The sequence below is a fragment of the Amycolatopsis sp. NPDC006131 genome, assembly GCF_040614175.1.
GTDB classification, from domain to species: domain Bacteria; phylum Actinomycetota; class Actinomycetes; order Mycobacteriales; family Pseudonocardiaceae; genus Amycolatopsis_E; species Amycolatopsis_E tucumanensis.
Genome location: NZ_JBEXTX010000053.1, coordinates 1 through 50646 on the forward strand (window position 1 = coordinate 1; position 50646 = coordinate 50646).

The 50646-nt window shown below is 66.9% G+C and carries 88 protein-coding genes and 1 pseudogene (1 of these 89 only partly in view); 80 read left to right on the plus strand and 9 right to left on the minus strand.

Annotated features, from left to right (window positions below; translation table 11 throughout):
- Window positions 1-190 precede the first annotated feature (190 nt).
- From ABZ215_RS24800 to ABZ215_RS24980, 37 genes are all read left to right on the plus strand, one after another.
- A complete protein-coding gene (locus ABZ215_RS24800; RefSeq protein ID WP_354951931.1) occupies window positions 191-535 on the plus strand; it encodes a hypothetical protein in 345 nt (114 codons plus the stop codon).
- Window positions 536-977: 442 nt separating this feature from the next.
- A complete protein-coding gene (locus tag ABZ215_RS24805; RefSeq protein WP_354951933.1) occupies window positions 978-1979 on the plus strand; it encodes a hypothetical protein in 1002 nt (333 codons plus the stop codon).
- A gap of 11 nt (window positions 1980-1990) precedes the next feature.
- Window positions 1991-2602 (plus strand): ATP-binding protein, encoded by a 612-nt coding sequence (locus tag ABZ215_RS24810; protein ID WP_354951935.1) that lies wholly within the window; start codon window positions 1991-1993, stop codon window positions 2600-2602.
- 62 nt (window positions 2603-2664) lie between these two features.
- Entirely contained in the window at window positions 2665-3582 is a 918-nt protein-coding gene (locus ABZ215_RS24815) for a DnaB-like helicase C-terminal domain-containing protein (RefSeq protein WP_354951937.1), read from the plus strand.
- Window positions 3579-3869 (plus strand): hypothetical protein, encoded by a 291-nt coding sequence (locus tag ABZ215_RS24820; protein WP_354951939.1) that lies wholly within the window; start codon window positions 3579-3581, stop codon window positions 3867-3869. The genes ABZ215_RS24815 and ABZ215_RS24820 overlap by 4 nt, the downstream gene beginning before the upstream one ends.
- Window positions 3862-4242, plus strand: a complete 381-nt coding sequence (locus tag ABZ215_RS24825; RefSeq protein WP_354951941.1) for a hypothetical protein — start codon at window positions 3862-3864, stop codon at window positions 4240-4242. The genes ABZ215_RS24820 and ABZ215_RS24825 overlap by 8 nt, the downstream gene beginning before the upstream one ends.
- Window positions 4243-4287: 45 nt before the next feature.
- Window positions 4288-4428 (plus strand): hypothetical protein, encoded by a 141-nt coding sequence (locus tag ABZ215_RS24830; RefSeq protein WP_354951943.1) that lies wholly within the window; start codon window positions 4288-4290, stop codon window positions 4426-4428.
- Window positions 4425-4643 (plus strand): hypothetical protein, encoded by a 219-nt coding sequence (locus ABZ215_RS24835; RefSeq protein WP_354951945.1) that lies wholly within the window; start codon window positions 4425-4427, stop codon window positions 4641-4643. The genes ABZ215_RS24830 and ABZ215_RS24835 overlap by 4 nt, the downstream gene beginning before the upstream one ends.
- A 220-nt stretch (window positions 4644-4863) precedes the next feature.
- Window positions 4864-5130, plus strand: a complete 267-nt coding sequence (locus ABZ215_RS24840) for a hypothetical protein (RefSeq protein ID WP_354951947.1) — start codon at window positions 4864-4866, stop codon at window positions 5128-5130.
- Window positions 5127-5555: a hypothetical protein gene (locus ABZ215_RS24845; RefSeq protein ID WP_354951949.1), complete on the plus strand. Its 429-nt coding sequence runs from the start codon at window positions 5127-5129 to the stop codon at window positions 5553-5555. Before ABZ215_RS24840 ends, ABZ215_RS24845 begins: the two co-directional genes overlap by 4 nt.
- On the plus strand, window positions 5552-5983 hold the full coding sequence (locus tag ABZ215_RS24850) for a hypothetical protein (RefSeq protein ID WP_354951951.1): 432 nt from the start codon (window positions 5552-5554) through the stop codon (window positions 5981-5983). Before ABZ215_RS24845 ends, ABZ215_RS24850 begins: the two co-directional genes overlap by 4 nt.
- A complete protein-coding gene (locus ABZ215_RS24855; protein WP_354951953.1) occupies window positions 5980-6267 on the plus strand; it encodes a hypothetical protein in 288 nt (95 codons plus the stop codon). The genes ABZ215_RS24850 and ABZ215_RS24855 overlap by 4 nt, the downstream gene beginning before the upstream one ends.
- A complete protein-coding gene (locus tag ABZ215_RS24860; RefSeq protein WP_354951955.1) occupies window positions 6264-6470 on the plus strand; it encodes a hypothetical protein in 207 nt (68 codons plus the stop codon). The genes ABZ215_RS24855 and ABZ215_RS24860 overlap by 4 nt, the downstream gene beginning before the upstream one ends.
- Window positions 6467-6694 (plus strand): hypothetical protein, encoded by a 228-nt coding sequence (locus ABZ215_RS24865; protein WP_354951957.1) that lies wholly within the window; start codon window positions 6467-6469, stop codon window positions 6692-6694. Before ABZ215_RS24860 ends, ABZ215_RS24865 begins: the two co-directional genes overlap by 4 nt.
- Window positions 6691-6912, plus strand: a complete 222-nt coding sequence (locus tag ABZ215_RS24870; RefSeq protein ID WP_354951959.1) for a hypothetical protein — start codon at window positions 6691-6693, stop codon at window positions 6910-6912. Before ABZ215_RS24865 ends, ABZ215_RS24870 begins: the two co-directional genes overlap by 4 nt.
- 52 nt (window positions 6913-6964) lie before the next feature.
- A complete protein-coding gene (locus ABZ215_RS24875) occupies window positions 6965-7108 on the plus strand; it encodes a hypothetical protein (protein ID WP_354951961.1) in 144 nt (47 codons plus the stop codon).
- 1 nt (window position 7109) lies between these two features.
- Window positions 7110-8039, plus strand: a complete 930-nt coding sequence (locus ABZ215_RS24880; RefSeq protein WP_354951963.1) for a hypothetical protein — start codon at window positions 7110-7112, stop codon at window positions 8037-8039.
- Complete coding sequence (locus ABZ215_RS24885) at window positions 8036-8293, plus strand: hypothetical protein (RefSeq protein ID WP_354951965.1); 258 nt, start codon at window positions 8036-8038, stop codon at window positions 8291-8293. Before ABZ215_RS24880 ends, ABZ215_RS24885 begins: the two co-directional genes overlap by 4 nt.
- A complete protein-coding gene (locus tag ABZ215_RS24890) occupies window positions 8290-8610 on the plus strand; it encodes a hypothetical protein (protein WP_354951967.1) in 321 nt (106 codons plus the stop codon). The genes ABZ215_RS24885 and ABZ215_RS24890 overlap by 4 nt, the downstream gene beginning before the upstream one ends.
- Window positions 8607-9170: a DNA translocase FtsK gene (locus ABZ215_RS24895; protein WP_354951969.1), complete on the plus strand. Its 564-nt coding sequence runs from the start codon at window positions 8607-8609 to the stop codon at window positions 9168-9170. The genes ABZ215_RS24890 and ABZ215_RS24895 overlap by 4 nt, the downstream gene beginning before the upstream one ends.
- The gene (locus ABZ215_RS24900) at window positions 9160-9498 is read left to right on the plus strand and encodes a hypothetical protein (protein ID WP_354951971.1); all 339 of its coding nucleotides are present in this window, start codon (window positions 9160-9162) and stop codon (window positions 9496-9498) included. The genes ABZ215_RS24895 and ABZ215_RS24900 overlap by 11 nt, the downstream gene beginning before the upstream one ends.
- A complete protein-coding gene (locus tag ABZ215_RS24905; RefSeq protein WP_354951973.1) occupies window positions 9495-9707 on the plus strand; it encodes a hypothetical protein in 213 nt (70 codons plus the stop codon). Before ABZ215_RS24900 ends, ABZ215_RS24905 begins: the two co-directional genes overlap by 4 nt.
- Before the next feature lie 37 nt (window positions 9708-9744).
- Window positions 9745-10152 carry a hypothetical protein gene (locus ABZ215_RS24910; RefSeq protein ID WP_354951975.1) on the plus strand — a complete coding sequence of 136 codons (408 nt, stop codon included), beginning with the start codon at window positions 9745-9747 and terminating at the stop codon, window positions 10150-10152.
- Between the two features lie 31 nt (window positions 10153-10183).
- Window positions 10184-10507 (plus strand): hypothetical protein, encoded by a 324-nt coding sequence (locus ABZ215_RS24915; protein WP_354951977.1) that lies wholly within the window; start codon window positions 10184-10186, stop codon window positions 10505-10507.
- Window positions 10504-11169, plus strand: a complete 666-nt coding sequence (locus ABZ215_RS24920; protein ID WP_354951979.1) for a hypothetical protein — start codon at window positions 10504-10506, stop codon at window positions 11167-11169. Before ABZ215_RS24915 ends, ABZ215_RS24920 begins: the two co-directional genes overlap by 4 nt.
- The gene (locus ABZ215_RS24925; RefSeq protein WP_354951981.1) at window positions 11166-11465 is read left to right on the plus strand and encodes a hypothetical protein; all 300 of its coding nucleotides are present in this window, start codon (window positions 11166-11168) and stop codon (window positions 11463-11465) included. The genes ABZ215_RS24920 and ABZ215_RS24925 overlap by 4 nt, the downstream gene beginning before the upstream one ends.
- Entirely contained in the window at window positions 11462-12160 is a 699-nt protein-coding gene (locus ABZ215_RS24930; RefSeq protein ID WP_354951983.1) for a hypothetical protein, read from the plus strand. The genes ABZ215_RS24925 and ABZ215_RS24930 overlap by 4 nt, the downstream gene beginning before the upstream one ends.
- Complete coding sequence (locus ABZ215_RS24935) at window positions 12153-12764, plus strand: hypothetical protein (RefSeq protein ID WP_354951985.1); 612 nt, start codon at window positions 12153-12155, stop codon at window positions 12762-12764. Before ABZ215_RS24930 ends, ABZ215_RS24935 begins: the two co-directional genes overlap by 8 nt.
- A complete protein-coding gene (locus tag ABZ215_RS24940) occupies window positions 12757-13131 on the plus strand; it encodes a hypothetical protein (RefSeq protein ID WP_354951987.1) in 375 nt (124 codons plus the stop codon). Before ABZ215_RS24935 ends, ABZ215_RS24940 begins: the two co-directional genes overlap by 8 nt.
- On the plus strand, window positions 13128-13391 hold the full coding sequence (locus ABZ215_RS24945; RefSeq protein WP_354951989.1) for a hypothetical protein: 264 nt from the start codon (window positions 13128-13130) through the stop codon (window positions 13389-13391). The genes ABZ215_RS24940 and ABZ215_RS24945 overlap by 4 nt, the downstream gene beginning before the upstream one ends.
- Complete coding sequence (locus tag ABZ215_RS24950; protein ID WP_354951991.1) at window positions 13388-13588, plus strand: hypothetical protein; 201 nt, start codon at window positions 13388-13390, stop codon at window positions 13586-13588. Before ABZ215_RS24945 ends, ABZ215_RS24950 begins: the two co-directional genes overlap by 4 nt.
- Before the next feature lie 8 nt (window positions 13589-13596).
- Window positions 13597-13884, plus strand: a complete 288-nt coding sequence (locus tag ABZ215_RS24955) for a hypothetical protein (protein ID WP_354951993.1) — start codon at window positions 13597-13599, stop codon at window positions 13882-13884.
- Window positions 13881-14204, plus strand: coding sequence for a DUF6221 family protein (locus ABZ215_RS24960; protein ID WP_354951995.1), 324 nt, complete (start codon window positions 13881-13883; stop codon window positions 14202-14204). Before ABZ215_RS24955 ends, ABZ215_RS24960 begins: the two co-directional genes overlap by 4 nt.
- Entirely contained in the window at window positions 14204-14386 is a 183-nt protein-coding gene (locus ABZ215_RS24965; protein ID WP_354951997.1) for a hypothetical protein, read from the plus strand. Before ABZ215_RS24960 ends, ABZ215_RS24965 begins: the two co-directional genes overlap by 1 nt.
- Window positions 14387-14643: 257 nt before the next feature.
- On the plus strand, window positions 14644-14838 hold the full coding sequence (locus ABZ215_RS24970) for a hypothetical protein (protein WP_354951999.1): 195 nt from the start codon (window positions 14644-14646) through the stop codon (window positions 14836-14838).
- Entirely contained in the window at window positions 14799-15254 is a 456-nt protein-coding gene (locus ABZ215_RS24975) for a RusA family crossover junction endodeoxyribonuclease (RefSeq protein ID WP_354952001.1), read from the plus strand. Before ABZ215_RS24970 ends, ABZ215_RS24975 begins: the two co-directional genes overlap by 40 nt.
- Window positions 15251-15850, plus strand: a complete 600-nt coding sequence (locus tag ABZ215_RS24980; protein ID WP_354952003.1) for an HNH endonuclease family protein — start codon at window positions 15251-15253, stop codon at window positions 15848-15850. Before ABZ215_RS24975 ends, ABZ215_RS24980 begins: the two co-directional genes overlap by 4 nt.
- Window positions 15851-16113: 263 nt before the next feature.
- On the opposite strand, the gene ABZ215_RS24985 is transcribed toward ABZ215_RS24980, so the two are convergent.
- Window positions 16114-16311, minus strand: a complete 198-nt coding sequence (locus ABZ215_RS24985; RefSeq protein ID WP_354952005.1) for a hypothetical protein — start codon at window positions 16309-16311, stop codon at window positions 16114-16116.
- Between the two features lie 124 nt (window positions 16312-16435).
- On the opposite strand from ABZ215_RS24985, the gene ABZ215_RS24990 reads away from it, so the two are divergent.
- Window positions 16436-16636, plus strand: coding sequence for a hypothetical protein (locus ABZ215_RS24990; RefSeq protein WP_354952007.1), 201 nt, complete (start codon window positions 16436-16438; stop codon window positions 16634-16636).
- Here ABZ215_RS24990 and ABZ215_RS24995 read toward each other — a convergent pair.
- The 3 genes from ABZ215_RS24995 to ABZ215_RS25005 all read right to left on the minus strand — a co-directional run bounded on the left by ABZ215_RS24995 (window position 16633) and on the right by ABZ215_RS25005 (window position 20471).
- Window positions 16633-17196 carry a hypothetical protein gene (locus ABZ215_RS24995; RefSeq protein WP_354952009.1) on the minus strand — a complete coding sequence of 188 codons (564 nt, stop codon included), beginning with the start codon at window positions 17194-17196 and terminating at the stop codon, window positions 16633-16635. The two genes, ABZ215_RS24990 and ABZ215_RS24995, sit on opposite strands and share 4 nt — an antisense overlap.
- Window positions 17197-17339: 143 nt before the next feature.
- Complete coding sequence (locus ABZ215_RS25000; protein ID WP_354952011.1) at window positions 17340-19337, minus strand: hypothetical protein; 1998 nt, start codon at window positions 19335-19337, stop codon at window positions 17340-17342.
- Between the two features lie 78 nt (window positions 19338-19415).
- The gene (locus ABZ215_RS25005; protein WP_354952013.1) at window positions 19416-20471 is read right to left on the minus strand and encodes a hypothetical protein; all 1056 of its coding nucleotides are present in this window, start codon (window positions 20469-20471) and stop codon (window positions 19416-19418) included.
- 697 nt (window positions 20472-21168) lie between these two features.
- Between ABZ215_RS25005 and ABZ215_RS25010 the strand changes: the two genes are divergently transcribed.
- The gene (locus ABZ215_RS25010; protein ID WP_354952015.1) at window positions 21169-21411 is read left to right on the plus strand and encodes a hypothetical protein; all 243 of its coding nucleotides are present in this window, start codon (window positions 21169-21171) and stop codon (window positions 21409-21411) included.
- A 42-nt stretch (window positions 21412-21453) separates the two neighbouring features.
- Here ABZ215_RS25010 and ABZ215_RS25015 read toward each other — a convergent pair whose 3' ends face one another.
- From ABZ215_RS25015 to ABZ215_RS25025, 3 genes are read right to left on the minus strand one after another with little or no spacing between them, the layout of a single operon-like run.
- Window positions 21454-21621: a hypothetical protein gene (locus ABZ215_RS25015; RefSeq protein WP_354952017.1), complete on the minus strand. Its 168-nt coding sequence runs from the start codon at window positions 21619-21621 to the stop codon at window positions 21454-21456.
- 6 nt (window positions 21622-21627) lie between these two features.
- A complete protein-coding gene (locus ABZ215_RS25020) occupies window positions 21628-22824 on the minus strand; it encodes a hypothetical protein (RefSeq protein ID WP_354952019.1) in 1197 nt (398 codons plus the stop codon).
- Complete coding sequence (locus ABZ215_RS25025) at window positions 22821-23036, minus strand: hypothetical protein (RefSeq protein ID WP_354952021.1); 216 nt, start codon at window positions 23034-23036, stop codon at window positions 22821-22823. Before ABZ215_RS25025 ends, ABZ215_RS25020 begins: the two co-directional genes overlap by 4 nt.
- 397 nt (window positions 23037-23433) lie before the next feature.
- Here ABZ215_RS25025 and ABZ215_RS25030 point away from each other — a divergent pair, with 397 nt between their 5' ends.
- From ABZ215_RS25030 to ABZ215_RS25080, 11 genes are all read left to right on the plus strand, one after another.
- Window positions 23434-23673 (plus strand): hypothetical protein, encoded by a 240-nt coding sequence (locus ABZ215_RS25030; protein ID WP_354952023.1) that lies wholly within the window; start codon window positions 23434-23436, stop codon window positions 23671-23673.
- The gene (locus ABZ215_RS25035; protein WP_354952025.1) at window positions 23670-23828 is read left to right on the plus strand and encodes a hypothetical protein; all 159 of its coding nucleotides are present in this window, start codon (window positions 23670-23672) and stop codon (window positions 23826-23828) included. The genes ABZ215_RS25030 and ABZ215_RS25035 overlap by 4 nt, the downstream gene beginning before the upstream one ends.
- A gap of 246 nt (window positions 23829-24074) precedes the next feature.
- Window positions 24075-24815: a hypothetical protein gene (locus ABZ215_RS25040; protein ID WP_354952027.1), complete on the plus strand. Its 741-nt coding sequence runs from the start codon at window positions 24075-24077 to the stop codon at window positions 24813-24815.
- Window positions 24812-25132, plus strand: coding sequence for a hypothetical protein (locus ABZ215_RS25045; RefSeq protein ID WP_354952029.1), 321 nt, complete (start codon window positions 24812-24814; stop codon window positions 25130-25132). The genes ABZ215_RS25040 and ABZ215_RS25045 overlap by 4 nt, the downstream gene beginning before the upstream one ends.
- A gap of 244 nt (window positions 25133-25376) precedes the next feature.
- Entirely contained in the window at window positions 25377-25784 is a 408-nt protein-coding gene (locus tag ABZ215_RS25050; RefSeq protein ID WP_354952031.1) for a DUF6221 family protein, read from the plus strand.
- A complete protein-coding gene (locus ABZ215_RS25055; protein ID WP_354952033.1) occupies window positions 25781-26167 on the plus strand; it encodes a hypothetical protein in 387 nt (128 codons plus the stop codon). The genes ABZ215_RS25050 and ABZ215_RS25055 overlap by 4 nt, the downstream gene beginning before the upstream one ends.
- Window positions 26168-26216: 49 nt before the next feature.
- The gene (locus ABZ215_RS25060; protein WP_354952035.1) at window positions 26217-26630 is read left to right on the plus strand and encodes a hypothetical protein; all 414 of its coding nucleotides are present in this window, start codon (window positions 26217-26219) and stop codon (window positions 26628-26630) included.
- A 475-nt stretch (window positions 26631-27105) separates the two neighbouring features.
- A complete protein-coding gene (locus ABZ215_RS25065; RefSeq protein ID WP_354952037.1) occupies window positions 27106-27387 on the plus strand; it encodes a hypothetical protein in 282 nt (93 codons plus the stop codon).
- 153 nt (window positions 27388-27540) lie between these two features.
- Window positions 27541-27738: a hypothetical protein gene (locus tag ABZ215_RS25070; protein WP_354952039.1), complete on the plus strand. Its 198-nt coding sequence runs from the start codon at window positions 27541-27543 to the stop codon at window positions 27736-27738.
- Window positions 27731-27928 carry a hypothetical protein gene (locus ABZ215_RS25075; RefSeq protein WP_354952041.1) on the plus strand — a complete coding sequence of 66 codons (198 nt, stop codon included), beginning with the start codon at window positions 27731-27733 and terminating at the stop codon, window positions 27926-27928. The genes ABZ215_RS25070 and ABZ215_RS25075 overlap by 8 nt, the downstream gene beginning before the upstream one ends.
- A gap of 101 nt (window positions 27929-28029) precedes the next feature.
- A complete protein-coding gene (locus ABZ215_RS25080) occupies window positions 28030-28599 on the plus strand; it encodes a hypothetical protein (RefSeq protein WP_354952043.1) in 570 nt (189 codons plus the stop codon).
- Window positions 28600-29204: 605 nt separating this feature from the next.
- Here the strand turns inward: ABZ215_RS25080 and ABZ215_RS25085 are convergent.
- Window positions 29205-29363: a hypothetical protein gene (locus ABZ215_RS25085; RefSeq protein ID WP_354952045.1), complete on the minus strand. Its 159-nt coding sequence runs from the start codon at window positions 29361-29363 to the stop codon at window positions 29205-29207.
- Window positions 29360-29533 carry a hypothetical protein gene (locus tag ABZ215_RS25090; RefSeq protein ID WP_354952047.1) on the minus strand — a complete coding sequence of 58 codons (174 nt, stop codon included), beginning with the start codon at window positions 29531-29533 and terminating at the stop codon, window positions 29360-29362. Before ABZ215_RS25090 ends, ABZ215_RS25085 begins: the two co-directional genes overlap by 4 nt.
- Window positions 29534-29603: 70 nt before the next feature.
- On the opposite strand from ABZ215_RS25090, the gene ABZ215_RS25095 reads away from it, so the two are divergent.
- The 30 genes and pseudogenes from ABZ215_RS25095 to ABZ215_RS25240 all read left to right on the plus strand — a co-directional run.
- A complete protein-coding gene (locus tag ABZ215_RS25095; protein ID WP_354952049.1) occupies window positions 29604-29759 on the plus strand; it encodes a hypothetical protein in 156 nt (51 codons plus the stop codon).
- Between the two features lie 44 nt (window positions 29760-29803).
- Window positions 29804-30034 carry a hypothetical protein gene (locus ABZ215_RS25100; protein ID WP_354952051.1) on the plus strand — a complete coding sequence of 77 codons (231 nt, stop codon included), beginning with the start codon at window positions 29804-29806 and terminating at the stop codon, window positions 30032-30034.
- A 3-nt stretch (window positions 30035-30037) separates the two neighbouring features.
- A complete protein-coding gene (locus tag ABZ215_RS25105; protein ID WP_354952053.1) occupies window positions 30038-30280 on the plus strand; it encodes a hypothetical protein in 243 nt (80 codons plus the stop codon).
- A 3-nt stretch (window positions 30281-30283) separates the two neighbouring features.
- Window positions 30284-30553: a hypothetical protein gene (locus ABZ215_RS25110; protein WP_354952055.1), complete on the plus strand. Its 270-nt coding sequence runs from the start codon at window positions 30284-30286 to the stop codon at window positions 30551-30553.
- 98 nt (window positions 30554-30651) lie between these two features.
- A complete protein-coding gene (locus ABZ215_RS25115) occupies window positions 30652-31710 on the plus strand; it encodes a glycosyltransferase (RefSeq protein ID WP_354952057.1) in 1059 nt (352 codons plus the stop codon).
- Window positions 31707-31832 carry a hypothetical protein gene (locus ABZ215_RS25120; RefSeq protein WP_354952059.1) on the plus strand — a complete coding sequence of 42 codons (126 nt, stop codon included), beginning with the start codon at window positions 31707-31709 and terminating at the stop codon, window positions 31830-31832. The genes ABZ215_RS25115 and ABZ215_RS25120 overlap by 4 nt, the downstream gene beginning before the upstream one ends.
- A complete protein-coding gene (locus ABZ215_RS25125; RefSeq protein WP_354952063.1) occupies window positions 31829-32500 on the plus strand; it encodes a 2OG-Fe(II) oxygenase in 672 nt (223 codons plus the stop codon). Before ABZ215_RS25120 ends, ABZ215_RS25125 begins: the two co-directional genes overlap by 4 nt.
- Window positions 32501-32522: 22 nt before the next feature.
- Window positions 32523-32993: a methyltransferase domain-containing protein gene (locus ABZ215_RS25130; RefSeq protein ID WP_354952065.1), complete on the plus strand. Its 471-nt coding sequence runs from the start codon at window positions 32523-32525 to the stop codon at window positions 32991-32993.
- 271 nt (window positions 32994-33264) lie between these two features.
- On the plus strand, window positions 33265-33780 hold the full coding sequence (locus ABZ215_RS25135) for a hypothetical protein (protein WP_354952067.1): 516 nt from the start codon (window positions 33265-33267) through the stop codon (window positions 33778-33780).
- Window positions 33777-34370, plus strand: coding sequence for a glycosyltransferase (locus ABZ215_RS25140; RefSeq protein WP_354952069.1), 594 nt, complete (start codon window positions 33777-33779; stop codon window positions 34368-34370). Before ABZ215_RS25135 ends, ABZ215_RS25140 begins: the two co-directional genes overlap by 4 nt.
- Window positions 34370-34981: a glycosyltransferase gene (locus tag ABZ215_RS25145; RefSeq protein WP_354952071.1), complete on the plus strand. Its 612-nt coding sequence runs from the start codon at window positions 34370-34372 to the stop codon at window positions 34979-34981. The genes ABZ215_RS25140 and ABZ215_RS25145 overlap by 1 nt, the downstream gene beginning before the upstream one ends.
- A 19-nt stretch (window positions 34982-35000) precedes the next feature.
- A complete protein-coding gene (locus ABZ215_RS25150) occupies window positions 35001-35237 on the plus strand; it encodes a hypothetical protein (protein WP_354952073.1) in 237 nt (78 codons plus the stop codon).
- Window positions 35238-35247: 10 nt separating this feature from the next.
- Window positions 35248-35436: a hypothetical protein gene (locus ABZ215_RS25155; protein WP_354952075.1), complete on the plus strand. Its 189-nt coding sequence runs from the start codon at window positions 35248-35250 to the stop codon at window positions 35434-35436.
- Complete coding sequence (locus ABZ215_RS25160) at window positions 35433-35624, plus strand: hypothetical protein (RefSeq protein ID WP_354952077.1); 192 nt, start codon at window positions 35433-35435, stop codon at window positions 35622-35624. The genes ABZ215_RS25155 and ABZ215_RS25160 overlap by 4 nt, the downstream gene beginning before the upstream one ends.
- A gap of 89 nt (window positions 35625-35713) precedes the next feature.
- A complete protein-coding gene (locus tag ABZ215_RS25165; protein WP_354952079.1) occupies window positions 35714-37243 on the plus strand; it encodes a hypothetical protein in 1530 nt (509 codons plus the stop codon).
- A gap of 18 nt (window positions 37244-37261) precedes the next feature.
- Entirely contained in the window at window positions 37262-38956 is a 1695-nt protein-coding gene (locus tag ABZ215_RS25170; RefSeq protein WP_354952081.1) for a phage portal protein, read from the plus strand.
- Window positions 38892-39980 (plus strand): hypothetical protein, encoded by a 1089-nt coding sequence (locus tag ABZ215_RS25175; RefSeq protein WP_354952083.1) that lies wholly within the window; start codon window positions 38892-38894, stop codon window positions 39978-39980. Before ABZ215_RS25170 ends, ABZ215_RS25175 begins: the two co-directional genes overlap by 65 nt.
- A gap of 133 nt (window positions 39981-40113) precedes the next feature.
- Window positions 40114-40740, plus strand: a complete 627-nt coding sequence (locus tag ABZ215_RS25180) for a phage scaffolding protein (protein WP_354952085.1) — start codon at window positions 40114-40116, stop codon at window positions 40738-40740.
- A gap of 108 nt (window positions 40741-40848) precedes the next feature.
- Window positions 40849-41811 carry a phage major capsid protein gene (locus ABZ215_RS25185; protein WP_354952087.1) on the plus strand — a complete coding sequence of 321 codons (963 nt, stop codon included), beginning with the start codon at window positions 40849-40851 and terminating at the stop codon, window positions 41809-41811.
- Window positions 41812-41816: 5 nt separating this feature from the next.
- Window positions 41817-42026 (plus strand): hypothetical protein, encoded by a 210-nt coding sequence (locus ABZ215_RS25190; protein WP_354952089.1) that lies wholly within the window; start codon window positions 41817-41819, stop codon window positions 42024-42026.
- Between the two features lie 99 nt (window positions 42027-42125).
- Window positions 42126-42527, plus strand: coding sequence for a hypothetical protein (locus tag ABZ215_RS25195; RefSeq protein WP_354952090.1), 402 nt, complete (start codon window positions 42126-42128; stop codon window positions 42525-42527).
- Window positions 42528-42532: 5 nt separating this feature from the next.
- Window positions 42533-42892: a hypothetical protein gene (locus ABZ215_RS25200; RefSeq protein ID WP_354952092.1), complete on the plus strand. Its 360-nt coding sequence runs from the start codon at window positions 42533-42535 to the stop codon at window positions 42890-42892.
- 1 nt (window position 42893) lies between these two features.
- Window positions 42894-43442 (plus strand): hypothetical protein, encoded by a 549-nt coding sequence (locus tag ABZ215_RS25205; RefSeq protein ID WP_354952094.1) that lies wholly within the window; start codon window positions 42894-42896, stop codon window positions 43440-43442.
- Window positions 43439-44392, plus strand: a complete 954-nt coding sequence (locus tag ABZ215_RS25210) for a glycosyltransferase (RefSeq protein WP_354952096.1) — start codon at window positions 43439-43441, stop codon at window positions 44390-44392. Before ABZ215_RS25205 ends, ABZ215_RS25210 begins: the two co-directional genes overlap by 4 nt.
- A gap of 22 nt (window positions 44393-44414) precedes the next feature.
- Window positions 44415-44753: a hypothetical protein gene (locus tag ABZ215_RS25215; protein WP_354952098.1), complete on the plus strand. Its 339-nt coding sequence runs from the start codon at window positions 44415-44417 to the stop codon at window positions 44751-44753.
- Complete coding sequence (locus ABZ215_RS25220) at window positions 44750-45184, plus strand: hypothetical protein (RefSeq protein ID WP_354952100.1); 435 nt, start codon at window positions 44750-44752, stop codon at window positions 45182-45184. Before ABZ215_RS25215 ends, ABZ215_RS25220 begins: the two co-directional genes overlap by 4 nt.
- A gap of 13 nt (window positions 45185-45197) precedes the next feature.
- On the plus strand, window positions 45198-45842 hold the full coding sequence (locus ABZ215_RS25225) for a hypothetical protein (RefSeq protein ID WP_354952102.1): 645 nt from the start codon (window positions 45198-45200) through the stop codon (window positions 45840-45842).
- A gap of 5 nt (window positions 45843-45847) precedes the next feature.
- On the plus strand, window positions 45848-46285 hold the full coding sequence (locus ABZ215_RS25230; protein WP_354952104.1) for a hypothetical protein: 438 nt from the start codon (window positions 45848-45850) through the stop codon (window positions 46283-46285).
- Complete coding sequence (locus tag ABZ215_RS25235; protein ID WP_354952106.1) at window positions 46237-46617, plus strand: hypothetical protein; 381 nt, start codon at window positions 46237-46239, stop codon at window positions 46615-46617. Before ABZ215_RS25230 ends, ABZ215_RS25235 begins: the two co-directional genes overlap by 49 nt.
- 17 nt (window positions 46618-46634) lie before the next feature.
- Window positions 46635-50646, plus strand: a pseudogene (locus ABZ215_RS25240) (hypothetical protein) (its annotated part continues 718 nt past the right edge of the window); the annotation flags it as partial.

A 50646-nucleotide genomic window follows, 5' to 3' on the forward strand; every position in this document is an offset into this window, starting at 1 on the left:
AAAGCCAGCCACTTCCTCGCCTTCCTCACCCTCGGAGCCGCCCTGACCTGCTACAAGAAACTCCGCAAACACACCACATGAGACACGCTCTAAGTGGGACACGCGCGTCGGAGAATCCTTCGCCCTCGTCCGAGACCTCGCCAGCACGCAGGGCGCGGAACTGCCCGAAAGAATCGCGGACGACCTGCCCATGTCCGAGTGCGGCGCGGTCGTCGCGATCGCGAACCTAACCGCCGTGTGCAACCGATACCGCAGCGAGGAACCCTGCGAATGCGGTCCGTGGGCCTTCCCTGGCCACTTCCACTGGCGGCTCACCAACGTCCGCCCGCTCACCACCGCGATCCCCGCGAAAGGGCGGCTGGGACTGTGGGAATGCGACTTGGGAGACCAGGAACCCGAGACCTTGGAGCACGTGTTCTGGCGGCTCCTAGGTGAGGGTGTGACGGTCGCGAAGATGGCAGCACACCCGGACTATCGGGCAGCGTACGACCGTGAAGGACCCTTCCTGAAGGACCTCGTCGGCGGCGACGGATGACCACCCAACCGTGCCGGCGCTGTCACCGCCCCATGCTGATGGCCCACACAGGCCCCCGCGGAGTACTCCTCCACGGGGGCCGCGGCCTCTGCCGCGACCGCTGCTGGCCCTGGGCCAAAACCCACCGCCGACTCTCCGACTACCCCCGCCGCAACCGCGACTCCCAAAGCGTCCTCACCCACCACGACGCGCTCCGCATCCTCCACCCCGACTGGTCCCAGGCCCGCATCGCCCACGAGATCGGCGTGTCCCACGCCGCGCTCCGCAAAACCCTCTCCCGAGCTTCCAGGGGCGCTCAGCGCGCCACATCCGCCCACTAGCCGAAACGAGCCCGATCGATGCCCCTCGACGAGCCTGCATCCCACGGCACCGACCTGCCCGCGCCACCCCCCGGCGTCGGGATGCTCGCCCGCGCCGCCCGCCCAGCCGGGAGGTGCCGCACATGACCCGACGCTCCATCAACGTCATCAAATGGACCCGCAACCTCCCCAAACCCGTGCGGGGCAACACCGACCGTGTCGACCGGCTCCTCCACACTGTTGCGCTCATCATGGCCGGCCACGCCAACCCGAGCAGCGGCACCGGCATCACGATCGGTCTCGAGACCATCGCACGAGAAGCGTGGTGCTCCGTGGCAGCCGCTGAGGAGGCACGCAACTGGCTTGAGAGCGAGAAGTGGTTCACCCGTACTGAGGGCCCGAAGGGGCCCGAGTGGGCGTGCAACTTCGATATTGATCGCGGCGATGTGGATCCGGTTGAGGACCGGGCCGCGAAGCGCAGGGCTGATCTCGCGGAGAACTCGCGGCGCTATCGGGAGCGGAAGAAGCAACAGAAACTGATGACGCGAGGTGATGACGCATCGATGACGCGACCTGATGACGCGAGCCGGAACGTCATCACCTTACATCATCAACGTCATCAGGTCGCGTCATCAGAATCATCACCTCGCGTCATCAAAAGTGATGACGGTGGTGATGATAACCGCAGGTCAGAGCATCACAAGTCCCTTAAGTCCCTTGAAGTCCCAAAGAGAAGTACCGGGAACTTCGACGCTGCCGCGTCGAACGACACCGAAGCCCTCTTCGAAAACCCGGCAACGGACCCACTTCCAAAGCCTCAAGTGACCCGCACCCGACGCAAGCGGCGCTACGACTACACCCCCGACTTCGAAGCCGCCTGGAAGCTCTACGAACGCAAAGGCGACAAGGCCGAAGCGTTCGCCGCCTGGACCGAAGCCATCACCCGAACAGACCCCAGCGTCATCCTCGCCGCCATCCCGCCCTACCTCGCCGCGAACCCCGAGAAGCGATACCGCAAAGACTTCGAACGCTGGCTCAACAACGACCGCTGGGATTCCGACCCAGGAGAGCCACAGAGGCGCAAATGGAACCCACACGGACACCCGAGCCGCGACCAGTGGCACAACGCCTCCACGGGCTTCTGAGAGGAGCGCCGGTGAACCCCATCGACGACATGCCCCCCGAACGCCTGCTCGAGCTGCGCAGCGTCGCGAAAGAGATCAACCCGCGAAGCCTCGACAAGGTTCCGCCCCGGTACTCCGCCGCTGAACTCACACACCCGCAGGTGCGGGCGTGGGCCGACCAGCACGCAGCCGCGATCGCCACATCGTGGCCCTCGAACAAACCGATTAGCATGCGCCCCTCCCTGCTCATCGCCGGCCCTGTCGGCACAGGCAAGACGCACAACTCGTTCGCCGCGGTCCGCTACATCGCCAGCCTGGGCGTCCCCGTCGTGTTCCAGTACGTCAAACACGCAGACATGGTCGCCGCCGGCCGCTACAAGTCGGGGTTCTCGCCTCGCGAGCACTTCGACCGGCTCACCAAAACCCCGCTGCTGATCATCGACGACCTTGGCACCGCGGATGACCCCGACGGGCTGACCGCGCGGGTCATCGACACCCGCTACGACAACCTTGACGCCACGATCTTCACCAGCAACTTCGCGTCCAAACAGATCGCCGACATGCTCGGTGAACGCGTCGCTTCCCGCCTGGCCGAAACCTGCCGGGTCGTCAACCTCACCGGGGACGACAGGAGACGCCAGTGAACGAGTCCGACGAGGAGCTGTACCGCAACATCAACGAGTTCACCTACCTGGCGAAGGAGCTGGTGGACAACGGCGACCACTTCGAGGTGCCGGCGCTCGCGCGGAAGATGCTCGGCGGCTACGCGGGCGAACCTGAGATCCCAGACCCGGCCGGGGTGGAGCCGTCGTCGGCGTGGGTTTCCGAGCTGGTCGACCCGTGGCGCACCAGGATGCACACGCGGGAGAACACCATCCCCACCCCGTGGGACGACTTCAACCACGAGTTCTCAGGGGGTGGGCTTCTGCCCAAGCGGATCTGCACCATCGCCGCACCCACAGGGTTCGGCAAGTCAGTGGCCGGCATCCAGGTCGCCACTCACGCCGCGGAGAACGGCTACCCGGCGGTGATCTTCTCGGCGGAGATGGACAAGCTCGAGGTGTTTGACCGGATCGTGGCCCGCAAGGCGCGGATCCCGCTGACGGCGATCGAGAACCGCGACCTGCAGGATTTCAACTGGCGACGGTATGAGAGCACTCTCGAGTGGTTCAACGAGCAGCCGCTGCTGATCGACGACACCGCCCCGATGTCGATCGAGTACGTCGCGTCTGCGCTGCGGCACCACGTGAAGCACAACGGGGTGAAACTCGCCGTCATCGACTACCTGCAGCTGCTGGACAGTCGTTTCAAGGCGCAGTCCCGAGAGCAGCAGGTCGCCTACCTGTCTCGACAGGTCAAGGCGCTGGTGATGGAACTGGGCATCACGATTGTGCAGCTCGCGCAGATCAACCGTGATGGGAACGTGCGCGAGTCGGCGCAGATCGAGAATGACTCGAATGTGCTCATCGTGATGAAGAAACCCGATGAGGTCGAGGGCCCGTCCCTGTACGTGGACATGGCTGTGGTGAAGAACCGCAACGGCCGTAAGGGCACCTTCCGGTTGATCTTCAACGGGAACTACGGCGACCTCGAGCGCAACGACCCGAAAGGCTTCGATCAATGACCGGTATCCACGACCAGCTCACCGAGTACTACCAGCGGGACCGCGTACCCGCCGCCGACGTGCGCACGATGGCGCTCGCGGCGCTGCTGCTACAACGGCACGATTGGCCGCGGCTCCAGATCGTCACCAACGACCGCGGCTCCTACGACATCGTGATTCGTGTCGATGGTGGCTACGCGGATCTGGACGACGCCAAGGACGTGCTGCGCACCTACGCGGTCGACGCTGCCCGGTTGCAGTTCGGGGAGTCGCAGGTGCCGCCGCTGATCGAGCGCGGCGATGACTAGCCCTGTTCGGCCGCCGGAGTACGGCTCCCCAGAGTGGCTCGCCCTGGCGAAGGACGATCCGCGCCGGCGGGAGGCGGTGCAGTTCGCCGCGGACTGCTGGCGACTGCTCACGTCTTCGCCGCATGTGGCGGAGTTGCTGGGCGAGTGGGTGGAGTGGATGCACCGTCGCACGATGCGGGAGGCGTCGTGGCGGATTTCGGCGGCTGTGGACTGGTCGGCGGTGGCGTCTGCGCCGACTTTTGCGGAGTTGGCGCGGCGCAGGGCGGTGTTTGAGGGGGAGCCGTTGTCGGCGGTGGAGGTGCGTCGGCGGGCTCGGGAGTCGTGGGCCGTGGTGGAGCGGGAGATCGCGGCGAAGTACCGCGACGCGGCTTAACTTTCCCGCTTGCGCAGCTAGCATATGTTAGCTAGAGTGTGTGGCATGAGGAACACCATCCTTCACCTCCTTGCAGACCCCGCCAGCCTGATCCTCGGCAGCCTCGCCGCGGTCGTGCTGTTCGGTGGCCTGGTTCTCGTGGTCGCGGGTGTCGTCGCGGACCGGGCAGGGCGGGGAAGACGATGAACGCGAAGATCGCGCGGGCGTGCCGGGTTGTGGCGTTCGTGTTGGACCGTGCCGCGTGGGCCGCTGACACCGCCGCCACGGTGGCCCGCTGCTACGCCGAGGCGTTCGACCAGGCCCACCGCCGCGTCCAGGCCCTGAACGCGTGGAAGGCAGCGCAAGCCGACATCCCCCGTCACGACGGGGCGTTCAACGCGGGTTACGGGGAAGCGGTATGAACCCGCAGGAACCGACGCGGCTCGTCCGTCTCCACGGCGTCCCGTGCTCGGTGTGCGAGTACCCCGCCGACGGGATGGTGATCCACCCGAACATCCGCACCATCCACCACGTGGCCAGGTTCGTGGCTCCGTGTGTGTTGCCGAATCCGCCGAAGCCGGAGCCGATTGTGGTGCCGGCTGTGCAGCAGCCTTCGGCCGCCTGACTGTCTGGGGAGACGCGATGAACGACACCACCAACCCGCCCTCGGATGACACCGGCCCGGGCATGACCCACGAGCAGGTGCAGCGGTTCGAGGAGATGCTGCGCCTGGACCGCGACATACACCAGGAGTTGGCCGCTAAAGCTGGCGAGGCCAAGCAGCGCGACGTCGAGATGCTGCACGAGGTGCAGCTGTGGACGTTGCGGAACTGTCTGAACCTGCTGCACGTGTACTCCAGCGGGCAGTACGGCGAGCCTTACCATCACCCCGAGACGGAGAAGAAATGACACTCGAACTGGCAACCCTGAACTTCGAAACCCATTCGCTTCCCGGGCTGCGCGTGTGGGGCTGGTCCCCGCGGGGGCAGGTGGAGCGCTTCGAGGTGATCGTGCAGAACGAGCACGGCGCGATCGCGTTGTGGTCGGAGCCGAACACCGAGCGGGCACGCAGACTGTTCGGCGAGGAGTCGTACGGCGGTGTGGCGATCCACTCGCCCAAGCCCCTGTTCGACTTCGCGCCCGACCCGGCGGACGAGCGCTGCGAGATCCTCGGCGGCGAGTGCTGGACCGACGGCAGCTTCCTCGCCTACACGAAGACGTTCCTGCCCCTGATCCGCAAGCACGACACGGCAGGCATCCTCCGTGAGTTGGCGGAGTGGCACCACGACCGGTTCGGTTCCCTGTCTGTTTCTGTGACCGAGGAGAAGAGATGAGCGAGCCGAAGAGCTACCTGCTGAAGGTTGCTACCGAGACCACGATCGACGAGCTGGCAGAGAACGTCAACGCGATGATCCATGACCACGACGAGCTGTTGGAGTTCGTTCTTCGCTTGGACGAGGCCGTGGCAGATCTGGATTTCACTGAGGAGCTGTACCGCCGTCTGGGGAAGGTGTTGGAGGCGGAGTACGCGGCTGACCCGGAGTTGGTGAAGGCGGGCGGATCCGGCCGCGCCGCGCTTTCCGAGGAAAGGTTGGAGAGCACACTCCCGACGCACGTGCAGCACCTCGTGTCCGGCGATGTCGCGAAGGTGTTGGCGTGGCACTCGGAGGGCTACACCGCTGACTTCGGCGCAGGCCCCGAGTACGTGAAGGCACTGGACGTGCGCCCGGTCCGCGCTGCTTTGTCTGAGGAGACCCGATGAGGAACCCGTTCCGACGCACGAAGACCGTCTACCTGCTCAAGACCGGCACCGTCCCGCGCGTCGCCGACGACGCGTTCGCCAGCGAGGACGACGTGCTGACCTATCTCGGGTTGGAGCACTTCGACGTGCTCGACAAGACCGAGTCGGGTCGGATGACTGTGTACCGGGTGCGGGACATGCTGTCCGACCGCGAAATGGTGTTTCGGGTCCTGCACGTGCGGGTTCTCGCCAACACTCCGACGTTGATCGTGCCGGTTCTCAACGCGCCGTGGGAGACCCGATGAGCGACACTGCGAAGGACTACATCGAGGACGGCGAGTGGGTTTCGGCTCACCGCCCGGACCGCGCGGGCGCAGTGGTGCTGGGCGAGCTGCTGCCGTACGACGGCAAGCAGGGCGAGCGGGTGCGTGACGAGCAGGGGCAGGTGTGGTGTGTGGTGGCTGATTCGGTGCGCCCCGTGCCTCGCCCGGATGCAGGTGCCCGATGAACGACCTCGGCGCAGTGTTCGACGAGCCCCAGGAGGAGCAGTTCGCGATCCTGTCCAACGAAAACGACCCGGACATGGCGGCCATTGAGTACTGCAACAGCCTCGAAGACGCAGTGAGGTCCGCTGCCCGCCACTACCAGGGTGAGCAGCGGCGAATCGTTCGTCGTGTCGTGACGTACGGGCAGTGGGAGACCGTCGAGCGCGGCCGGGGGTGTGTGACGTGACCACCCCAACCCGCCAGATCCGCGATGTTCCGCTCGGCCGGCACGTCACCACCCGCCGCGGTGACTACGTCGTGTCCGTCACCCGCATCCCCCTGTCGGACGTGGTGTTCACCGCCGCCTACCCCGCCGACGTGGAGGGCACGGTCGTCTCGTTCAAACCGGCCGTCGAACTGCCCGGGGATTGCCCGGACCAGGTCGCCGACCTCCTGCCCGCCTGACCCGAAGGGACCTCGATGGCCACCAAGGAGACCACCGCCGTGCCTCGCCCTGGTGAGGTGTGGCAGCTCATGGGTCCACCCCGCCGCCACCGCCGGGCTGCTGGAGTTCCTGGACTCCCGCGGTCTGAAGCTGGCGCGCTTCCCGAACGACGCCGACGACCTGCCGACATTCGCCCTCACCCCGAAGGAGGTCTGACGTGATGACCACCAACCCCGAACACCCCCGCGCGCACGCGATCGCGCTACGCACCTACGCCGAGAACTGGGCGGCCGGGCGCGTGCCGGAGCCGAGCGCTGCGAAGGTCGCCGACCTGGCCAACAAGATCCTCGCTGGCGTGAACGAACTGGCCGGGCAGGGGGCAGCAGACGACACCGGCCGACTCCGCGCCGACGACAGCCAGCAGCGCGAGAAGATCGCCCACGCCTACCACGAGCTGAAGAAGATCCTCGCCCTGTTCGACGCCACCGCCGAGGACATGGACGTTGCCGACGTGTCGGACTTCGTGGGCGAGGAGGTCGACCGACTTCGCGCCGCGTTAGAGACGGCGCATCGTCAGGTCGATCGCTCGATCCGGCGCCTTCAGCAGGTGCAGGATCCGAGGAGCCCGCGTGTCGTGTGCATCTGCGGGTCGATGCGCTTCCAGTTCGCCATGGTCGAAGCCTCGATCGACGAGTCCCTTGCCGGGCGCATCGTGCTGCTGCCGCTGGTGAACATGAAGAACCCCGATGCGCGTTGGGAGAGCGAGGAGCAGGCCGAGCGAATCAAGCGCGACCTGGACCGACTGCACTTTGCGAAGATCGACCGCGCCGATGAGGTGCTGGTCGTCAACCCGGGCGGCTACATCGGCGAATCGACCAAGCGGGAGATCGCCTACGCCGAGGAACTCGGCATACCGGTGCGCTACCTCACTCAGGTGTCCAGCCCAACACCCGAACCCGCCGACGAGCCGACACGCAAGTTCGACGTGGGCACGAAGGTCACCCGCCATGATCTGTTCGGCGTTGGCACGGTCACCCACGTCTACGACCAGCACCACCGGCGCGTGTCCTGGCCCAAGGACCACTACAGCCGTGAGCACGTGGACAGCCTCCGCGAGGTGTCCAGCCAGACAGGAGACCAGCCGTGAACCTCGTCGAGGTGATCACTCGACTCCAAACCCTGCGCGACGAGCACGGGGACCTCTGGGTCCTCCAGTGCGACGGGGACCGGCTGTTCGAGGTCGACTCGATCAGCTTCTCCAAGTTCGACGGCGACGGCCCTGCCTGCGTCGTGCTCGACACCGGGTCCGAGGCGGACCCGGACGAGCTTGTCGATCCCGAGGACAACGAGGCCGACGAAGCGATCTGGACGGCCAGTCAGACAGGAGACCAGACACGATGACCGACCACCGACTCCCCCCGATTGGCAGCGCGCAATGGTGGGCGCGCGTTGAGGATGCAGCACGTGACCTCGGCAGCGCCGACATGGCGCTCGGTCCGGCCCAGACGTGCGGCGCTCAGCACCCGACCTACCGGGACATCCGCTGCGACATCCCCGCCAACGATCACCCCGCGAACTACCACCAGAGCTGGTCGCGCGGCATCGGCTGGTATCCGCCAGGGGGCTTCCAGCCTGAGCCGTCCGGTCCTCGCCGCAACGGCGCAGTGTGGTCGTCGCTCATGGCCGACATCGACGAGCTGATCGGGGGGCAGCGGTGAGCGACACCCGACAGGCCCCCGACGACGACTTCGCCCGCGCAGTCCGCCTCGTCACCAACGCCCGCTTCGGAGCACAGAGCTTCATAGCCCGCAGACTCGGCCTCCCGTTCTCGACCGTCGCTGAGCTCATGGACCGCATGCAGGAGTGGGGCATCCTCTCCGAACGCGTCGGCACGATCGCACCAGAGGTGCTCGTGACGTTGGGCGAGGCCGAGAAGATGCTCGCGAATGGCGGCCCACTGCCCCGGGAAGAGACCAACACCGACCCCCACGACACACCGGCAGGGGCGGGGACTGCCGACACGGCACAGAGCCTCTCAGCCCGCCTCGTCGCTGCCGCCGATGCTGCGGTGTTCGAGGTTTCCGAGCGCTTCCTGTCCAACCTGATTACCAACACCCGCGTGGTGGGCAAAACCGAGGACTTCGCCCGCGCTGCCCTGGCCGTCGGTCTCCGCAAGCTGGCTGAGGAGAACAAGGGCGTCCACCTTGGCTTCGCGATGGCCGAGGACTACTTCCGCCGCCTCGCCGACGAGATCGAGGAGAGCCACGATGCCCGCTGATTCGCCGGCCGTCGTGCTGCGGCACGCCGCACACCACATCCGCCAACTCGCCGCCAAGGCCACACCCGGACCGTGGACGCTCTGGGACCGCGGCGTCGGCTGGGAGATCAACGAACTCCCCGACACCCACGACGGCACCACCTTCCGCGAGCCCGACGCCCGCTGGATCGCTGCGATGGGGCCGCAACTCGCCGAACCCCTCGCCGCGTGGCTCGATGATGTCGCGCGTCTCTGGAACCACGGCTCCATCAGCCGCCGCACCGTCGACCACGCTGTCACGATCGCTCGGGCCGTTCTCGCTACCGCCCCCACCCAGGAGAAGCCATGACCAAGGCCACCGCGCACCGCGCCCGCAAGCCGCGCCGCTGCTCCGACTGCCACCGCACCATCGCGGTCGGCGAGGTCTACATCCGCCACGTCGCCAGCCCCAACGACCCGGACGTGGGCAACGAGGGCTGGTGGCGCCTGTCGGAGTGCTCGGACTGCGCCCGACGCTGCGGCCGGGCCGACCTGATCGACACACGCGCCGCCGCCTGACCGCCCCCACCCAGGACCACCACCCCAAGGAGCAACCATGAGCATCTTCCCCGAGATCATCGCCGGATATGACGCCGCGCGAACCGCGCTGGCAGGCAAACCAGTCAAGCTCGACCACCCCGGCAGCGGCAGTGTCCACCGCCCCGCCACCGACCCCATCGAACTCATCGGCTCATTCCCAGCGGCCTACTCCGTCGAAGCGTTCATCCTCCGCGAGGGCGTGAACGTGATCCGCAACGGCCGGTGGGGATTCGACGAGCAGATGACCTTCATCGACTACCCCGTGCCCACCACCGCCCCGGACTTCCCGGCCCGGCTTGCTGAGGTTCTGGTACCCGTGGTGGACCAGGAGTTGTGGCTCGCTGCGGAGCACAAGCACCGCGACAGCATCGAGCACGGCCCGAACGCGGGCTACGAGGCGACTGACGCGGTCCGCAAGCTCTGACCCCCGTCCACCACCCCAAGGAGCAAAACCCATGACCGACACCCAGCGCGACTACTCCACTGCTGGCGAACCCGACACCGCCCCCACCTACGAGCAACTGGTGGACGCCTGTCATCGCCTCAACAACGAGTGCAACGAACTCCAGGCCGACATCGACAAGGTGGCCGAGTTCTGCGACGAGCGTGCGGACTACATCACCTCGATCGAGAACTGCCACCCCGACAACGACCGGGACTACTGGCGCTGGCAGGGGCACGCCGAGGCGCGCCGCCAGCTCTCCCAGAAGCTCGGCCTGCCGGTCGCGTGGCCGGAAGCCCCCGCCCTCACCCAGCCCGTCGAGGAGGCCCGGTCGTGACTGTCCCCCAACCACCCACCCCGCCCCAGCAGCCCATCACCCGCGTCGACCTATTCCGCCGCATGCCCCAAGGCGGCACCGAACACCGACCCAGCCCCGAGGTTGTCGACGCCACCGCAGCCATCCGACGCGCCCCAACAGGCGGCACGAGCTACCTGCGGCCGGAGCAGGTCGCGGCAGACCTCGTCCGCGACCACCCCGAGGCAGACAAGCCCGGCTGGGTCATCCTCCCGCCGTCCGAGTTCGAGCAGCGCGAACGCGAGATCGAGGACCTCCGCCACGACCTGCGCAACCGCAGCGAGGACTGCGACCGAGTCCGTGCCGTGCTGCTGCCGTTCTTCCCCGACGAGCCCGCCGGAGAGAAGGTTCGGGCCGGGTGGCTTGCGCAGCAGTGGGCAGCACCGGAGATCCAACGTCTTCGCGCCGAGGTGGCGGAGAAGGACCGAACCATCACCCAACTCCGCGACGAGCGGGACGCCTTCCGCCAGCAGGTCGGAGACTTCTTCAAGGCTGCCCACGGCCCTGACTACGTGTACCAGCCGCCCGAGGCGTACAGCGCGCTGGAGCAGTGGCTGATCGCTGTGTCGACAGGTGATGTCGAGTTCGGAGCGAGGGTGATCGGCGCTATCCGCGCTGCCCTGTCTGGGGAGGTGCAGTCGTGACGGAGAAGCCTCCGTTGGGTGACATCGACGCCACCCGGGCGTGGCTCGCCACCCGACTCGCCCAACCCGCCACCATCGTCGTCGACACCCTCCCCAACAGCGTGTGGGTCGTGGCCGTCGAGTTCGCCGGCTCCCGCAACCCCGTCGCCGCGACCGGCACCCCCGAACGCGCCGAACTCGTCGCGACAGCGCTGGCCCACTACGAGGCCAGCGAGCCGGGTGTTTTGTTCGCGCACCTCGCCGCCACCACCGGCGCAGTGCCGACCGCGTGGCCGTGCTTGAAGGAGCAGCAGTGACCGACACCAACCCGCCCGAACTGTACTGGTCCGAGTCCGAGCGCATGTTGTTCAAGGTGTACGAGGCGGAGCACGTCTCGTCGTGCACGCAGAACCGCGACGCCTTGCCGGCGGATGCGGAGCGTCTCGTCCCCGCCAGCGAACCTCCACAGGGCCAGCAGTACCGCATCACCGTGGACGTGCCGGACTGCCTGCCTCGCGAGTTGCTGGACGGTCTGTTCACCGCTGTTGCGGATGCTGTGGCGGAGTGGGAGCCGAAGGATCGGGAGGGCTGGGATTCGTTCGTGTCGGGTGGCCCCGCGGACCACACGGCCGAGGCGTACGCGGCTCGTTTGGAGGACGAGAACACGGCGCTGCACGAGCAGCTGCACCGGGCGAATGAGCTGCTGGCCGAGGAGATGCGATCTGGGAACGCGCGGATCGAGGCTGTCGCGGCGGAGGCCCGGGCGGAGTTGGGGCGTCTTCGGGAACACACCACCCAACTACCCGCAGACTGGCGCGAGCAGCTCTTCGAAGCGATCCGGAACGGGCAGGTAATCGCGACGGTGGAGTCGTGGCGTCCCGCCACCCACCCAACCCCGCAGCGGATCGACGTGGACGCGCTGCTCGCTGAGATCCCCGACGACGACCCGGGCGTCGACCGATGGGGTGGAGCGAGCCTCATCCCCGCCGAGAGCGGAGACGACGATGAGTGACTTCGTGGTCGGCCAGCGGGTCGAGTTCCGGCAGTGGGTAGAGGGCACCGTGGTGTCCGTCGATCCACTCCGGGTCCGCTCGGACTACACCGACAACCTGACTACCAACCCGGTGGAGATTCGGCCTGCCTGTGATCCTCCAACTTCTGTTGGAGCGTCGCCCGCGGCTTCCAACGAAGAGGCGGGTTCCGTTGGAGCGTCGGATGAGGTGCTGCGGTTCCTCTTTGCCCGCCACGAGGCACAGCGACGTCACGTTCGTCCTCGCTGCTGGGGCATCTCCTCCGACGCCCTGGCCTACTACGGAGCGGGCAAGGAGCCCGAACCAGGCCTCGACGAATACCCGGCCGACCCTGCTGATCTCGGGGCCTGCGAGCGCACCTACGCGATGGCGCCGGAGGGCATCAAGCCCCGTATGCGGCCGGTCCTGGAGAAGTACCGGGCGCATGTCGCGGCGCGCTACCCGGACGCCGGCGGTGAGTGGTGCAACTGCCAGGCCACCGAGGGCAGCGTGCACTACCCCGGGCCGTGGCATCCGAAGGGCGACGAGACCTGTTCCCGCCTTGTTGTGGGTTCTTCTGGACAACAGGAGGACAACCGTGGGTAGCTGCGTGATCAAAGGCGCTAAAGACCGTGACATCTACTGCGTGTGGTCCTCCATCGTCGAAGCCCCGACGTTCATCGGCTGCCGTGTGGACATGCTGCGACACCTTGGGCGGGGAGGCGAAGAGCGGATCGCTCGTGCAGACGAGCTTGGCACGTCAATGGTCGGCTGGGTCACGCCCGGAGACAGCCCCGTCGCGCACCTCACTGGCTCGTGGGACTACGGCGGTTTGATCGTCGAGCAGCGCGGCTTCCTCCCGCGCGATCGAATGGCGGACTTCCTCGTTGCCTACAGCGCCGATCCCGAGGAGGCGTACCGGCTGTTGGAGCCGTTCGAAGACGACGACGCTGGACAACAGGAGGACAAATGACCGAGGACTTCGCGGCACAGATCGCCAAACTGACACCAGAGCAGCGGCAGGAGGTCATCCGCGGCATAAACGAGTCGTTCGACGTGATCCGCACTGCGTTCCGGGAAGTGTCCGTCGGATTGCAGGCCGTGTTGCGGACGATCTACCAGCTTCCACCGATCAACGACGACGAGGCAGCAGGCGCGGTGTGGTCCCAGCTCATGGCCGATATCGACGAGTTGATCGAGCCTCGCTCGGCTGGGCAACAGGAGGAACAGTGACCGAGCCCAATCCCTACGGTCCCGTACTGCGTCGCTGCCAGTACGACGACTTCCCGGTTCGCGACGAGGAGTACGGCTGCCCGCGCGGGTGCGACCAGCGAGCCCGCGCCCGCAGTGCTGCCCTCTCCAAGCTGTCCTATGAGTCCGCCCGGGACGGTACTGATGACGAGTCGAACCGGTTCTTCATTACCCGCTAGGAGGAAACATGACTGACACCGAGACCGTGTGGTTCGAGCGCAAGCCCCGGCCGATCGAAGCCCGGCAGTTCACGCCAACCACTCGCGAGGAGGCGGAGAAGCTCGCTGAGTGGTGTGGTGGCGAGTTCTGCTGGTACGTGATGGAGCCGAGCAACAAGGACAACTGGTGGATTAGTCTCCGTCCATCCTACACGCAGGCCCGCTACGGCGACTGGGTTGCCCGCGATGAGGGGGGCCAGTTCATCGCGGTCTCGGCTGCGAAGATCGCTGCTGACTACAACCGGAGATCGTCGTGACTGATGTGGATGCTCTGGTCGCGTTCCTTCGCGCCCGCCTCGACGAGCGGTCCGATCCCGAAGCGCCAGAACCTCATCTCTCCACGTGCGCCGCTGTCCGCTGGGGGTTCGCCGAGCGGGACTGCGACTGCGGCGAGCCTGACCGTGTGCTGGCCGAGGTGGACGCCAAACGCCGGATCATCGATCACATCGAGGACCAGTGGGACGCCGCCTACGGCGAGCCGGGCCGGTTCCTTCCCCCCGAGTGGGTGGCAGTGCTGCAACTCCTCGCGCTGCCCTACGCCGATCACCCGGAGTTCCGGCAGGAGTGGAGACCCTGATGCCCGACCGTCCGAGTGTCTTCAAAGCCGCCGGGGTGTGGCTGTGGAGCTGTGACCATGGCGGCCCGGTCGGCGACATCTTCCACCCTACCGATTGGCGCGACGCGTGGACCGCCGCTCTCGCTGCCGCATCCAAACATGCCGTGCTCTACCACCGCTCCGAGAAGGGAGAGGACTTGTGACTGATCACTCGGACCCTGCGGTGTGGCGTGACCCCAACCAGCCTGTCGAGTCTCCAGCGGTGACGAAAACCTCGACTGCGGGGGTGTGGTCGTCCATCGCTCCTCCTGCTGAGGTGTGGGTTCCGTCGTACCCGGAGACCGTCGTTGGCGACTGACCACGAACACGACCAAACCCTCCTGAACCTCATCGAAGCGGTCCTCGCCCGCATCGACGAACTCGCCGGCAGCTGCGGCTGCCCCAACCCTGAGGACCCCGAATGAACGTTGAGAGCACCGTGTGGGCCGGGTTCGTGCAGGCCCACGGCCGCATCGTCGGCTACTCCACCGAAGACACCGGAGTCCCGCCCTTCCCTGTGGATGTGCCGTGCAACGACGAACTCGTCATCGAGTGCAGGACCACGGGGACGCAGGTGTGGCCGATCTACGAGCCGACCGCGGAGCCGAGACCGTGACTGTCACATTCTGGGTGCCCGGCCAACCCGCAGCGCAAGGCAGCAAACGCCACGTCGGCGGCGGCCGACTGGTCGAACAGTCGAAGGCGGTCGGCCCGTGGCGCGAGCGCGTCGCCTGGACGGCCCGCCAACACCACCCTGGCGGGCCGCTGCAAGGGCCAATCTCGATCCGGCTGCGGTTCGTCATGCACCGCCCCGCCGCCACCCCGAAACGCTCAACCCCACCCGCGGTGAAACGCCCGGACATCGACAAGATGATCCGCGCCGTGTTCGATGCCCTCACCCACGTGATCTGGCTGGACGATTCGCAGGCGGTGGAGGTGCACGCTTCGAAACGGCTCGCCGAGGTCGGCGAAACCCCGGGCGTTCTGGTCGAGGTCCGAGTCCTCACGAACGAGCAGGAGAACGCAGCGTGAAAACCACCGCCCTAGCTGTCGCCAGCGTGTTCCTGATCGCCGCGTGCGGTACAGTGCCCGCCGAAGACCAGACTCAGACTTCGTACGCCGTCGGTGAGCTGGCGAAGCTCGACGTCCGCCCCGAAGACAGCGGCGCGCACTACAACCGCGACGAGTGGGGCGACTGGACCACCGAAGACGGCTGCACCACCAGGGAACGGGTGTTGATCCGCGACGGCATCGGCACCCGTCACCGTTCCACGGACTGCCGCATCACCGCCGGCACGTGGGAGTCCATCTACGACGGCGCGGTCATCACCGACCCGCGGGATGTGGACATTGACCACGTGGTGCCGGTGGCGGAGGCGAACCAGTCCGGCGCGCGGGACTGGACAGTGGAGCAGCGGCGCGGCTTCTACAACGACATGGACAACCTCGTCGCCGTGTCCGGCACCTCGAATCGGCGCAAGTCGGACCAGGACCCGGCGACGTGGCTCCCGCAGATGTCGGCGCGCTGCTGGTACGCGGCCCGCTACGTGGACGTGAAGTACAAGTACTTCCTGACTATCGACCAGCGGGAGTATGACGCGTTGGCCGGCGTGTTGCGGGGTTGTTGACGTGTCGGGGAAGAAGGACATGCGGCAGTTGGTGCGCTGTTTGAAGAAGCAGGGGTGGAAGGCGCGGATCGCCCGGAACGGGCATTGGCGGTTGACGAGCCCACAAGGAGACGGGATGACGTGTTCGTTTTCGCCGTCGGATCATCAGGCGGTGAACAACGCCCGGCGGGATGCTCGAAGACTCGGCGCGGACGTGTAGCCCCTGGACGTGACTGTGGCCCCTGCTCTAGGGAAGGGAGCAGGGGCCACACGCACGTCTGGTGTTACCGCTTGTCGGTGCCGGCGCGGGCCGCGTGCTTCGCCTTGGCGATGGCTGCGGACGCCTCGAACGCCTTGTTGAAGCGGTCGCTGCCGCCGTGCTTCTTGAACTCGTCGGCGGCCTTGTTGAACTCTTCCGTCAGCTTCTTGATGTTCTTGCCCATGGTCTCCTCCTCGGTCGCGGCTTGTGCTGACACAGCCACGATAGCTAACATATGCTAGCAGTGCAACCAGTGGTAACTGTTGGTTGATCGATTGGAGAAGCTGATGACTGCGAACCTCATCCCTGTCACACTCGACCAGGACCCGGACGTGAGGAGACCCGCCATGACGACTCACATGAACGTCGAACTGTCCGTGCCGGTCCTGGACGTCGCCACAACCGCCGCCGCCCTCGCGGGTGTCGGCCTCCAGGAGTGGATCACACAGGCGATCGCTGAGAAGGCGTCCGCCCAGGCCGGGGATCAGGCGGCGGATTTGCCGTTCGACGACTGCGGGATGCCGAGCTACCACCGCGCCGCGGTCTAGTCCGCGTCCACCATCTCCTCCTCGGCCGGCACCGGTTCTTCCGCGATCGGGGTGGGGGGAGGTAGCTCGCCGATCCGCCGCTGTAGGGCGGTCCACAGCGCGTCCCGCTGCGCTTTCGCCGCCCGCAACTGCTCACCCAGCACGTCCGCTTTGAGTTGCCGGGTTTGCCGCACCTTCCCGCTGTACACCACACACCCGGCCGCGCCGGCGAGGAACACGACGCACCCGGTGGTGGGCCAGAACCCGCCGAGGGTGAGGGTGAGCAGGAGGCACAGCAGCCCGGCCGCGCCGAGGATCTTCGCTGCGCGGGTCCAGGCGGCGACTTCCCTGTCCGCGTCTCCTTGCGCCATGCCGTGCGCGCGGAACGCCTGGGCGACCTCCGCGTCGGCTGCTTCGAGGGCGGGGATGGTGCGTTCCACGTCGTGTTTGTGGTCGTCTAGTTCGGTGATGCGGTCCTGGTAGCGGGCCCAGTTGGGGCCGCCTTCGGCTTGGACGTTGCGGAGTTGGCCGAGGCGGAGCATCTCGTCGTCGTACCGGTCGATGAGGTCTTGGTAGTCCACGACGGGCTCCTAACGGTGTGTGATCAAACAACCAAACAAACACACAGCCCCTGGAGGGGTTGGTGGGTGTTTCGGCTGCGTGAGGCGGGGTTGGGGTGGGGGTGCAGTGTTTGGTAGTTTGGTTGTTTGATGACGGAACGTGGTCACGCGGCGGTGTATTGGTTCGCGTTGTCCCGCTTCACGCGCCCGTCTTCAAGCAGACGGCGCAGCGCGTTGGTGACGGTCTGCGCGGCAACGGTGTCATCCCCGGCCGCGGCGAGCGCGGCCCGGATCTCGGCGTTCCCCAGCGGCCCGGGCGCGCTGCGGATGATGGCTTCGATGCGCTCGTGCCGCGGCCCCGACAACACCGCCTCCACCTCCGGCTCACGCTCCGGCTCGGTGGGCTGTTCGAGGACGATCCCCGACTCCGCGAACATCGCGTCCAACGCAGCCGTGGTTTCTGCGTAGGCGTCGGAGTAGGCGGAGCCGTGTTCGGGCAGCATCGCCGCGACGGTGTTGGTGAGGTAGGCGTAGAGGGCGTCGGCGGTGCGGTGCCGCTTCGCGTAGTGCTCACCAGCGTGCCGCTGCGACCCCGGGTCGAGTTCGGAGTGGAAGTGGCGGCGCGCCCACGCCACATCCGACAGGGTCGCGCCGTCGTGGAGCTTCGGCTTCGACGGGTCGGTCTCCTGGATGTACTCCGACTTCAACCGCTCCACCGGCCGACCGTCGCCGGGCTTCAGCAGAAACTCGCCCTTGTGGCTGGGGATGGGCAGCTTCCAGTCCCCGGTGGCGCGACCGACCTCGGCGTCGTCGCCGGTGGCGAACACGGTTTGGGCCATGATGTTGGCGGAGATGTCGCCTCCGCAGTCGCCCCAGTTGTTGTTGGTGCCGCGCTGGGACGCGAGGTGCAGGAACACGAGCGCGGACCCGAGACCCTTGACGATGACTTCGGCCATCTGGCTGGGGGTCATTTTCCCGTCGCGGGTCACTGCTTTGATTTTGTTGAGGACGAGGAAGAAGCTGGCCTCGTCGAGCTGGACGATGATGGTTTTGAACCCGGTCCGTCGTTGGTGCGGCACCGACTGCCGCCACCGTCCGACAGCGATGGCGGCGGCGAGCATGTTCGCCGTGTCCTGCGCCCCGTAAGCGACCCAGTCGAACGGCAGCGGCTCCTGCGTGCCCAGATAGGGTTCGATCCATGGGCCGACCGCGTCGAACAGTTTCTCGACCCCGCCGACCCATAGCACGGCGTCGTGGCAGCGGGTGATGAGGGCCCACTTCACGTGGATCAGGGCGGTTTTCCCGGAGCGGGTCTGTCCCACGTCGGCCCAGTGCTGCGCGAGCAGTTCCGAGTAGGGTTTGCCGTCGAGGGTGCGGGCGATCGGGGCAGGGTCCTTGATCGACGCCCATTCGAGGGTGTCGATGTACTCGTGCACCGTCGCCAACGCGTCCACCACCAGCACGGTGATGGTGTATTGGCCGGCTGGGGGTTCCTTCTTGATGTGCACCCAGTCCGTCGCCAACGGCGCAGGAGGTCGCTGGCCTTGTTTCCGGGCGTCTTCTTCGAAGACCTCGGAGAACGCGATCGCGATCGGTTCGATGTCCTCCCCCGAGAGCTTTTTCGCCGCGTTCTTCGCCGTGTAGCGGGATGGGATGCGGACGCTGTAGGCGACTCCGATGACGCGGTCTCCGGTGTCGATGGGTTCCCAGCCGAGGATGTTGAGCCATTCGTGTCCGGAGCGGCGGAACGCTTTGCGTCCGGCGGTCATGACTTCGTCGTCGATCCGCGCCGCCGTGGATGCCGCGCTTTCGGGGGTGGCGGGTTCGAGTTCCTGCTTCGCCCTGCCGGCGAGCATGTACTCGTGCCCGCGGGCGACGGCGTACTCGGTGAGTGCCAGGGCGGCGAGGGCGAGGAGCCACAGGAGGTTGGGGCGGTACAGGTAGAGGCAGGCCCACACCACATGCCCGACCGTGGCGACGGTGATGAGGCGCGTGATGGTCTGCTTGTTCTCGATCAGCACGGCCGCGAAGAGGGGCGCGTTATTGACCACCTTGGAGGCGGTGGAGCACACCACCAGCGCGGCGGCGATGAGGGTGGGGATGGCGATGAGGGGAGGGGTGCCGGTGACCCCGAGGAGCACCGTCGCGACGAACGTGCCCACGATGGCGGACAGGATCCAGAACAGCTTCCGAGAGATCACCGGCTCCTCCTCTTCGCTCGCGGGGGTGGGGTGCTGGGGTCAGATGGCGATGGACGACGCCCGGTCATCCATCGAGGCGGCGAGGCCCTTGCGCTTCTCGGCGTCCTCTTCCTTCGCCGCGGCCTGCCGCAGCAGGTCTTCCGCGGAGGTGACGGCCTTCGATGCGGCGGGGTTGAGCGCGGTCTGCTCCTGGATCAGCCGGGCCTGCCGCCGCAGCTCCTCGGCCTCCTCTTCGAGCTTGAGCGCGTCGACCCGGGCGGATTCGGCGGTTTCGGTGAGGGACTGCCGGGCGGCGGCGGGGCTGGACTTGTCCACTTGCGCGGTGTAGCTGTCGATGTTCACTGGTGTCTCCTTGTTCGGTGCGGTTGTGGTGTTCCCCGGTCGTGGGGGCGTCGACCGGGGGGCTTGCGGGGGCGGGGAGGGGAACCCGGCGTCGTCCACGGGTGTAGGGGTGACACGCTGCGGGGCGCGGTTGATCTGCCGGACGGGCGGGCTGGGGAAACCCGCGTCGTCAACACCGCCGAGTTGTTTCAGGGTCTTGTCGGTGCGGCGGCGGTCCTTCTCTTCGCGGCGCGCTTCGTCCTTCGCGGCTTTGGTCGCGTCGTACGTGTTGCCACTGTCGCTGCCGGCTTCGGTGACGGTGCCGCCCTGGGCGGCGGTGTCCTTCCGGCGACGCCACCACCAGCGCTTCCGTGGCTTCTCCCCGCCGGCCTCGACTCCTTCGGACGTGACCTCCTGAACGCCGTCCTCGCCATGAACGTCCTTGTCCTTGGTCTTGCCGCGGTCCTTCTTCCGCCGGCGACCGCCTTCGCGGGTATCGTCGCGGCTGTTCCCCTCGTCGGCGGGTTTGGTGTCGTCCTTGCCCTTCGGCTTGCGTCGCCAGCCGCGTCGTCCGGTCGGCTCCAGGTCGCCGTCTAGTACCTGGTCGTGGCGTTCCTTGTTGTCGCGGTTGCGGCGGAACGGCCACCGACTGTGGCGGCCACCAGTGCTGCTGCGGTCCTTGCTCTTGGTGCCGTCACCTGGGGTGTCCTTGCTGCTGTCGGTGCCCTTGTTCCGGCGCGATCCGCGCGGCGGCTTCTTCCCGCCGCCACCCATAGGCGAGTCGCTGCCCGTGGTGGTGGAGGTGGTGTTGTTGCGCTTCCACGGCCACCGACGGCCCTTCCCCGCAGCCGGGGTGGTGCTCGTGGTGTCCTTGCTGCCTCCGGTGGTCTTCCCGTCCGGGTCGGTCTTCTTGCCCGGGGTGTCGGTCTTGCCGTGTCCCTTGGCTGGGCCGGCCCCGCGACTGCCCGGTCCGCTTCCGCGTCCCCCGCCTGGTCCGCCGCTGGTGCTCGCGGTTGAGGTGGACGACTTCCCGCCCGCCGCGCCCGGGTCTTTGCCGCGTCCCCATGTGGTGGGTTTCCACCACCGCTTCTGCCCAGCGCTGCCGGTGGTGCTCGTACGTCCACCGCCGCTGCTGGTGGTGGTCTTCCCGCCGCCTGTTCCCGTAGAGCTGCTGCCCTTCGTCCCGGCTGCTGTGCTGCTGGTGCTGCGGCCTCCTTGGTTGCGGCTCCAGGGGAGGCTGAATCGGCGACCACCTCGGCTGCCTCCGCTGCTGGCGCTGGTCCCGGCGAGTCCACTGCGGGTGGATCCGCGTCCGCCGCTCCCGGGCCGCCGGAACCCGAACCGCCCACCCCCTGCGCGTCGTGTCCCGCCACCCTGCCGTGCCCGGCCCCGGGCACCTCCTCCGCTGCGGTTGGTGGCGAGGCGGTGGATGCCCGCGCCGGCGAGCAGCAGGATGAGGAGCCCGGCGACGATGGCGAACACGGTCGAGTTGGACTGGTACACGGCTGCTCCCAGGGCGACGACGAGGGCGGGGATGGCCCAGATGGCGAGTTTCCGGATCGGCACCCCGGCGGGGGTTTCGGTCTTCGGTTCCGGCTTCTCGGCGGGCTTGTCCGCGCTGGTTTTGGTGTCGCTGCTGTTGTCGGGTTTCGGGTCGGGTTGGGGTTCAGGGTCGGGGGTGATGTTGGCGAACGCCTCCGGGACCCGACGCTGACTGCTGGGTGTGGCGGGTTCGACCATCGCGGGTGCTCCGGGGTTAGAAGATGCCGTTGGCGAGGGTGGTGAAGAAGACCTTCACGGCGTTGACGATGGTGACGATGATGTTGGCGACTGTGTCGGCGTTGGTGATGCCCATCCAGATGAGCCAGGCTCCGATGCAGAGCCCGATGATCCATTTCGCGTAGCCGATGATGGTGTCGATCATGGGTGGTCACTTCTCCTTGGTGGCGTCGTAGTCCTTGATCGTGTCCCGGACGTGGCGGGTGGAGCAGCGGAACTGCTCGGCCATGTACTTCCGGTCCAAGCTGCCCGTCGGGTTCCCCTTGGCTTCCGCGCGGGCGAGGTACCGCTTGATGCGGTCCTTCACGTCGTCGGGGCCGTTCAGTTCCGCTGCGGTCGGTTTGAACTGCACGCCGCCGGTTCCGCTTCGGGTGCTGGCGCGGTTCCGCTTCTGCGTGGGAACTGCGCTGGTCACGGTCGGTTCCCGCGTAACCCGGGTTCCGCCTTCCGCGGTCTTCCGCGACTGCGTCGGGGCGGAAGCCGGCGCGGCTGTGGCGGTGTTGTCGGGTTCCTCCCAGTAGCCAGCGAGGATCTCGTTGAACCGCTCGGTGTCGGTCCAGTCCACGGGGTGCTCGCGCACGTCCACGCCGAGCGCGGAACCGTCGTCGGGGGAACTCGCGGCGGGCTGCGCTTCCACCGCCACTTCCCGCTTCGGAGGTGTCTGGTTGGCGGTTGGGGTGGAACTGGGCGGGCTCATGATGCGGTCGAGGAGGGGGGAACTGATCGCGATGGGGATGGTCGGGTTCCCCAGCTTCCGGACGTACGCCATGCGCCACGCCGCTTCGCTGTCGACGGCGAGGCCGAAGGTGGCGCGGATGGATCCGGCTTCCTTCATGACCCAGGGGTGTTTGCGCCAGCGGAGCCACCGCAACCGGATCTCGGCGAGGGTGAGTCCGGTGGTTTGGTGGCGGGTGCGGTGCATGTACAGCTCCCACGCGCCGACGCCCATGAGGCTGCCGAGGGCGGAGACGATGCCGACCGCCCCGGCGGTTTCCTGGCCGTGGTCGTAGTTGATCCCGGCGGCGAGTCCGGCGAAGGCGAGCATGGCGAGTCGGTAGATGCGGACGGGTCCGTGGTGGCGGGTGGCGTCGGCGTAGAGGATCGCGCAGAGCCAGCACACCCCTTCGAGTAGCACTGTGGAGGCGATGGCTTTCCCGGCGTCGGGCCACTCCCATTTGCCGTTGGTGAGCCGGTCGAGGAACCAGCCCAGTTGGCTGGGGATGGCGACGGCGATGGAGATGACGACGGTGGCGATGGTCGCGATCAGCGCCCGGCGTTCACCGAGCTTGGCCCAGAACTGTGCGCGTTCGGCTCGTCGGCGTTGGCGGCGCGTCTGGTTGGGCTTCACTGCTCCTCCTCTGCGCCCTTGGCCCAGCGTTGCGCGGTGGTGCGGGGTATGCCTGCGGTGGCGGAGATCTCGTTGAGCGACATGCCGTGGTCGCGTTGCAGCTCGCGGATGAGGGTGGTGGCGCGGGCTCGGTCGGCGATGCCGCGTAGCTCGTCGATGAGTTGTTCGCGGGCGCGCGTGTGTGGTGCTTCCGCTGGGGGGCGTGGGGGCATGTCGGGAATGGTGGCAGGGTGGCCCATTTTGGGCCAGCGCGATCATGTTCCGGAAACACACCCGCATGGGTGGGTTTATCGGGTTTGATCTGCGGTTTAAGAAAGTTCGAAAAAAGCCCTGACCGGACTAGGTTTGCTGACTCTGTCACAAACTCGCGGTGCCGGGTAGGGCGGAAACCCCCGGTGGCGCTGTTAGATTCGAAAGACGTAGAAAGGCCCCGACGGGCACAACACCATCCGAAAAGGGCCCGCCGGGGCCGACCGCTAGCAAGGAGCGGCGTCATGGATCTTACGGAATGGTCGCGCGGGGTGCAGCGTCATGGGTGACCCTGCGAGATGGGAACCGATCCGGGGCGAGCTGTATTGGGCGTTCCCTGAGGAGGGCCCGACGGAGCGGATGCCGTATCCGCGTGGCGGGCGGCACGAGCTGATCGAGGTTGAGCACGAGGCGGGACCAGTCGCGACGGTGTGGCCCGAGGACGACGAGGAGGAGGACGTGGTGCCGGAGTTGGATGTGGTGGAGGACTCGGAGGTGTGGATCGCGGCGTGGCGGGAGTTCGACGAAGACACCCCGACCATGCGAGCCGTGTTGGCGGAGCACAACGCGCCGGCGGACCGGGCGGAGGAGGCGGCGTGACTGTCCGCGAGTTCGTTATGGCGCTGTCTTGCCTGACCATCGCGGGGGCGGTGTTCCTCATCGCGTATGTGTCGATCTCGTTGGGCATCGCGGTGGGGGTCATTGGCGTGGTGGGTGTCCTCGTGGCGTTGCTCATCGAGCGTTGGTCGTGGTGACGATGAGCTAGAGACGAGTCGGCCCCTGGAGGAAAGGGAGAGCCTCCAGGGGCCGTGTTCCCCGACAGATCGCCCACGCACCACGATCATCGGCCACTTTAGACCATTCGGTGGAGGATGATCGTGCACCACCCCTGCGGAGTGTCCTCATGCGGGCGACCCACTCAGGACGAGATTTGCCCGTTGCATGTGCGGGAGTTGACGTTGGCGCTCCGCACTCTCGCCGGTGACCCCGGTGAGCCGGGGTTGCTGGACGAGTTGGATGTGACGATCACCCGGCAGGGGAAGGTGGTGGGCCCGCCGGTGGGGGTGGTGGTGCGCACGAAGGAGACCCCGTTGCCGTTTCATGATCCGGCGTCGGAGCTGCGGATCGCGGTGTACCGGGATTTGTTGGCGTGGGGTGTGACGGTGTTGGATCACAATCCGCATTTGCTGCGGGTGCAGCGCACCGCGGTGGAGACCGCCGACTGGCTCGCCACTATCCCTGGCCTTCTCGCGAGCTTGCCGGGGGCTGGGGATATGCACGCGAACCTGCTTCGCCGCCGCAAAGAGGTGGAGAAGATGATCGACCGGGCTCCGACGACGGTGATGCTGGGGAAGTGCTCCGCAGTGACGGACGACGGCGAGTGCCCCCGCTTCCTGTATGCGGCGTTGGATGACGAGAACCGGCCGCCGCCGTTCGTGTCCTGCCCCTTGTGCGGCGCGGAGCACAGTGTGTTCGAGCGGCAACGTCACCTCGTGGCGCAGGGCCGTATCGCGGCTGGGACCGCCGCCGAGGTGTCCCGGGTCCTGTCCCGCATCGGGATCCAGATCGCAGCGTCCACGATCCGTGGGTATGCGCAGCGTCGGGTGTCGCGGAACAGCGTGATCGAACCCCGCATCCACGCGGTGGATGTCACGGCCGAGGGGGCACCGGTGTATGAGATCGCGTCCGTGCTGGACGCGTACATGGCGTCGAAGACGAAGAAGAAGGGCAAAGCGGCGTGACCCCGGATTTCAGCAACGTTCATCGGGTCCCGACCGAGCACGGTAGCGATGTGGAGCCGCCGTTCGACTACGACTGGGACGACCTCACGAAGCTACGATGGCATGCCGCCGTCGTGTCCCATGATTGCGCCGGACTACCGATCAGGGTGGAAATCGCGGTCACCTCCGTGCGCAGTGCGTCTGGCGACTGGCAGCGCGTACCGGGTAGGTACAACGTGCTCGTGGCCTCGTCGTCAATCGGGCCGCTGACGTATGAGAAGGCGTGCTCTTACCTCAGCGGCGTGCAGTGCGGGTGGGAGGTGGCGCAGTCGCAGTGACCAGTGATCGGGTTCGGGCAGCGGCCGAACAAGCAGCCACACGATTGGGGTGCACCGTCGAGGAGGCCCTGGCGGTGATGCGGCTGGCCGCGTCCGAAGCCGATGATGCCGGCGAGGCACGGGGGCTGCTGTTGATGCTGGGGATTCTTCCGTCGCGGTTTCGGTGGGTGACGGCGGATAGGTATGGGAGGGGGTTGCGGGTGAGGAGGGTACGGGTGGACAACGAGGCTGAGGAGGAAGCGTCGTGAGCGACCTGGTTGAGCGACTGCTGGCCGCGATCACCGAGACCGAGCGGGTGGCGGCGGCGGTCCCGGACTATCTCGCCGGTCCGTGGACGGCAGGCAAGAAGGAGGGCTACCTAACTGGCGACTACAAGGTGTTCGCCGCGTCCGGCCAGGAAGTGGTGGGCCCAGGCTATGAGGGTGGCGGGGCGTTCGGTGTGGAGGTGCGTGACCACATCGCCCTGAACGGCCCGGCGCGAGCGCTTCGCCGTTGCGCAGCAGACCGCAAGATCGTGGAGCTGCATGAGCCACGAGGGGTCAGGGATGTGGACTGCGGTGAATGTAGTGATCGCGACTATCCGGAGCCATGGCCATGTCCAACACTCGAGTACCTCGCCGAGGGCTACGGCATCACCGAGGAGGACGAGTGAACGACGAATCCATTCCTGCGCTGCTGTCGACCGCCCGAGTCTGGTGCCCGCACGACGGCTGCGACTGGACCAGCGGTGGAGACGGGGAGGATGTGCCTCGACTGTTCGATGCGCTGCATCAGCATGCGCAGACGCACTCGCTGTTCTATGAGGAGCCGCAGCGAGACATCATCGACGCGATCGACGCCGCGACCGGGTGCCAGCAGTGCGGTGGTCCGCTGGGTGAATCCCCGTCGGATGACTTCTGTTCGGACTGGTGTCAGGGGGTGTGGCATGAGGCGCGTGCGGAGCGGCTGACGGTCCCCCGCGAGCCGCACGGTATCGGCTGCTGGGCACCGCTCCCGGAGGGTCACTGTTCGGTGACGAACCCCGACACCCCGTAACACCCAGCTCGTTGGGGGCGAGTCACCCAGCGACGGATGGGAGACCGTGATGAAACTGGGCGCGCTGGCCGCTGTGACCGCCGCAGGCCTGTTGCTGGCCGCGTGCGGGGGCGAAGACCCGCCGGCGGCTTCTCCGACGCCACGCACCACACCAGCCCCCGTCACGACGACCTCATCCCTGCCTCTGCCGGAGACGGGGATGATGGACGAGGCCCGCGCCATCCTGATCCGCCAGACCGTGCCGACCGTCGAAGGGGTGGACACCCCACGGTTGATGAATCTGGCGGACTCGTTCTGCCGCCAGTTGCGCGGCTCGACCTCCGCCCGGCACGTGTTCGAATCCGCGCTCGATCAAGGCTTCTCGGAAGCTGACGCGTTCGGCCTCATGTCGTCGATTGTGGTCACGACGTGCCCGTCGGTGATGTCGAAGGTCACCCACGACGCGGTGGGCTGGCATCCCTGACCTGGCGTGTCGGTTGGCGCAAGATCTGCGCATCACCTAAATTGTGCATCGTGGACGTCTGTCTGCCGGGGGCGACCTCGGCACCCGGGCAAACCGGCACAGCCAGACGCACCCCCCCTGGTCTCGCCGTTAGGTAAGAGCTCCGGTCCGGCGCAACGAACGGCTTCGTGCGCGCAGGCTGAACAGCCGCGTCCGGGTCGCCAGGGCAATGCTCCCGGTCGTGATCCGTCACTGGCCGGGCTTAGACCAACGCAGCAGTTGGAGACGGTGGGACCGGCAACCGGCAGCAACCGGGGTTCCCACCACCAGGAAGCCCTCGGAGTGCGGATGCGCCCGGGGGCTTCCTGCATCAAGACGCACACCCTGCTGATGTTCGACCCCCTCCCTTGCGCGGGGGTTGATTCCCGGCGGGTGTGTCCGCGGCGGTCCGGCATGGTGCCCGGGGAGATCCCGGGACGGGGTTCGAAATCCCTTCATGAAACACCGGACCGCCGCCACTATTCAACCGACGGTGAAGGGGTGCGGCGTGGACGACGACCAGCCCTCGGACTTCAACGTCCACGTCCCCGTGATCCTCGGTGACCGCCCTCCGGTGCACGTCACGGTGCACTGCGGCCTCGGCTCGGACGCCGCCTTCGGCCTCTGGTGCGACCAACACGCCCTCCCGGGCCGCTACGGCGGCACCGTGTACGCCCTGTCCGAGCGTGGGGTGACGGTGATGGGCTGGTCCGACGGCTGCGACTGCGAGGACGACTGATGACTGTCCCACCCGCCGGCGAACCCGCTGTGCCGCGTTCCCGGGGCTGTGTGGTCGTGTACGACTCCGCAGACCGTTTCCGCGTGGCGAAGCTGCTGGGGCCGGAGTTCGACGTGTACACGGCAGCTGAGCTGCTCGCAGAGGAGGAACACGATGACCGCAACCCAGATGATCCCGCCCCGCACCTGGACCCTGCTCGACCAGCACCGCCATGACCGCAAGGCGTGGGTGTTCCTGGACAGCGAGACAGCCGGAACGGTGACCTTCAAGTCCCGGACCCTCCTCGAATTCGGCGATCCCGGGGACGACGCCCAGTGGATGTACACGGTGAAGGACCCCGCTGATGGCTGACACCTGGTACGCCGAGGGCGGCTTCCTCGCTCCCGGCGTGGAGGTCGTGAACAACACAGGGCGACCGATCCGAGTGCGCACCCCGATGGATCTCGCCCTGGAGGTGGAGCGTGGTCTCCGCTGGATCCACAACACCTACGGCGGCTCCGAGGGAGACGACAAACCCACCGGCCCGCCGAATGACCACTGACAGCTACTCGAAACCCGCAATAAACAGTTGACCAGCAGAAACACGTCCACTCGAAACCGGCACGACGCTACAGCCCGTGATTTGCCGCTGGGAGGTTGACGATGGGAGCCAACCCCTCATCCCGCGCGAACGCCGCCGACCGCGCCGAGGAACAGGTCCAGGCCTACAACCTGCGCCTCCGCGGCCTGAGCCTGCGGGAGATCGGCCGGCAGATGGGGTGTTCGCACGAGAAGGTGCGGCAGTTGATTGCGCTGGAGGCGGACGCCCGGGTGTTGCCGTTGGCGGACGAGTTGCGGAAGCAGCAGTTGGACCGGTTGAACGAGATGCGGTTGCGGGCGTTGGAGGTGTTGGAGCGGGAGCACTACCAGTTCTTCGAGGGCCGTGTGGTGCGGATGAAGAACGGGGATGGTGAGCCGGTGCCGGTGGTGGATGATTCGCCGGTGTTGTCGGCGATCGACCGGTTGTTGAAGGTTGAGGACCGCATGTCGAAGCTGCTCGGGTTGGACGCTCCGGTGCAGTCGGAGGTCACGGCGACGGTGGAGCACCGCCCAGTGGAGGTCCTCAGCCTGATCGAGCAGGCGAGGCAGCGCACAGCTGAGGAAGAGGCCGCGCTACGCGAGGGGCGGCAGCGGGTGGAGGCGGAGGCCCGCGAGGAGCACGGACCTGCCTAGTGGTGCCCGCCCATGCGCCACCCGATCCACGCGGCAGACGCGAGGCCGATCACGAGGGCTACGACAGTCACGGTGAGCGTGACCCACACTGGTGTGGTTGCGGTCAGCCAGCCCATCCCTGTCCTCCGTCGTCGCGGTCTGAACGTTCAGCTTCGAGCATGAGCCGCCGCGCTGTCTCCGAGACGGGCGGTGTCGCCGCGAACGGCAGGACCAGCACGTGTATTGGCCGTACGGTGCCGATCATGTTGGGGTGTCTGTCCCAGACGACCCACGCTTGGTCTTGGCGGGTGTGCCCGAGGACGGTGCCACGCCGGGACAGGTCGTGGCGTTCGACGACGCGGGCCCCTAGCGGGATGGGATGGTCTTCGAGGGGAGGCGGCTTACCCGCCTCCGTCGGCCGACGCCGAGTGAAGAGTTTCATCCCTTCGCTCCGTACGGTTCGGGCACTGTCGGTAGCTGCGTCGCTGGTGCTTCCCCAGCCCGTTCACACGCGGCGCACACCTCCCGCTTCTCGCCGGTGACGGGGTCGGTGGGGAGGTAGATCCGGCCGCCGCACACATCGAAGTTACGGCAGCGGGGCCACCGCTCCTGATACTCGTGCTCACTCATCGGTACCTCCGGTAGATCTCGGCCATCTTGCGGTGGTGGTCCGCCCAGATCGCATCTGTGCGGCGCTGTTGTCTCCGCGTTTGCAGGATCGTCGCTGCCGAGCTGGACGATGCGATCACGACCGTGATGGCGACGAGTAGTAGAACCTCGGTCATCGCTTCTCCTTCGCTCGACGTGCCGCGATCGCCTCGGACATGAGCTTGCGGGCCATCTCGGACACGTTCCCGTTCGTCTCCTGCTTCGCGAGTTCCGCGATCAGCCGGTGCGCTTCCCAGCTGATGAGCATGTTCAACGGACGCCGCGCGGTCATGCCCAACCATAACATGCGCTGACCTGCGGATCTGTGACCGACACGTGCCGATTCCCCACCGGCCGGAAAGAAGGGAACCACGATCATGAACCTGTACGACCTGATGATCGCGCTCGGTCTGTTCGCCGGTGTGATCACCCTCGCCGTCGAACCCCGCCCCGGCCGCATCCTCGGCTTCGCCCTTTCCGCCGCCTGCTTCTTCATCGCGGCGCTCGCCGCCGGCGGCGTCATCCACACCTGACTCGCCATCCACCCGCACCCGATCCCGTTTGGAGCTGACCTGCCATGACCCACCCCGCTTCCCCGCGTGAGTGCCCGAACTGCCACGACTACCTGTTGCTGTCCGAGCCGAACTGGGTCGACGGTGAGGTGAAGGGCGAGGTCGATGTGTGTCGCCACTGCGGCCCCCTCAACGCGAACATCAAGCCCGACCCGAAGGCGACGGGCGAGGACAAGGACGTGGTGACCGAGGCCGACGACAAGCCTGCGGCGCGCAAGACCACCGCGAAGAAGTAGCCCGTGCTGTCCCGCCTCTTCGCCCCACCGCACGGCAAATCGCAGGCGTCTGTCGAAGCGGAGCCGCAGGCCATCGCTCGATATCGGGAGGCGACGAGAGTGCTCACCGAAGCCGACCGCGCTTGGTTGCGTGCGCGCGGGTGGCGCGACAACAGTCCCAAGCCCTACCCTGAGCACGGCTTCACCGCCGAGCACTTCGAGCCTGTCTACCGGCTGGCCGGTGGCCGATCCGCCAGCGGGACGTGAGCGATGCCGTCACGCCTGCCACTCACACCTCACGGCAAACAGCTGTGGGACTGGCTGATCGGCGAGGGCCAGAAAGAGTACATCGGCAAACCGCACCCGTGGACCGCGCTGTACCGGTTCCTGATCAAGCACGGTGTGCCGCCGGAACAGGCTGAAGGTCTCGCCACCAACGTCCTGATGGCCACCCCGGCCGGGCGGGCAGCGTTCAAGGCCGGGCACTCGGGTCACAAGACGATCGGGCAACGGGTCGTCGAAGGACGGCGGAAGAAGTAACGCCAAACGCCGCTCGCGTTCATTTCGACCCTGAGTTTTAAACGCCCCCGCAGCTCGATCACTGCGGGTTCGAGGCCCCCACGTCTACCTCCATGGGCGTGGGGGCCTTCTCCATGGAGGAAAAGTTGAAGACCTTCTACTGGATCGCGGACCGAAGCGGGTGCGCCCACTACCGGTGTGTTCTGCCCGGGATCGAACTCGCCAACCGCGGCCACCACGTCGCCGTCGACCACCAAATGCCCCAGTGGGTGCGTGAGGGTGGCTGTGATGTGGTGGTGGCGCAACGCACCTGCATGCCCGGCCCCACAAAGGTGTGGCAGGAAATGGCCCGCGCCGGCCAGTCGAAGTTGGTGTTCGAGATCGACGACGACCTTCTGCACGTCGACCCGTCGAACCGGGACGCCTACGACTTCTACAGCCTCGGCCTGCTCCGCGGCCCCGGCGGAACGATCCTCGAGCGGGACATCCCCGTCGCCCAAAACCTGATCGACAACATCACCGTCGCCGACCTCGTCACCGTCACCACAGAACCGCTCGCCGATCTGGTCGCCCAGTGGAACCGCAACGTGGTGGTGCTGCCGAACATGATCCGGCAGTGGATGCTCGAGCAGCCCATGCCGAACCAGGACACCGAGCGGGTGACGATCGGGTGGGCCGGTTCCCCCACGCATGACCGCGACTTCGGCGAAGTCGCGAAACCGTTGAAACGGGTCCTGCAACGCTTCGGAGCCGCCACCGAGTTCCACTGCATGGGGGCCGACTACACGGCCCGAGTCGCGAGCCGCAAAGGCCGCACACGGTTCACCGGGTGGGTGCACGGGGTGGGTGCGTACCTGCAACACGTGGACTTTCACATCGGCATCGCCCCACTGCGCCCCTCGACGTTCACGAACTGCAAGTCGGACTTGAAGCTGCTGGAGTACGCGGCGCTGGGGATTCCCGCGGTCGTGTCGGACACCGGGCCCTATGCCCGCGCGGTCGCGGCTGGCGCACCGGCCCGGACCGCGGTGACGCACCGCGAGTGGGAACAGGCGCTCGTCGACTTGATCCAGTCCCCCGCCGATCGGGAGCAGTTGGGGAAGGAAGCCAGAGAGTGGGCCTCCACCCGCACCATCGAAGCCAACGCGTGGCGCTGGGAGGAGGCATACCAGTCATGAACCACCTCACCGACGCCATGTCCCGCGACTGGGGTGTGTCCCCGATGCAGGCCCAGTTGCGGTTCCTCACCGAAGCCCTGATCGTGCTGATCCTCACCGGACTGTGGGAGCCCAACCAGTGAACCCCGACCACGACACCATCGCCGAGTGGGCCGAACGGTTCCGCAACGCGAAGCCGTTCCCGCACCTCGTGCTCGACAACATCTGGGACAACAGCCAGCTCGAAGAGGTCGCGGCCGAGTTCCCCGAACCCGACGACGGGCGGTGGATCACCTACCCCGATCCGAAGGAGTGGGGGAAGCGGTGCGGCGGCCCGAACATGTGGGGCACCCGCACCCGGGCGTGGTTCGACACGATGCGCACCCCCGAGATCGCCGACCTGCTGGAGCAGGTCACCGGGATCGCGCCGCTCACACCTGATGACATCGGTGGCGGCATGCACATGACCACCGAAGGCGGACGGTTGGCGTCGCACGTGGACTTCAACATCCACCCCACCAACCCCGCCCTGGAACGGCGCATCAACCTGCTCGTGTTCCTCAACCCCGGCTGGCGGAAGGAGTGGGGCGGCACCCTGCTGCTGGGGGAACACCGCGAGGTTGAGGTGGTGCCGGAGTTCAACCGCACCGTCCTGTTCGCCACCAGTGACCGCTCGTGGCACGGCCACCCTGACCCGATCGTCGGGGATCACCGCCGCAAGAGCCTGGCGTGCTACTTCTACGCCCCCGCCCGCGCAACAGCGGCTGAGGCGCATTCGACGGTGTGGCAGGAGGACGCTGGTGCACGTTGAGGCCCTGGACGGCGCACGCCGCATGCTCGACGCCGCCGGCCTCGACACCACCGCCCCCGTGGACGCGCTGGATCTGGGTGGCGCGGACATCAACGGCACCGCCCGCCATCTCCTCCCCAACGCCACATGGACCGGCCTGGACATCCAGCCGGGGCCAGGTGTGGACATCGTCGCCGATGCGACCACCTGGCAGCCGGACCGCGTGTTCGACGTGGTGGTGTGCACCGAGCTGTTGGAGCACGTGCAGAACTGGCGGGCCGTGCTCGCCACCGCCCACGCCGCCCTCCGCGCTGGTGGGGTTCTGGTCCTCACCTGCGCATCCAACGGTCGCCGCCCACACGGCGCACGTGGCGACATGGATCCCGCACCGGGCGAGTGGTACGGCAACGTGGACTGGGAAGACATCGGCGACGAACTCGCCCACCTGTTTACCGAGTACCAGGTGGTGTTCAACCCCAACCCGGGCGACTGTTACGCGTGGGGGCGGAAGTGACCGAGATGCGCGTCTGGAGCGAGGGTGACGCGGAACCGGATGATGCGCTTCGCGTGAGGGATCGCTGGGGAGATGTGTGGTACTACGGTGGCTTGTGGTGGGTGCCCTACACCAACCGTCGTGGCCGTTGGTCCTCCGTGCTTGCAGAGTTCGGACCACTGACCGAGGTTGGGGTGGACGAGCCGTGATCCCCACCTACGCTGTCATCCCCACCAGGGGTAGGGACACGCTCGACGCGTGTGTCGGGGCGATCCGGCCGCAGGTGAACCGGGTGATCCTCGTCGATACCGGAGCCGCCACCCCACTCCCGGACACCGGCACCCCGCACATCCGCGACGACAGGCAGCCGCGCAACATTTCCCGTTGGTGGAACCTCGGTATCCGCCGCGCCAACCGCCTCGCCCAGCAGGACCACGACGCCACCGAGTGGAACATCGTGGTCCTCAACGACGACTGTATCGTTCCCGCCGGGTGGGTGTCGGCGATGTCCACGGAGATGCGCGCCTCCTCCGCTACGCTGGCCTACCCCCGCATGTGGCACAAGATCACTGGGTATGCGTTCATGCTCCGCGGTGAACACCAGCTACGGGCTGACGAAACCCTGGTGTGGTGGTACGGGGACGACGACCTTGAATACCAGGCGCGCGCCGCAGGTGGTGTCGCTGTCGTGGCAACCATGGTGGATCACCGGCACCCGGACGAGCAAACCTATGCGGACCCGGAGTTGATGGCGCAGGCGGAGCGGGACGCGAAGACGTTCCAGGCGAAATGGGGGAGGATGCCGTGACCGACGACATCACGGTGGTGATCCCCTCGATCCCGCCGAGGGCGAAACAGTTGCGCCGCGCGATCCACTCCGTCACGCTCCAAACACTGCCGGCGGCTGCGATCGTGGTGGAGGTCGACCGCAACCACGAAGGCGCAGCCGTGACCCGGCACCGCGGGCTGATGAAGGTCGACACCGGGTGGGTGGCGTTCCTCGACGACGATGACACCTTCGACCCGACACACCTGGAAACACTCCACGCCACCGCTGTCGAGTACAGCGCCGACTACGTGTGGTCGCGGTTCCGGATCGGCTACCCCGACGGTTCAACCGTCCCCGGGCCCGCCCCGCTCGGACCGGGAAGCTTCCAGCAGTGGAACGACACCCAACCCGCCCACACCACGATCACCACCCTTGTGCGCACCAAACTCGCCCAAGCGGTCGGGTTCGTGAACCATCCCGACGCGAACGACCAGTGGCCCGGTGAGGACTGGAACTTCACCCTCCGCTGCCGCGCTGAAGGTGGGGTGTTCCGCCACGCCCCCGTGGTGACGTGGACGTGGCATCACCACGGCCGTAACACATCCGGACTACCCACCAGGTGGAGCTGATGAACGACATCACCGTCGTTGTCCCGACGATCCCGATCCGCGGCAAGATGCTCGGACGGGCGTTGACGTCGATCCGCCAACAGACGCTCCCACCGGCGGCGATCGTCGTGGAGTACGACCACGATAGGACCGGTTCCGCCGCCACCCGCAACCGCGCTCTGGCGAAGGTGGACACGGAGTGGGTGGCGTGGCTGGACGACGACGATCAGTTCCTTGCGCACCACTTGGAGACCCTTCGCGGTGCGGCAGCCAAGTACGACGCTGATGTCGTCTACTCGCTGCCCCGCGTCCTCGATGCCGCCGGCAACCAGGTACCACGCGCGCACGACTGGGGCGGCGGGCCTGTCTTCGACTCCGAGTACCTGAAGCGCAAGGCTCACATTCAGACCACGTCGCTGGTGAAGACGGAGTGGGCGCGCAAGGTCGGTGGGTTCAAGTTCATCACCGACTCCACAGGGGCGGTGAACGACGACCACGGCTTCTACCTTGCGCTGTACGAAGCCGGGGCGAGGTTCCACCACGTGCATGAAGAGACGTTCATCTGGACACACCACGGGTACGGAACCCCGGGGGTGCCGGGCAACACCAGTGGCCAGCCGGACCGTTGGTGACCATCAGTAGGGGGAACTCATGACTCAGTTTGTTCGGATCATCGATGGCAGCAATGGCGGATCGGCATACGTCAACGTCGCAGCCGTGACGGCCTTCCGTGTCGTCGAAGCGTTCGGAAACCCGGGCCACTACGCGATCTACGCGAACGGCATCGAGGAGACCGTGGCAAGCGACGACTTCACGTCCATCGCTGCCGCGAACGAAGCGTGCGAGGACCTTGTGGGCGCGCTCGGGAAGGTTGACCTCACTGAGTGAGTCACCGAAGGTGGAGTCGATCCACATCTACGACTTGGCGGATGAGCTTCACGTCCGGGTCCAGCTGATCAAGGACCTGATTCGGGCGGGGAAGCTGAAGACGGTGGGGAACCGGGTGGTGAAGGAGTCGGCGGACGAGTTGCGCTGGCACCTCGCTGTGCACCGCCAGTTGCTCAACCCAAACGAGGAGGACGAATGAGCACGGTCGATACCTGCGTGAACTGCGGTAAGAACATCGTGTTCGAGCCGTTCTTCCTGGATGGCAAGCCCGGCCCGAACCCACCCGTCTGGTTCCATCCGCCGGGCGCGCGGACCTGTGGGGTGAATCCGCAGGGGCTGGTGCCGTGGCCGTCCGCGTCGCCGCACGGCGTGATCGGCGTGTTGTAGTTGCGCATCACTGTCTCGGTGTAGACTGACGTCGCGAGAACTAGCCCCACCCCTTGTGGTGGGGCTTTCGCATGCCCGGGGGGTGCGAGGTGGAGCCCCTGCCGTACTACCCCCGGCCCTTCAACCTCGACCGCTACCTCGCGTCCATCGACGAACGGGTCCTCGCCGACCCCGAAGGCCGCCGCATCCTCACCCGCCTGGACCCGGTGTTGTTCGGGATCACCTACCTCATCGGGCACCTACGGGCCGAGGAAACCCACAACCAACTGTCGCTGAGCGAAGCGCACATCCACTGGGGAGAACTCGCCCGCCGCTACGTACGGCCCATCAGCGACTTCGAACCCGGCGACCTGCGAGACGCCATCATCGCGCCACGTGGCTTGGGCAAGTCGACCTGGTGGTTCACGATCATCCCGATGTGGCTCGCCGCCCACGGGCACCGTTCGTTCATCGCCGCGTTCGCCAACTCGGCCACCCAGGCGGAGGAACACCTCGGTACGTTCAAACGGGAGTTGGAGAACAACCAGCTTATCCGCGCCGACTTTCCCGACCTGTGCAAGCCCGCGAAACGCCCCACCGGTGCGTCTGTGGCGGACTCGCAGAACATGTACGTCGCGAAGTCCGGGTTCGTGTTCGCCGCGCGCGGCATCGACTCCGCCGTCCTCGGGTTGAAGGTCGGCACCAAACGACCCGACCACGTGGTGCTGGACGACATCGAAGGCACCGAGGGCAACTACAGCCCGACGATGAAGGAATCCCGACTCGCGACCATGACGGCAGGGATCCTGCCGATGAACAACCTCGCCTCCGTCACACTGGCCGGCACGGTCGCGATGCCCGGGGCGATCATCGACGACATCGCGGCGAAACAGCGCGGCGAACAGTACCCCGACTGGGTGGACGACAAACGGTTCGTGCCCCGCTACTACGACATCATCCAAACCGCCGATGACGGCACCGAACGTAGCGTGTGGCCCGAGCGGTACCCGATGTCGTGGATCAACACGGTGCGGCACACGCGTGACTTCCAGTCCCAGTACCGCAACGATCCGATGGCCGCGGATTCCGCCTTCTGGCAGGGCTCCGACTTCAAGTACCGCGACGATGTGGCCCTCACGCACTGCCTTCTGTCGATCGACCCGGCTGTCACGGCGAAGGAGAAGAGTGACTACACCGCGCTCGTCGTTGTCGGCTATTCGCGTCCTGAGGATCTGTGTGTGATCCGGGACGCGTGGCAGGTGCGCATCCCGCCGGGCGAGGCCCTGCGGGCGCGGGTGTTGGCGATCCTCGACGAGTATCCCGATATCAGTGGGGTGATCGTCGAAACGAACCAGGGTGGGGACACCTGGAAAGCGATCCTGCACGGGCTGCCGGTACCTGTGCGGACGGTGCACCAGACGGTGCACAAGGAAGTCCGCGCCGGGTCGCTGTTGAACAAGTACCAGCGTGGCCGGGTGGTGCACGCGAAACGCTTGCAGGCCCTCGAAGCCCAAATGATCAAGTTTCCGTTGGCGGGTTTCGACGACCTGATCGACGCCACCGGTACCGGGGTGACCGTGTTCCTGAAGGACGACCGTAAGCCCCCGAAGTCCGAGCCGAAGTCGATCGCCTACGCCTAGAAACCCTGAGGGGGTCCCGTGTCTGACCTTGGGGATGCCCTCAAGTCCATGCAGGACGCCACCCCCGCCTACGCGAAAGCGAAGGCGTATGCGCACGGCCCGATCAGCGAGGTGTTCGCCTCACCCAGGTTGAAGCGGATCTTGAAGAACAAGCAGGTCAGCTTCACCGACGTGCTGGGTGACGTGGTCATTTCCGCGGTGGCTGACAAGCTGGAGATCACCTCCATCACCACCGACAACGACAAGGCCACGGAGGCGTTGGAGGCGCAGGACGAGCGCAACAAGATGCCGCTCGTCCGCCCCCACGTGATGCGCAAGGCGTTGGAGTACGGCGACGCCTACATGATGGTGTGGCCCGCCGCGGACGCCAACGGTGAAGCCACCGGGGACTTCGACGTCACCTACCACTCGCCGCGCACCATGCGGGTCCTGTACGACCCCGAGAACCCGATGAAACCCCGTCTGGCGATCCAGCGGTGGGCGAAGGACAAGCGGGTCCGGGTCAACCTGTACTACCCGCCTGAGACCGAGGACGGTCCGGCGCGGATCGAGCGGTACGTGTCGAAGCAGGACGGTGGCCGCGCCACCTCCGACAAGGATTTCGAACCGTACGAGGCTGAGGGTGAAGCGGCAGAGGAGGAACACGAGTTCGGGTTCCCCGTGTTCCACTTCACCACCACCCTGCCGGGTGAGTATGGGGTGCCGGAGCACTTCAAGTTCTACCCGACCCAGGACAAGCTGAACAAGCTGACGATCGCGCACATGGCCGGGGTGGACTACACCGCGACCCCGCTTCGGTACGCGTTGATGGAACCGGACGGTGACACGTCCGAGGCCGCGGCGATGGACGAGGACGACTTCGCTGTCTCCGAGGACGGCAAACGCACCGAGTTCAAGGACGGGCAGGGGAAGTCAACCTTCTCCGCTGAACCCGGGTCGCTGTGGTACCAGAAGGGTGTGAAGGGGTTCGGCCAGTTCGACCCGGCCGACCCGAAGTACCTGACCGATCCGCAGCAGTTCTACCTGAATCGCGGCGCGTACAACACGTCCACGCCGCTGTACCTGTTCCCGAACGGCGGTGACTTCCCCTCGGGGAAGGCGCTGCGCACGGCGAACGCCCCGTTGGACAAGAAGACGAACGCGCGGAAGATGTCGTTCGACGCCACCTGGGACGCCCTATACACCCACCTGCTGAAACTGCTCGGGTTCCCGGATGTCACGTTGACGATCACGTGGGCCCCGATCCAGACGGTGGACGAGGACGAGAAGGTCGCGTTGGCGCAGCAGAAACAAGCTGCTGGAGTGCCGGCGGAACAGACGCTCAAGGACGATTTGGGCTACGACGGCGACACCGTGGATCAGTGGCTTGAGGACGGCGAAGCGCTCGTCCCGCAGAAGATCGAACTGGTCGGGAAACTCGCGGGCGCGATCTCCTCGCTCGTGCCCGCTGAGTCTGCGCATGTGCTCGAAGAGGGCTCGGTGAACGCGCTGTTCAAGATGATCGTGGATGAGATTCGGGGCGAGACTGGTGACGACACCGAGTTCCAACCCGACCCCGTCCAACAGCCCGAACCCGAACCAGAGCCCGAGCCCACCCAGTTCGACCCTCGAACCGGCGAGTCCTTCGACGCCAACGGCGAGCCAGTCGATGGTGGCGCAGCACGACGCGGCGGCACTGCTGCTGGAACTGGCCGCCGCGTACGTCGCCGCTAGTGCCCTTACCACGGCTGTCTCTTCGGTGTTGCGGTGGGTCACCGCCCAGTGGGGTGTCCTGTTCGGCGTAGTGCAGACGAGGCAGTCGGGCCCGGTGTTTGACCGGTTCACCCGCCAGTTGGAGCAGAAGCTTCGTGGTCTCCCCGCCCCGGACACCGCCGCCGTGTTGGAGCATGCGCGACGGGCCCGGGTCCTCGGCGTGGTGCAGGGCTTCCGCGAGACCGGTGTCCAGGTGCCGGCGGCGTGGCTTACGCACCCTGAACGCATCAGCGCGGAGCGGATGCTGGCCGACCTCGAACACGCTGGTGTGCCGCACCAGGTGGTGGTCGAGGCCCGCAAAGCCGTGGACCGGTCGACACGGTCCCGGTTGTCGTGGGGCCGCAGCGAGGCCCTCGACCGCATCGAGCGCGCGGCGAAACAGGTGCATGACCTGGACGAAGCCACCCTGCACCAGGTCATGGAAGCCATGGCCTCCGCCCAGTCCGCTTCGCGGCTGCTGGAGGCGACGGCGAAGGCCGTGGTGGTAAAGCAGTTGAACGAGGGCATTCTCGCCGCCGCCACAGCCGTAGGCGCGAGGGTGTTTTGGGTGGCCGAGGCGGATGCGTGCCGTTGGTGCGCCTCCGCCGCTGGCACGTTCCCCGGCCCGGACGGTGTGTTCCGGATGCGCGGGTTCGGTGCCCGCGGCCCTGCCCCGTACAGGTTGAACGCGGCGGGCGAGAAGATCCCCCTCCGCGTGCCGCCCGCGCACAACCACTGTCGCTGCCGCTTGGGGATCTGGCGTGCACGCCGCCCACCCGGCCCGGACGACCTGCCCACGCGGCTCCGTCACGAGGCGTCCGCGCGGTTCCTGAACCCGAACGCTGTACCGACCGAACCGGCGTTCCAACCCACCCCCGCCAGCCAGCTATTGACGCTGGTGGCTACACGCTCCCGCTCACGACGCGGCCGGACGGTACCCGGCCATGTCGTGGAGCGGGCTAGGCGCACGTTGCGTGCGTCGATACGCCGCCGTACCGGGCGGTAGCAGCACCACCCCCTGCCCGGGGGTCCACGTGGGTCCCGGGCTTCACCACCGCTCCCCGAGATGGGGAGCGTTTCGCCTGTGCCCGCCCCGAGATGGGGTGTGACGCACCGCCCCCTTTTGGAGTGAAGCCGAGATGGCTGACGACCCCACCCCTAACGACCCGACCCCCGCGCCGACGCCGGACATCGATGTGCCCGCCGCCGACCCCGCACCGGCCCCCGAGCCCCAGACGGCCCCAGTCCCGGAGCCCCCGAAACCGGCCCCTCCGAAGGACTCGTGGAAGCCCCCGTCGAAGGACGAGTGGGAAGCGGTGCAGCGGAAGCTGAAGGAAGTCAACAGCGAGTCCGCCGCGCGTCGGAAGAAGCTCGAAGAGTTGGAGCGGCAGAACGAGACCGAGCAGGAACGCAAGGTCCGCGAAGCTGTCGACGCCGCACGCCTGGAGCACAAGCCCCGCATCGTGAAGGCAGAGGCCAAGGTCGCGCTGCTGGCGGCTGAGGCCCGACCGGAGCGGATCGCGGCGCTCACGAAGTTCCTGGACCTGGACAAGATCGAGGTCGATGGGGACGACGTGACCGGGCTGGACGATCAGGTGAAGACCCTGAAGGCCGAGTACCCGGAGTTCTTCAAACAGCCCGAACCCGAGCCGGTTCCGGAGCCGGAGAAGCCCCGCGTCCCTCGCGTCCCCGTCCGCGGCCAGGAACCCGCCGACACGCCGCGAACCATCGGTGAACGAGTCCTCGCCGCGAAACGCAACCAGTAACACCCCCGCACGCCTGCTCTTGGGCTGCGGGATCTAGCCGCATGCCCGTGAGGGATGACGGCACAGCTACACGCCCATTCCCCCATTTCAGGAAGGAGTGCTGCTGCCATGGCGAACGCCAACAGCGACACTTTCACCGGAGCAGGCTGGATCCCGGTCGACTCCGACCCCAACGTCATCCTCCGCATCCGCAACAACAGCTTCGTCGAGAACCAGTTCAACGCTGTCCCGATGACTACCCGCACCAAGGACATCCCCCGCGCCGGTGGTGTGTCGCTGGGCCGGGTCGGGAAGGGTGACGCGTTCGGTCGGCAGACCCACGCGAACGACTCCATCACGATGCGGGTCGACAAGATCGGTGGGATCGTCGAGATCGACGAAGAGGACATCGAGGACTCGCCGCAGGACATCATCGACACCAAGACGCTGGAGGCCGCGGACACGTATTCGCGGCTTCTGGACAACGCGGCGATCGGTGTGACGGCGGCGAAGGCCACCCACGGGTGGTTGTTCGACAGCCTGTACTACACCCTCACCCAGGCCGATGCTCTCACCGGCTACACCGCCAACTCGAACATCGTGAAGACCGGTTCCGGCGGGGTCGTCACCTACGACCTGCTGTCGCAGACGCTCGGGAAGCTGGAGCAGTCGAACTGGTTCGACCCGTCGTCGATGGTGATCGGCGCGCACCCGTTCTTCGCTCAGGTCCTGCGCGGTATCAAGGACTCCACCGGCCGCCCCATCTTCGTCGAGTCCTCGTCGGGTGGTGCTGGTGGTGCCGTCGGCAACGCGAACCTCACCGGCATGTCGCTGTTCGGGTTCCCGTTCCAGTGGTCCATGGGTCTGCGCACGAGCGCGGCGGGCACGGACAACCCGACGGGTAACCCGTTGCTGGTGATGGGTAACCGGAACCTGCTGCGCCGCGGTGACCGCTACGGGTTGCAGGTGGGGTGGCAGGACTCGACCGAGGGCACCGGGTTCGACAACGACGTGAACAAGCTGCGGTTCCGCGCCCGCAAGGGTGTCGCGTTCGGCGCTCCGGGCGCGGCAGCGATCCTCGAGATCGGCTGACCGCCGTGACCTGGTGGGCGACCAACGAGGGAAGCTACGTCAACAGCGACGAGATCGCCGGGCTGTACCCGGTGCAGATCGGTAGCAACTGGTGGATTCGGCCCGAGAACGTGAACAGCAAGACGCTCGCCGCTGGACCGTTCACGTCGGCTGCTGACGCCACCGAGGCGATCCGGAAGCTTGTCTGCGGTGTTGCTCCGAGCACTGTCGTTTGACCACTTGGGGTGCGGGAGGCCACGCGGTCTCCCGCACCCCAAGTTCTAAGCCCAAGTTGGTGGTGACCTGTGGTTGATGCGTGGGCGCAGGAACAGGACGTGCTCGACCTGACCGCAGTCGAGGTCGACGACCCGACCATCCTTCAGGCGCAGTCCCACATCGAGATCGCCTGCGGTCGCATGTTCGAAGACTCCGAACGCATGGGCACCCGCGACCTGGCGTGGCTGCGGAAGGCTGTCGCGTATCAGGCGGCGTGGCTTCCGTCGCAGCCGGACTGGGCGCAACGCCTGGAAATCACCGCGGACGGGTCCGCGTCGTCGGCCACCCAGTACGCCCCACAAGCCTTGCGGCTGTCGGGGAACGCGCGGTGGGCGCTAACCCGGGTGTCGTGGCTGCGGTCCCGCGGCCTCGCCGTCCCCCTCGCCAACGACAGTGTGGATGTGGAAGACCCGGAGGACGACGAACCGGGCTGGTCGGAGTGGAAACCCGTGGAGGTGTGACAGCGGTGTATGCGCTCGCGAACCGCACCGTCGACCTCTACCGCGGCACCACCGAATCCGAGTTCGGCGACCCCATCGAAGACAACACGCCAGCGGCCCGGGTGGCTGCCGGGGTGTTGGCGAACATCGAAGAGGTCAAGTCCCGCGTGTGGGACCCCACCACCAACAGCCCCCGTGTGGTCCGCCAACACTACGGGCGGGTGCAGTCCACGGTGGATGTGCGTATCGGGGACCGGGTCCACGACCCCAAACGCGGCGAGTGGTTCCGCGTCACCAACGTCACCAGCCCCGTCGCGGTGGGCAGGGTGCCGGACACGGTGCTCGACCTGGAACGGGTCACAACCCAGGGCACGGGGAGGGCATGACGTGGCGGCATACCGGTTGAAAGACCGCACCTACGTCGACCTCCCCGTCACCGCGAACACGACACAAGCCGATGTGGCTGCGGTGCTGAATGACCCCACGGTCGGGGCGGTGGTGCTGGAGTTCACGTGGGACGGGCCCATGTGGTCCCTCGCCTACGTGGTTCCGGGCAAGGGCCAGTACTCGTGCAACGGCACCGCCGGTGCCTACCTGCGCCTCGAACGGGACCCGGCGGGTGCGCCGGCGAAGCTCACCGTCTCCGCAGTCCCGTTGTCTGGGGATGACCAGTGCGAACCGATCATCTCCGCACCCCGGTTCCAGCACACCGCGCAGGACCTCGGCGACATGCTCGCCGGGGACACGGTGACTGTTGTCCTCGCCTGGCCGGAGCCGTTCACGGACACCAGCTACACGTGCTGGACGGAACCACGCGGTGGTGTGGTGGTCACAGCTGTGAACGACAACCCCGCCACGGTCGAAGTCACGGTGAAAGCCGTGGTCGACACCGACGCGGCGTCGGTGCGGGTGTACGGGCATGGGGTGATCGCGTGACGGTCGAGGTGTGGTGCCACACCCCTGATCCGTCCGCGTTCTACCGGCTCCTCGAACCCGCCCGTGTTCTCGGCGTACGCGTCGTGGAACGGGCGGAGCATGTCACGGCGGATACGGTGGTGACGAACCGGCCCATCCTCGCGTGGATCGCCGACCAGATCGAGAAGTGGCGGCGCGAAGGCCGCCGGGTGATCGTGGACGTGGACGACGCGTTCGACTGGCTACCAGCGAACCACGGCATCGCTGGGAAGTTCACCACTGAACCGCTGCACCGCGCCTGCCGCGCAGCCAGTGTGGTGACCTGCTCCACCTTCGCCCTCATCGGCCTCTATAGCCACGGCCACGGTGTCGTGGTGCGCAACTGCGTCCCCGAAGCCACCATCGGCCAGCAGCGTGTCGGGCGTGGGGAACGGCAACCGTGGGTCGGGTGGGTCGGGTCCCTCGCAGCACACCCCAACGACTTGCAGCAATGCGGCGACGGTGTGGCGAGGGCGCTACGTGCGACGGACGCGGCGTTCGCGTTCGTCGGCCCCGAGACCGACGCCCACCGGGTGACGGCCACACTCGCGTGGAACCCGCCCGCACCGGACTTCGTCACCCTCGGCACGGTGTCCCTGCGCACGCTCCCGAGCGTCCTGGTCGAGTTCGACGCCGGGATCGTGCCCCTCGAACCGTCCCGCTTCAACGCCGCCAAAAGCTGGTTGAAAGGGCTGGAGTACAGCGCCGCTGGGGTCCCGGCGGTGGCGTCACCGACACCGGAATACCGGGCCATGGCAGGCCTCGACGGCTGTCTCCTCGCCTCCCGGCCGGGGCAGTGGTTCGACCAGCTGCACCGCCTCCTCACCGACCCTGTTTTCCACGCCGAGCGTGTCGCCGCGGGCCTGGACATGGCCCGCCAGTGGACCTACGAGACCCGTGCCCGCGACTGGGGCGACACCTGGGGCGCATAGCCCTGATTGGGGGTGGTGGCGGGTGCGAGTCACGATCCGCGAAACCCCCCAAGCCAAACGAGGCGCGATCCGCGCGGTGTTGCCGCAGATGTTCGAACTCGGCCACGAGATCGAACGGGAAATGCTCATCCACCCCTGGCACAACCGCACCGGCATCACCGAACGCTCCACCTTCACCGAAGTGGACAACCTCACCGGCAAGCTCACGGTCGGGAACAACGGGCACGCCGAAGAGGGCAAAAAAGTCCCGTACTGGCTGGAGTTCGGCACCTCCCGCATGCACGCCCGGCCGTGGCTGCTGCCCGCCCTCATCAGGGTGTCGCTGCGCCGGAAGTTCCAAGCCCGCGGCAGGCGCAGGTGAACACACCCACCCCCGAAATGGTCGGGGTCGCGTGGCTGCGCCGGCTCCCGTTGATGCAGGGCGACTACGTCACCGACGCCGACACCAAACTCCCCGACATCACAACGTGGACCAAACCCACGTACCTGCAAGTCACACACGTGACCAGTCCCCAGGACATCTACAGCCCCGAACGCAACCCCCACCTCCAAGTCGACGTGTGGGGCGCGCGACTCGACTACAACCTCGTGTCCAGCATCGCCGAAACCGTGGTGGACACGACCTTCGACGGCAGCGGACTCGGCGAGTTCGCTGTGAAAGCCGGTTTCTACCCGGTGCGCCTCGCGGATGTCTCCGTGTTCACCGGGCCCGTCCCGATACCGGACGACCCGGCGGAACTAGCCAGATCACGAATGGTCCTGGCTTTCACCTATGTGATCAACCCTTCCTGAAGGAGCATTCTCGATGGTCAACATCGTTCCCAGCGCGAAGATGGAACGCCGCCGCTACGGTGCCGGGAAACTGTGGGTCGCGCCCCTCGGAACCATCACCTCCAACTACACCCCGCAGGTGACGGGCGGAGCGTTCGTGCAGGGCACCACCGCCACCCAGGTGCCCGGCGCGAGCGCGTGGCTGCCGGTCGGGATCACCACCGAAGGCACCCGGTTCACCTCCAGCAGCGACACCGACACCGACGAGTCGGCGGAGTACTACTACCCGCACGCCACCGTCGTCACCGGCCAGACCTGCGGCCTCGAAGTCGAGCTGAAGACGGTGAACCTCACCAACCTGCGGGTCGCGTTGAACGCGGCCACCTCGCAGGTTTCCGGCACCCCCACCGCGTCGAGCTTCGCCCGCCTGGCCCCGCCCCTGCCCGGCCAGGAAGTGCGGATGCAGTGGCTGTGGGAGTCCAACGCCGCCGACATGATCATCGTGTTGTACAAGGGCCTCAACACCGGTGACGTGGAGCTCGCGGCGCAGAAGGGCGCGGGCGGCATGAACGTTCCCCTGTCCATCTCCGGTGAGCTGCCCGACGCCTCCGTCGCCCCCACCCCCTACGACATCCTCGTGTGCGGCAACAGCTTCGCCGAGTCCACCGCGACGGAGTGACAGCGATGAGCGTCGACTACGACTGGGGCGTCCCCGCGGACGTCCTCAAGAGCAAGTCGGAGATCTTCGACCTGCCGGAAGAGGTCGCGAAGCGCCGCGAGGAACGTCTCGCCGCCGCACCCCCGCATCTGGAGCCGCCGGAACCGGCCGCTGTCGAAGCGGTGGTGGCTGAAGTCGACGGCACGGGTGTGCGGTTCGAGTTCGACGGCGAGTTCTACCTCATCGAACCCATGGATGAATGGGACCTCGACGTGTTCGAGGCGGAAGCCCGCCCCTGGGACTTCGCGCGCCTGCTGATGGGCGAGGTGGCGTACGAGCGGTTCAAGACCGAACCCGACCCGGAGCGCCCCGGCCGGCGGCGGAAGAAGCCGCGGAAGCTGAAGGACATCAACGCGTGGATCGCGGCGGCTTCGGCGGCGGCAGGGACCGAGCCGGGGGAATAGCACGGCTGGTCCGCATCCTCCACGACAACGAAGCTCTCGGCGCGCTGGAGTACGACCTACGCCGGTACCTCCACGTCGATGTCCGGGGGCTTTTCACGTCTCCGAGGACGATCACCCGGCGGCAGGTGATCGTGTGGATCCGCCACCTCCCCGCCGACTCAGCGCTCGGCATACGCGGCCTCGCGGGCGAAGTGAAGAACAGCTTCTACGACCAAATCCACGTCGGTGTTCTCAACGCGCTGTGGCGGCTGAACTTCAACTATCTCCGCGCGCACTCCGCAGAGGGCAGCAAGCCCGAGGAACCCGACTACATCGTGCTGGGCGACAACTGAACACGGGGTGATCTCTGGTGGCTGAATACGTTCTGTCAGCGGAGATCACCCCGGTTCTGTCTCGGAACTTCACGTCGTCGGCGAAGTCGCAGATCACCAAAGCGCTTGCCGGGGTGAACTCGCAGGTCCGTATCACCGGCAAGTTCGACGGTGCAGCCGCGAGAACCGACCTGCGGAAGTTCATCAACACCTCCCGCTCCGACATCAAACTGAAGGGTGTCTTCGACGACACCGGTCTTGCTGCGAAGGTGAAGGCCGCCGCGGCCCGTGCTGGCGCGGATGTCAAGGTCGGTGTGAACCTGGACAAGGGGCTCGTCGAGTCCCAGTTGCGGGAGTTGCAGCGCAACCGGTCCACCACGATCCGGGTGGGTGCGGACACGTCGTCGGCGCAGGCCAGCATCTCCCGGTTGCAGGCGATGGCGGCTGGTGTGTTCGTCGCTATCGGTGTCGGCGCTTCGGCGTTGCCGTCGCTGCTCGCTGGGGTATCCGGCGGGCTGGGCGCAATCGGCGGTTCGGCTGTTGGGGTCGCGAAAGCCTTGTCGGCGTACAAGGACGAGCAGAACGAGGCCGCGCAGTCGGCGGGGTCGAGCGCGTCGCAGTTCCTGTCGCAGGCCATCGCGATGCGCAACGCGCAGCAGGCGGTGGACGACGCGCGCCGGAACGCCGCCCGGGTCGCGGAGCAGTCTGCCCGGCAGATCTCGGATGCGCAGGCCAACGTGGTCTCCGCAGAACGGGACGTGGCCGAAGCGCAGCGCGAGGCGGTGCGGGCGGAGCAGGCCATCCACCGTGCTCGCCAGCAGGCGCTGCGGGACTTGCAGGACTTGCAGGAAGCGGTCGACGACTACGCCCTCTCCCAAGAGGAAGCGTCGATCGCGTTGGCGCGCGCCCAGCAGAACCTGGACGACGTCAACAACTCCGGGACCGCGTCGGCGTTGGACCGGCGTGACGCCGAGTTGGCGTTGGCTCAAGCGCGGGAACGGCTGGAGAAGGTCACCAACGACGCCTCCTCCACCGACCTGGACCGTGAGGTCGCGGCGCTGAACGTGGCGCAGGCGCAGCAGCACCTGGCCGACGTGACAAAGGAAGCTGCCCGCGCTGACTTGGACCGCCGCGAGGCGGCACTGGAGGTGGCGCAGGCGCAGGAACGGCTTTCGGACCTGGCGCGCGATCAGACCCGCAACGTCGAGGACCTCAACGCCGCCCAGGCCGCCGGTGTGGACGGGTCGGAGCAGGTTGTATCCGCGCGTGAAGCGGAACGGACGGCGAACCTGCGGGTTCAGTCCGCACAGGAAGCGCTCCAGAAGGCGCAGCTCGACCTGTCCCGCACACAGCAGGACGCCGCCGCCGCGCAAGAAGACGCCTCGATCCAGGTCGCCCGCGCCCTTCAAGGGGTCGCGGATGCGCAGGCCCGCGCCGGCGCGTCGGCGGCGTCGGCGACGAAAGACACCGACAAGTTCGCCGAGGCCATGGCGAAGCTGTCCCCCGTCGGGCAGCAGTTCGTCAACCAGATCCTGTCCATGGGCACTGCGTGGGACCGGTTCCAGAAGGCTACCCAGACCGCGACCCTGCCCGGGTTGACCGACTTCCTGTCGTCGCTGGCGTCGATCGAGAGCCCTGCTACGCGCGGGATCACCACCATCGGGCGGGAAATCTCAGACCTCGGGTTCAAGGCTGCCGAGCTGAACCGGAACCCCCTGTTCCAGGGCAACCTGGAAGCCACGTTCAAGAACGCGGCCCCCGTGGTTGAGGCGTTCGGTGACGGCATGCTGCGGGTCACCGAACGGCTTGTCAGGTTCGGGGCCGAGAACTCCCAACTCGCAGGCTCGACGGCACGGCTCGTGTCCGACCTGTTCGACTCGGTCAGCGCCTACTACGACGGGCTCCAGCCTCACGTGGCGGGGGTGTCCCGCCTCCTTGAGGGGTTGGGCACGATCACCAAGGACGTGTCCGGGGGGCTCGGGACCCTGTTCGGGCAGTTCGCCGGCGCGTACGCGCAGAACGCGACGAATTTCGAGCAGACGTTCTCGGACTTGCTTGACACGTTCCTGCAACTCACCGCCGCGGGGCTTCCTGCCCTTACCAATGGTCTGTCGATCCTCGCGGACGCTCTCCAACTGGCCAACACGGTGATTCAACCGTTCACCAGTTTCCTGGGCGGTCTCGGCGGGAACGTGATCGCGGGGGTGTTGGCGCTCAAGCTCCTCAGTGGGGCGGCGAACGGTGTCGCGTCGGCGTTCACGGCACTGAACCCCGCTGGGGTGGCGAAGCGGATCGAAGGGTCGAAACTCGGCCAGGCGATCGGCGGTGTCGGGGCTGCGGCGAACGCCGCGGACGGGACGACGAACCGCTTCTCCGGCACGCTGGGGAAGGTTGGCAGCGCGGCGGTGTCCGCGGCGAAGTACATCCCCCTCGTGGGGGTCGCGCTCGCCGCCGGGCAGGCAGCGTTCTCCTCGTTCGCCCCGAGCCTGGACGACCTCGCCACCAAGTACCTGCAAGGCGGCAACGCGGCGCAGGAAGCGGCGGACAAGACCTACCAGCTCACCGACGGTTGGTCCAACGGGGGCCCGGCGGGGTTCTTCTTCCGCGACACGCTGGAAGAGGTCCGCGCCAAGGCGATGGACCTGTATCGGGCGATGGACCCGCTGGAGCGCAAGCAGACCGACGTCACCCGTGCCCAGAACGACATGAACCGGGCCATCAACACCTATGGTCCGCAGTCGGAACAGGCGAGGTTGGCGACCAGCATCTACGCCAACGAGGTTCGCAACCTCAAGGACCGGCAGTGGGAAGCTGAGCAGGCCACCAAGACGCACACGGAGAAGATCCGTGACCAGCGTCAAGCCATGCTGGATCAGGCCAACGGGGTGGTGTCGTACAACTCGGCGATGTTGCAGGTTCAGACCGCGCAACAGAACCTTGATGCAGCGGTGCGTCAGTACGGCGCGGGGAGTTTGCAGGCCCAGCAGGCGCAGAACCAGCTTGAACAAGCCATGTTGGGGACGATCACCGCGGCGACCCAGTTGTCGGATGCGCAGACCGCTGGTCTGCCCCCGTCGATCCAGACCGCGGCGCAGACGGAAGCGATCAACCGGCAGTTGGCGATTCTGTCCCAGCAGGCTGGGGGCACGTTGCCGCCTGCGCTGCAAACGATGGTGAACGGGCTGAAGGACAGCGACGTCGCCGCGTTCGGCGCTCGCGTCTCAACCGACGGGCTCGGGAACAGCATCATCATGCTGCCGGACGGGAAAACCCTCACCTTCCCGACCAACGCGGACGACACAAAGAAGCGGGTGGACGACCTCGCCGCGAGCGTGTGGAAGGTGTCCGGCGCGTACGCGGATTGGTGGAACAACTACCAGAAGTTCCTGACTGCGCCGCCCCCGGCGCAGGTGCCGGGAGCACCTCCTCTGCCGCTGCACAACGCGGCCGGCGGGTTGATCGCCGGTCCCGGCACGGGCACCTCGGACTCGATCCTGTCGTGGCTGTCCAACGGCGAGTACGTGATCAACGCGAAAGCGACGGCGAAGTTCCTGCCGCTGCTGGAAGCGATCAACGCGAACCGGTACGCCACAGGTGGACTGGTCGGGTTCGCCGACGGCGGGACAGCCACCGCGAGCACGTCCGGCGCGGCTGTGGCCGCGCCGGGTGGGGTCACGTTCACCATCCCCGACCTGACCGAACCGACCGAGCAGGTCAAGGCGTTGACCGAGGCGGCAGCAGCCCTATCGGGAATGGTCAACGGCACGCTCGTCCCAGCGTTGTTGGCGCAAGCGGTCATGCAGGACTCGCAGCTCATCCCGTCCCTCGCGGCGCTGGAGCTGCACCTGTCGCAGTTCATGCCGAACGCGAACAACACCCTGCTCGCATCGACGTGGGCGTTGCACGGTGGGGTCACGGCGGCGTGGCTCGGGATGCAGAACAGCGTGTGGGGGTCGACCAACGCGCAGATCGGCGCGTTCAACTCCCTCAACACCGGTCTCGCCGGTGTGCGCGACGCGATGTCGTTCACCGCCGAATGGGCTGTCACCC

What these genes read in the sequence shown, in the direction of transcription:
- ABZ215_RS25090 (WP_354952047.1), bottom strand. Translation starts at nt 29,533, where the DNA reads ATGTTATGGTTGGGCATGACCGCGCGGCGTCCGTTGAACATGCTCATC.
- ABZ215_RS24910 (WP_354951975.1), top strand. Translation starts at nt 9,745, where the DNA reads ATGAGCATCTTCCCCGAGATCATCGCCGGATATGACGCCGCGCGAACC.
- ABZ215_RS24955 (WP_354951993.1), top strand. Translation starts at nt 13,597, where the DNA reads ATGACTGACACCGAGACCGTGTGGTTCGAGCGCAAGCCCCGGCCGATC.
- ABZ215_RS25145 (WP_354952071.1), top strand. Translation starts at nt 34,370, where the DNA reads ATGAACGACATCACCGTCGTTGTCCCGACGATCCCGATCCGCGGCAAG.
- ABZ215_RS24855 (WP_354951953.1), top strand. Translation starts at nt 5,980, where the DNA reads ATGAGGAACCCGTTCCGACGCACGAAGACCGTCTACCTGCTCAAGACC.
- ABZ215_RS25120 (WP_354952059.1), top strand. Translation starts at nt 31,707, where the DNA reads ATGAACCACCTCACCGACGCCATGTCCCGCGACTGGGGTGTGTCCCCG.
- ABZ215_RS24915 (WP_354951977.1), top strand. Translation starts at nt 10,184, where the DNA reads ATGACCGACACCCAGCGCGACTACTCCACTGCTGGCGAACCCGACACC.
- ABZ215_RS24990 (WP_354952007.1), top strand. Translation starts at nt 16,436, where the DNA reads ATGACGACTCACATGAACGTCGAACTGTCCGTGCCGGTCCTGGACGTC.
- ABZ215_RS25065 (WP_354952037.1), top strand. Translation starts at nt 27,106, where the DNA reads ATGAAACACCGGACCGCCGCCACTATTCAACCGACGGTGAAGGGGTGC.
- ABZ215_RS25150 (WP_354952073.1), top strand. Translation starts at nt 35,001, where the DNA reads ATGACTCAGTTTGTTCGGATCATCGATGGCAGCAATGGCGGATCGGCA.
- ABZ215_RS24805 (WP_354951933.1), top strand. Translation starts at nt 978, where the DNA reads ATGACCCGACGCTCCATCAACGTCATCAAATGGACCCGCAACCTCCCC.
- ABZ215_RS24800 (WP_354951931.1), top strand. Translation starts at nt 191, where the DNA reads ATGTCCGAGTGCGGCGCGGTCGTCGCGATCGCGAACCTAACCGCCGTG.
- ABZ215_RS24900 (WP_354951971.1), top strand. Translation starts at nt 9,160, where the DNA reads ATGCCCGCTGATTCGCCGGCCGTCGTGCTGCGGCACGCCGCACACCAC.
- ABZ215_RS25180 (WP_354952085.1), top strand. Translation starts at nt 40,114, where the DNA reads ATGGCTGACGACCCCACCCCTAACGACCCGACCCCCGCGCCGACGCCG.
- ABZ215_RS24830 (WP_354951943.1), top strand. Translation starts at nt 4,288, where the DNA reads ATGAGGAACACCATCCTTCACCTCCTTGCAGACCCCGCCAGCCTGATC.
- ABZ215_RS25185 (WP_354952087.1), top strand. Translation starts at nt 40,849, where the DNA reads ATGGCGAACGCCAACAGCGACACTTTCACCGGAGCAGGCTGGATCCCG.
- ABZ215_RS25230 (WP_354952104.1), top strand. Translation starts at nt 45,848, where the DNA reads ATGAGCGTCGACTACGACTGGGGCGTCCCCGCGGACGTCCTCAAGAGC.
- ABZ215_RS24860 (WP_354951955.1), top strand. Translation starts at nt 6,264, where the DNA reads ATGAGCGACACTGCGAAGGACTACATCGAGGACGGCGAGTGGGTTTCG.
- ABZ215_RS24845 (WP_354951949.1), top strand. Translation starts at nt 5,127, where the DNA reads ATGACACTCGAACTGGCAACCCTGAACTTCGAAACCCATTCGCTTCCC.
- ABZ215_RS25085 (WP_354952045.1), bottom strand. Translation starts at nt 29,363, where the DNA reads ATGACCGAGGTTCTACTACTCGTCGCCATCACGGTCGTGATCGCATCG.
- ABZ215_RS24835 (WP_354951945.1), top strand. Translation starts at nt 4,425, where the DNA reads ATGAACGCGAAGATCGCGCGGGCGTGCCGGGTTGTGGCGTTCGTGTTG.
- ABZ215_RS25030 (WP_354952023.1), top strand. Translation starts at nt 23,434, where the DNA reads ATGCCGTATCCGCGTGGCGGGCGGCACGAGCTGATCGAGGTTGAGCAC.
- ABZ215_RS25060 (WP_354952035.1), top strand. Translation starts at nt 26,217, where the DNA reads ATGAAACTGGGCGCGCTGGCCGCTGTGACCGCCGCAGGCCTGTTGCTG.
- ABZ215_RS24840 (WP_354951947.1), top strand. Translation starts at nt 4,864, where the DNA reads ATGAACGACACCACCAACCCGCCCTCGGATGACACCGGCCCGGGCATG.
- ABZ215_RS25110 (WP_354952055.1), top strand. Translation starts at nt 30,284, where the DNA reads ATGCCGTCACGCCTGCCACTCACACCTCACGGCAAACAGCTGTGGGAC.
- ABZ215_RS24935 (WP_354951985.1), top strand. Translation starts at nt 12,153, where the DNA reads ATGAGTGACTTCGTGGTCGGCCAGCGGGTCGAGTTCCGGCAGTGGGTA.
- ABZ215_RS24850 (WP_354951951.1), top strand. Translation starts at nt 5,552, where the DNA reads ATGAGCGAGCCGAAGAGCTACCTGCTGAAGGTTGCTACCGAGACCACG.
- ABZ215_RS24825 (WP_354951941.1), top strand. Translation starts at nt 3,862, where the DNA reads ATGACTAGCCCTGTTCGGCCGCCGGAGTACGGCTCCCCAGAGTGGCTC.
- ABZ215_RS25015 (WP_354952017.1), bottom strand. Translation starts at nt 21,621, where the DNA reads ATGATCGACACCATCATCGGCTACGCGAAATGGATCATCGGGCTCTGC.
- ABZ215_RS25010 (WP_354952015.1), top strand. Translation starts at nt 21,169, where the DNA reads ATGGCGAACACGGTCGAGTTGGACTGGTACACGGCTGCTCCCAGGGCG.
- ABZ215_RS25070 (WP_354952039.1), top strand. Translation starts at nt 27,541, where the DNA reads ATGACCGCAACCCAGATGATCCCGCCCCGCACCTGGACCCTGCTCGAC.
- ABZ215_RS24820 (WP_354951939.1), top strand. Translation starts at nt 3,579, where the DNA reads ATGACCGGTATCCACGACCAGCTCACCGAGTACTACCAGCGGGACCGC.
- ABZ215_RS24970 (WP_354951999.1), top strand. Translation starts at nt 14,644, where the DNA reads ATGAACGTTGAGAGCACCGTGTGGGCCGGGTTCGTGCAGGCCCACGGC.
- ABZ215_RS24945 (WP_354951989.1), top strand. Translation starts at nt 13,128, where the DNA reads ATGACCGAGGACTTCGCGGCACAGATCGCCAAACTGACACCAGAGCAG.
- ABZ215_RS25075 (WP_354952041.1), top strand. Translation starts at nt 27,731, where the DNA reads ATGGCTGACACCTGGTACGCCGAGGGCGGCTTCCTCGCTCCCGGCGTG.
- ABZ215_RS24865 (WP_354951957.1), top strand. Translation starts at nt 6,467, where the DNA reads ATGAACGACCTCGGCGCAGTGTTCGACGAGCCCCAGGAGGAGCAGTTC.
- ABZ215_RS25225 (WP_354952102.1), top strand. Translation starts at nt 45,198, where the DNA reads ATGGTCAACATCGTTCCCAGCGCGAAGATGGAACGCCGCCGCTACGGT.
- ABZ215_RS25095 (WP_354952049.1), top strand. Translation starts at nt 29,604, where the DNA reads ATGAACCTGTACGACCTGATGATCGCGCTCGGTCTGTTCGCCGGTGTG.
- ABZ215_RS25130 (WP_354952065.1), top strand. Translation starts at nt 32,523, where the DNA reads ATGCTCGACGCCGCCGGCCTCGACACCACCGCCCCCGTGGACGCGCTG.
- ABZ215_RS25100 (WP_354952051.1), top strand. Translation starts at nt 29,804, where the DNA reads ATGACCCACCCCGCTTCCCCGCGTGAGTGCCCGAACTGCCACGACTAC.
- ABZ215_RS24890 (WP_354951967.1), top strand. Translation starts at nt 8,290, where the DNA reads ATGACCGACCACCGACTCCCCCCGATTGGCAGCGCGCAATGGTGGGCG.
- ABZ215_RS24905 (WP_354951973.1), top strand. Translation starts at nt 9,495, where the DNA reads ATGACCAAGGCCACCGCGCACCGCGCCCGCAAGCCGCGCCGCTGCTCC.
- ABZ215_RS25005 (WP_354952013.1), bottom strand. Translation starts at nt 20,471, where the DNA reads ATGGGTGGCGGCGGGAAGAAGCCGCCGCGCGGATCGCGCCGGAACAAG.
- ABZ215_RS25025 (WP_354952021.1), bottom strand. Translation starts at nt 23,036, where the DNA reads ATGCCCCCACGCCCCCCAGCGGAAGCACCACACACGCGCGCCCGCGAA.
- ABZ215_RS25175 (WP_354952083.1), top strand. Translation starts at nt 38,892, where the DNA reads ATGGTGGCGCAGCACGACGCGGCGGCACTGCTGCTGGAACTGGCCGCC.
- ABZ215_RS24965 (WP_354951997.1), top strand. Translation starts at nt 14,204, where the DNA reads ATGCCCGACCGTCCGAGTGTCTTCAAAGCCGCCGGGGTGTGGCTGTGG.
- ABZ215_RS25160 (WP_354952077.1), top strand. Translation starts at nt 35,433, where the DNA reads ATGAGCACGGTCGATACCTGCGTGAACTGCGGTAAGAACATCGTGTTC.
- ABZ215_RS25080 (WP_354952043.1), top strand. Translation starts at nt 28,030, where the DNA reads ATGGGAGCCAACCCCTCATCCCGCGCGAACGCCGCCGACCGCGCCGAG.